The following is a 52,579-nucleotide window of genomic DNA, read 5'->3' as shown; positions in this document are numbered from 1 at the left end:
GATCCTCAGCCAGACGCCAGCCTTCGCCCACCTGTTGTAGCGGTTGTAGACCGTGGTGTGCGGCCCGTACCGGCTCGGCAGGTCGCGCCACGGCGAGCCCGTCCGCAACACATAGAAGATCCCGTTGATCACCCGCCGATCGTCCACCCGGGCCACCCCGCGCGGCTTGTTCGGCAAAAGCGGATCGATCAGCCGCCACTCCGTCTCGCTCAGATCGTAGCGCGCCATTTCAAGGCTCCTTTCGGAAGCCTTGAATCAAGCGTCGCCCCAGCCAGCAAGCTTTATGAGTTCAGAACCTAGCGGGCGCTAGACGCCGAAATACTCCCGGTACCAGTCGACGAACCGGCCGACGCCTTCCTCGATGGAGGTGGAGGGCTGGTAGTCGAGGACCTTGCGGGTTTCCTCTGTATCCGCCTCCGTGCGGGCCACATCGCCGGCCTGCATGGGCATGAGATTGAGCTGCGCCTTGCGGCCCAGCTTCTCCTCCAGCACCTCTATGTAGCGCATCAGCTCGACCCGGCGGCTGGCGCCGAGGTTAAGGATGCGCCAGGGCGCGACGCCGCTGGTGGCTGGGTCGGGGGCCTGCGGATCCCAGTTCGGATTGGGTGCGGGCGGCCGGTCGAGGGCCGCCACGAGACCATCGACGATGTCGTCTACATAGGTGAAGTCACGCTGCATCCGGCCCTCGCCGTACACGTCGATCGGGCGGTCGTTGAGGATGGCGTCGGTGAATTTGAACAGCGCCATGTCGGGTCGTCCCCACGGGCCATAGACCGTGAAGAAGCGGAAGCCGGTGGAGGGGATGCCGAACAGGTGCGCGTAGGCGTGCGCCATCGCCTCATTGGCCAGCTTGGTGGCCGCATAGAGGGTGATCGGGTGGACGGCGTGGTCATGGACGTTGAACGGCAGCTTGCCGTTGGCGCCGTAGACCGAGCTGGTGGAGGCGTAGAGCAGGTGCGCCGGCTGCACGGCCCGGCAGCCTTCCAGCACGTTGAGGAAGCCCACGACGTTGGAATCCACATAGGCCTCAGGCTTTTCGAGGCTATAGCGAACGCCCGCCTGGGCGGCGAGGTTGACCACGGCCGTGGGGCGGGTCTCGGCGAACAGGGCGGCCATGCCGTCGCGGTCCGCGAGGTCGAGCTTGGCGTGGCGATAGCCTGAATGGCCTCCGAGGATGGCCAGGCGGGCGGCCTTCAGGCGCGGGTCGTAGTAGGCGTTCAGGCTGTCGACGCCCACCACCGCCTCGCCGCGTTCCAGCAGCCGCCGGCTCAGGTGGAAGCCGATGAAGCCGGCCGAGCCGGTCACCAGGATAGCCAAGGTCGAAAACTCCCGTCGCTCACGCGCTGGCCGCGCAAGCGCCCTGCCTAGCCCCGGCCGGCGGCGAAGTCGACGGTGGAGGGCCTCAGCCGGCGGCGGCGCGTTGCAGTGGCGCGGCGCTTGCCGCGGCCTCAACGCGCCCTGCGGCGAGCTCGGCGGCGCGGATCTGGACCAGCACCGGATGCAGGCCGGAGAGGAGGGCGACGACAACGCCCATGCGGCCTTCGCGCCAGCCCTGGCGGAGGACGTAGCTGCCCATTGTCGCTCCCAGGCCGGCCAGAAGCGCGCCCATGAAGCTGCCGGGCTGGCCGGCCTCGGCCAGGTCCTCGGCGAGGAGGCCGGTTTCGCGGTCCAGGCGCTGAAGCAGACGTCCCAGGTCCTGTCCTGCGATCCGGCGGACCGCCCCGGTCAACGCGCCGGCGCTCTCGCCGGCCAGCCTGGCGACGGCCCGGCGCCCAGGCGTCCAGGACTTCACCTCGCGTCGGCTGAGCCGAACCGCCCGATCCGCGCCGAGCGCGCCGGTCCAGCCGTGGCGGACGAGGGTGTCGCCCACATAGTTGTCGATGGGCAGTTCGAACCAGTCGCCCTGCGGGCGCATCTGCAGGACGGCGCGGATCTCCCAGGCGAGGGCGCGATCGATGTGCTCGTCCGGCTCGACCTCGAGAATCCAGTCGCCGGAACAGGCGGCGGCGCCGGCGGTTCGGGCCTGGCTCGGCAGCGGGAAGATGCCGTCGATCACCCGGGCGCCGGCCCGGCGGGCGGCCTCGCGGGCGCGTTCGGCGCCACGGTCGATGACCACTACCACCTCGTCGCAGAACGACAGGCTGCGCAGGCAGGCGGCCAGCTCGGCCTCGCCGTCATGCACGCATACCAGGGCCGATAGGCTGACCACTTCCCCCGCCTCCACGAACGTGAAGTCCCCTTCGTCGATATGACGCCGCCGTGGACGCGCGCCCCCCGCTGCGACGCGCTGAATTTTGTCTAGAAGTTGGCGGCGAGCCGGAGGCCGATCGTTCGCGGGCGCTGGGGGGTCACCTGGCGCAGGCTGCGGAAGGTGAAGGGATTGCCGTAGGCGAAGGTGTCGCTGTCGTCATCGAAGGGGTTGCTGATGAAGAGCGCCGCGCTCCAGGCGTCGGCGGCCAGCTCGGCGGACACCCGGGCGCGGACGTAGTGGCCCATGCGGCCGGCGACGGCCGTGTCGAACGAAATGCCCGAGCGCCCGACATAGCTCGCTTCGCCGCCCAGCCGCAGGACGAGGTCGCCTGGGAGGGGCCGCTGATAAACCGCCAGGACGCCGCCCGAGGTGCGGGGCACGCCGGGTAGCTCATCGACCACCGGGCCGGTGAAGCTGGGGTTCTTGTTGGTCAGGCGGGAGCGGGAGATGAGGGCGTTGGCCTGCAGCGAGAGCCCGAAGTCCCAGTCGTAGCCGACCTCGGCTTCAAGCCCCATGATGCCCCCGTCTCCGACGTTGGTGGTGTAGGACAGGCCGGTGGGGCGATACTGGTCCGTCTGGATATCTCGCCATTCGTCGTAATAGGCGGCCGAGCGGAGCGCCATCCGCCCCTCGAACAGCCGCAGCTTGGCGCCGATCTCATAGTTGCGCAGCCGGTCGGCCTGGAAGAAGGTGCGCTCGGCGCGTAGCCACTGGAGGCCTGCGGTGTTGAAGCCGCCGGGCCGGTAGCCCTCCGACATCAGCGCGTAGAACTGGCTGCCGTTCGCCATCCGTCGCTGGATCGAGATCTTGGGGGAGAAGCCCTCGAAGGATCGCGCATAGGTCACCGTCCGTGAGGCCGCCAGCAGCACCCCCGGGGCGATCCGGATGTCGGCGGAGGTGCGCACGCGGCTGTGGAACAGCCGCCCGCCCAGGCTGGCGGTCCAGCCGGGCGCAAATTCGTAGTCGCCTTCGCCGTAGAGGGCGATCTCCTCCAGCCGGTCCTTGCGATACTCGCTGTAGGCCAGGGCGCTGGCGCCGCTCGCCGAGATGAAGTCGGCCCGGGAGGGCGAGCGCTCCAGAGTCAGGGAGGCGAAGGCGCCGGCCAGCCAGTTGAACCGGCCGCCGGAGCTCGAGCGGACCAGCAGGTCCTCCACCAGCATGTTGACCCGGGTGTTCTCCACATAGACGCCGAGATCGCTGGCCGGCCGGGCGAACAGGCTGGGGCCCACGGCTGTGGCGTCGTACTCGCTGGTGAAGGTGTGGTGGACATAGGCGGTGGAGGAGGTCACCTCCATCGATCCGGCCCGGCCGACGACGGTCAGGGCGGCATGGGAGAAGTCGTTGTCGTGCCCTTCGCGGAATGGGGCGACCCGCTGGATCCCCATGGCTGCGATGACGTACTGGGCGTCCCGGGTGCGCAGGTGCTGGGTGGCGGCGCGCGCATGCAGCTCCCAGTCGTCGCCAAGATTCAGGCGCAGAGCGATGCGCCCGCCGTTGCGGACCGTGCGGTCGACGTCCTTGTCGCCCGTGCGTGTGTCGTCGAGATAGCCGCCCCTGTAGTCGTGGTAAGCGGCGACACGCAGGGCGGCGAGGCCCTGGGCAAGGGGCAGGTTGAGGTAACCCTCGATCTCGCGGCTGGGCTCGCCGTCCTCGGTGAGGGCCAGGGTCCCGCCCAGGCCGCCGCTCAGGCTCTCAGGATCGGGGCGGCGGGTGATGATCCGGTAGATGCCCGATAGCGCGCCCGAGCCGTAGAGCGCGCCCTGTGGTCCGCGGACCACCTCCACCCGCTCGATGTCCACCAGCCGCAGGTCCGGATCGGGGGCGTTGTAGTTGAGGGGCGCCTCGTCGAGGTAGGTGCTGACGGTGGACCGGGCGCGGCCGGTGAAGGCGCCGTCGGAAAGCCCCCGGATCAGCAGCTTGTCGCGGCCGGGGCCGAGATTGGTGGTCAGAACCCCGGCGACCTGGCCCACGGTCTGGCCGACGTCGGCGGCGCCGGTGAGGCTGATCTGCTCGCGCGAGATAGCGGAGACGCCGGCGGGCAGGAGGTCGAGGCTGGCCGGACGCTTGGCGGCGGTGACGACCAGTTCGGACACTAGCATCGGCTGGTTCGCGGGCTCACGGACCGTCACCGGGGCTGTCGGCGGCGGGCGGGGGGCGATGCGAACGGTGCGGGCGTCGATGATCCGGTACTGGCAAGGCGCATCGGCGAGAAGCCGGGTCAGGGCTTCGTCGAGGGTGTAGCGGCCGCGCAATCCCACCCAGCCGGCGCGGCCGCAGGCCGAGGTTCCGACAATCGAGATGTCGGCCTGGACGCCAAGGTCGATCAGGGCGTCGGCATAGGGCTTGGAGGGAATGGAGACGCGCAGGCGCGCGTCGGCGGCCTCAGCGGCGGTCGCGAACCACGCGATCATGCCGCCGGCCAGAATGGCCCGCAGAGGAACGCCCCGTGTGATCGCCCCAGAACCCCGGCTGCGGCCGGATCACTGAGGCGGCGCGCCCTCGCGCCGCAGGATCAGGCCCGCGTCGGAACGTACCGCGCTTATGGGAACCAGCAAGGCCAGACGGCGGATGACCGCTTCCTGGTCGTCCAGGACGAACACGCCCGAGATGGGCGTCGCGGCCAGGTCAGGGTCGGCGATGCGGATAGGCCTCGGGAACTGGCTGTTCAGGTCGGCGACGACCTCGCTGAGGGGCTGGTCCCGATAGACCAGCCGGCCGGCCCGCCAGCCGAGCACCTCCTGGGCGTCGACCTGAGCCAGGGTGGCTTCGGAGCCGCCTTGCCGATGGTCGAGACGCTGGTTGGGACGCAGTCGCCAGGCCCGGCCGGAGGCGCCCTCGGCCGGTCGGACCTCGACGGCGCCATGGGCCACCGTAACGGAGAGCGCGCCATCGCGGCGTCGCACGTCGAACCGGGTGCCCACCACGCACACGGTCCGGTCGCCGGCTTTCACCTGGAAGGGGCGGCGGGCGTCATGGGCGACATCAAAGATGGCCTCGCCCTCTTCCAGCACCACGTCGCGGCGGTCGCGGCGCAAGGTCACCGAAAGGCGGGTGGCGGCGTTCATCGTCAGGCTGGAGCCATCGGCCAGGGCGATGGTCCGATGTTCGCCGACCCGGGTGGCGTAGACCTGGGTCTCGGGGCCGCGCAGCTGTGGAAGCAGGACCAGGGCGCCTGCGGCCGCCGCGGCGACTGCGCCGGCCGCGTACCAGACCTGCCGACGGCTGGGCGGCCTGGCTCGGCGGTTCTCCAGGGCCTCGCGCACAGGACGGGCGGCGGCGGCGTATTCGGTCCAGACCGCGAGAGCCGCGTCATAGGCGCGGGCGTTGGCCGGGGACGCGGAAAGCCAGGCGTCAAAGGCCAGCGCGTCGGCCTCGGAGATGGCCTCGCCCTGCAGGCGCACGACCCAATCGGCGGCCGCCTCGCGTCGGGCTTCCTCCTCGGCTTGTCGCCGCCGGTCGCTCATCGTCCTTCCCACTGCCGCCCTGCCTGGCCGCCCCCTGCAAGGTTAGACGGCGCCCTCCCGGGCCGCCCCCCAGTCTGATCGCACAATCGCTGGTAGATCATGATCCCACCTTCGCCACGAGCGCCTTCAGGGCCGCGCTGATGTGCTTCTCGACAGACTTCACCGAGATGCCCATCGCCTGGGCCGTCTGCGCATGAGACAGGCCGTCCAACTTGTGCAGGCGGAAGGCCCGCTGCATCTGCGGGGGCAGGGCGCTCACCGCTTCGACCAGTTGGGCCAGGCGCTGGCGGGAGGCGACGGCTTCGTCGGCGGGCGGCAGGTCGGCGACGTCCTCGCCGCCGAGGCGGATATGCGTGCTCTCGCGCCAGGCGCTCTCCCGGGCCGCCGAGCGGGTCTCGGCGCGGGCGCGGTCAAGAATCAGGTTGAGGGCCGCGCGGTAGAGGACGGCGGCGGGGTTGTCGGCGGGCGTCGCCGGATCCCGTGTCGCAAGCTTGAGGTAGAGCTCCTGCGCCAGATCCTCGGCGGCCGCGGGCGAGCCCGTGCGGGCGGCGAAGAAGCGGACGAGATTCGGCCGGCGCTCCAGATAGGCTTCCAGGAGCGGGTCGCCTGCAGCCGAATTGCCCCGACCGGCCATGGTGGAGACATGCCCCATTTGGAGAAGGTCGCCAACCAAGCGTCGGCGCCCTCCGCAGGAAGGATCACTAACCCAGGGTGAGGCTGTGCAAGGGGATGTGAACCGCCACAGCGTGAGGGACCAGCGGGCGAGGTAGGCAGAAACGCAATCCGCCGCTAGGAGTTGCGCACACTTAGGGAGCGCCGGCCTAGGCCGGTCGCGATTTGGTAGGGCCAGGGAGACTTCGTCAATGAGCCAAGCCGCCATCCCCGGGCTCACGCCCGCGCCGACGAAACACGCCAAGCTCGTGGAATGGGTGGGAGAGATCGCCGCCCTGACCCAGCCTGACCGGGTGGTGTGGTGCGACGGGTCGGACGCCGAGTGGGATCGCCTGACCTCCGAGCTGGTGGCGTCCGGCACGCTGAAGCCGCTAAATCCGGCCAAGCGCCCGAACTCGTTCTACGCCGCTTCGGATCCGCGGGACGTGGCCCGGGTGGAAAGCCGCACGTTCATCTGCTCCGAGGATCCCGAGGAGGCCGGCCCGACCAACAACTGGCTTGAGCCGGCCAAGATGCGGGCCGAGCTGAAGGCGCTGTTCACCGGCGTGATGCGCGGGCGGACCATGTATGTGGTGCCGTTCTGCATGGGACCGCTGGGGTCCAAGATCAGCGCCATCGGCGTCGAGATCACCGATTCCGCCTATGTGGCGGTCTCGATGCGGATCATGACCCGCATGGGGCAGGCGGCGCTGGACCAGCTGGGCGAGGACGGCTTCTTCGTTCCAGCGGTGCACTCGGTGGGCATGCCCCTCGTGGACGGCGCCAAGGACGTGCCCTGGCCCTGCAACGAGACCAAGTACATCGTTCATTTCCCCGAGACGCGGGAGATCTGGTCGTACGGCTCGGGCTATGGCGGCAACGCCCTGCTGGGCAAGAAGTGCTTCGCCCTGCGGATCGCCTCGGTGATGGCCCGCGACGAGGGCTGGTTCGCCGAGCACATGCTGATTCTGAAGCTGACTTCGCCCGAGGGCCAGGTCCGCTACATCGCCGCCGCGTTCCCCAGCGCCTGCGGCAAGACTAACATGGCCATGCTGCAGCCGACCCTGCCGGGCTGGAAGGCCGAAACCATCGGGGACGACATCTGCTGGATGCGATTCGGCGAGGACGGCCGGCTGTACGCCGTCAATCCGGAGGCGGGCTTCTTCGGGGTGGCGCCCGGCACGGGCATCGAGACCAACAAGAACGCCATCGACACCCTGCATTCCAACTGCATCTTCACCAATGTGGCCCTGACCGACGACGGTGACGTCTGGTGGGAAGGCCTGACGCCCGAGCCGCCCGCGCACCTCACCGACTGGAAGGGCCGCTCCTGGACGCCCGACAGCGACGAGCCGGCGGCGCACCCCAACGCGCGCTTCACCGTGCCGGCCTCGCAATGCCCGGTGGCGGCGGCGGAATGGGAAGATCCCGCCGGCGTGCCGATCTCGGCCATCCTGTTCGGTGGCCGCCGGGCCTCCGCGGTGCCGCTCGTGACCGAAGCCCGTGACTGGCGCCACGGCGTGTTCATGGCCTCGAACGTGGCCTCCGAGGGCACCGCCGCGGCCGAGAACAAGATCGGCGAACTGCGCCGCGACCCGTTCGCCATGCTGCCGTTCTGCGGCTACAACATGGGCGACTATTTCGGCCACTGGCTGGCTATGGGCGAGAAGGCCGATCCGGCCAAGCTGCCCCGCATCTACTTCGTGAACTGGTTCCGCAAGGACGAGCGCGGCAAGTTCGTGTGGCCGGGTTTCGGCGACAACTCCCGTGTGCTGAAGTGGATCGTAGAGCGGCTGGAAGGGCGGGCCGAGGCCAAGGAGACGCCCATCGGCCGCGTGCCGACCAAGGAAAGCCTGGACCTCTCGGGCCTGTCGCTCACCGACGCCCAACTGGATCTGCTGCTCACGGTGGATCCGCAGATCTGGGCGCAGGAGGCCGCGCTGATTCCGGAGTTCTACAAGAAGTTCGGCGACCACCTGCCGAGGGGCCTGTGGGAGGAATACGAGGCCCTGGTCAAGCGGCTGGAGGCGGCCACGCCCCGGGTCGCGGCGGCTGAGTAGCCGCCGGACCTCGTCAGACGGATAGAGGCCGGGGCGCGTCCGCGGCCTTTTTCCTGGCTAGCGACCGTCCTGCGAGGGCTGTTCGGCGGCCGCCTGGTTGGCGAACTGGGCCTGCCAGGCGTCGAAATTGCCGGACTTGGCGAGGGGGCGGCTGGCGATCGGCGGACCGCCCTTGGCCTCCTGCGGGGCCCGTCGGCGGCGGCGCTCAGCGCGACCCGTATAGCTGACGATGCCTCCGACCAAAGCCATTGGCGCGGCGAGACCGATCAAACCTGCGGCGTAACCCATGGCGCGGCTCTAGCAGGCCTGGCGGCGGTGGGAAACGGGCCGCTTGCCGCAGCGGCAGGCGGTCTCAGCCGCCGGCGATGACGCGCAGGTTCGGGGCCGAGCCGGGCTTTTCGCCACGCACCTGGGCCACCAGTCGGAAGAGCGCCTCGCGGACGCCTTCCACATCGCCCTTGACGGCCAGGCTCTCGAGTTCGGCCAGGTGCCCGGGCGTCACCCGCAGGGCCGAGTTGGTGATCACCTCCAGCACCTTGGGGGCGCAGGGAATCGAGCTCTCCGTCTCGTCGAGCAGGGCCTCGGTGAGCTTCTCGCCGGGCCGCAGGCCGGTGATCTCGACGTCGATGTCGCGACCGGGCGTGCGGCCGGACAGGGCGATCATCTGCCGGGCGAGGTCCATGATCTTCACCGGCTCACCCATCTCCAGCAGGAACAGGCGCGCGTCCCGACGCTCGCCCTCGGCGGAGGTCGCTGTGGCGTGCAGGACCAGCTGGGCCGCCTCCGGAATGGTCATGAAGAACCGTTCCATGTCGGGATGTGTGATGGTCACCGGACCGCCGCGCTCGATCTGTGACTTGAAGATCGGCACCACCGAACCGGCCGAGCCCAGGACGTTGCCAAAACGCACGGCCGAGAACCGCGTACCTTTGCCGGTGGACTGCTGGGCTTGGATCACCGCCTCGGCCATGCGCTTGGTGGCGCCCATGACATTGGTCGGGTCGACGGCCTTGTCCGTGGAGATCAGCACCATCTGGCCGGCGCCACAGGCCTTGGCCGCCTCGGTGACGTTCCAGGTGCCGATGACGTTGGTGAGCACGCCTTCGCAGGGGTGATGCTCGACCATGGACACGTGCTTCAGCGCCGCGGCGTGGAAAACGAGGTCGGGCTTCTCTTCCTTGAATGCCGCGGTCAGGCGGGCGGCCTGGCGTACGTCACAGAGAACCGCGCGGCGCGGGATGTGCGGGAAGGTCTCGCGCATCTCCCGGTCGATCTCGAAGAGGGCGGTCTCGGCGATGTCGAGGAGCGTGAGATGGGCGCAGTCGAAGGCGGCGACCTGGCGGCAGAGCTCTGCGCCGATGGAGCCGCCGGCGCCGGTGATCAGCACGCGGCGGCCGCGGATCAGCTTGGCGATGGCGCCACGATCCAGCTCGATGGGATCGCGGGCCAGCAACTCCTCGATGTTGATGTCGCGCATCGGCAGCAGGGTGACGCTGTCGTGCTGCGGCAGCTCGACGATGGAGGGCAGGCGCAGGAGGCGGATGCCGTCGTTCTTGAGGCGGCCGAGCTGGTCGGCGGTGAGGCCCTTCAGGCGGCCCGGCTCCTCAAGGAACAGGATGGCCCGCGGGTAGCGGTTCCAGCGCCGCAGCTCGGCGAGGGCTTCGTCGAGGCGATCGAGGGTGTCGAGGATGCAGACGCCGCGGACCTGCTGGCCCACGTCGCGCTTCTCGGTGGTGACGATGCCCACCGGCGTATAGGTGCGGTCGTGGCTACGAGCCACATCGCGCAGGTAGGTGTCGGCCAGGGACGGCGGCCCGATGAGCAGCAGGGTCGGTGCCTGGGCCAGGCGGTCGGTGACCGTTTTGAGCGGCGAGAAGCTCTCCAGCGCCCGTTCGTGCAGGGCGCGGCGGCCGACGCGCACGCCCATGGAGAAGACCATCTGGAACAGCGGCGCCATGAACAGGGACGAGCGCGGCACGCCCTGGGCGCGATTCAGCACGAAAACGCCGAGCAGGAAAACTCCGACGGTAAGGAGCGCGATGCGCGCCAGCACCAGGGCGTCGGGAATGGAGACGTAGCGCCAGGGCGAAAGTTCGCGGCGGAACAGCACGGCGAAGGCGCCGGCGATGGCGCCGTAGAGCGCCGTAAATTGGATGAAGGCGGCGACAGGGACCTGGTCGAGGCCGAGGCCTGCCTGACTGCGGGCGATCAGAAAGGCCAGGGCGAAAGCCAAGGCGGCCAGGGCCGTGTCCGCGACGACGGTCTGGGCCCGGAAAGCCACACGCTCCATGCGTCGCACTCCGCTAACCTTCCGCTTCGCCAACTCTAGGGGTCGGAATGCGACCGACCAGGGAAACTGGGCGAAAGCGCGGCGCGGCGAAACGCACCGGACGCGACGCCCGATCAAGCGGGCGACCTTAAAAAGAGGCGCCTGCCATCGCAAATGAAAAGCCGCCCCGAGGGTTTCCCGGGGCGGCTCCAGCAGTCCGATAGTCGGCGCCTAGAAGGAGAACTTCAGGCCGGCCACGACCCGGCTGTCATAGATGTCGCCGTACTTGTGCTTGCTGGTGTCCCAGTAGCGCACGTCGATGCCGATGTTCTCGGTGAGTTCGAAGCCGACGCCCAGGTTCCAGGTGGTGTAGTCGCCGGCCTTATCGATCGTCTGGTGGCCGATGGCGCCCGAGACGCTGAACCGGCTGTCGGGGATCGGCACGCTGGCGTTGGCTTCCCAATACCAGGCCTCGCCGGTCTTGCCGCTGAACTCGGGCGAGTAGAACACCGCAGCGCCCAGGGTGGCGGGGCCAGCCGGAACCGAGGCGGCGATCTTGCCTTCCCAGTAGTCCAGGTTTGCGCCCGAGGGCTGGTCGGCGTAGCCGAAGTAGTTGATGCCGATGTCGAAGGAGACGGCCCCGACGGTCGGCGTGATGCCCGCGTAGAGGTCGAACTCGAAGTCGGTGGAATCGCCGAAGTCGACGTTGGAGGCCCAGACGCCCGCGTAGCCGATCGACCCGAAGGCGGCGTCGACGCCGCCGAACACCTGCGGATCCTCGTCCGTCTGGCTGACGCCGCGGAAGACGTAGTCGCTGGCCGCGCCGATGTTGAACGACAGCGAGACCGAGCCTTCGTCCTGGGCGTGAGCGCCGCCGGCCAGGGCCAGCGAGCCGACAGCGGCCAACAGCGACACTTTGAGCTTCTTCATTATCTATCCCCTTTTATGTCTCGATCCGACTGCGGTCCGACCGTGCGAAGGTCATGGTCGGACCGACGTTCGGTAGATCAACGCAGACGGACGGCTACAGCCCAGGTGCGGACGCACTGGGCTAACTTTGTGCGCCGAACTGATGCGGCGCCGAAAAATAAGGCAGATTCGCTTCAGGGCGGCCTATCGCGCCACGGTCGCCGCAAAGCCGAGGTGCATCCCTGCGTCGACCAGAAGGGTCTCGCCCGTGACGTGACGCGAGGCCGGGGAGGCCAGGAACACGGTCGAGGCGGCGATGTCCTCGGGCGTGGAGGCGGCGCGGAGCGGGGTGGTGGCCTCGGCGTTGGCGCGGAGCTTGGCGACGGCGGCGTCGGGCATGCCCTTGCCGAACCAGGGCGTGTCGATGAAGCCCGGGCAGACGGCGTTCACGCGAATCCTGGGCGCGAGGGCGCGGGCCAGGGACAACGTCATGGTGGTCAGCGCGCCCTTGGACGCCGCATAGGGGATCGACGAGCCGACCCCAGTGACGCCGGCGATGGAGGCGGTGTTGACCACCGCGCCGGGCCGCGGCCCGGCCTCCAGCAGCCGCCGGCAGGCGCGGACCATCTGATAGGCCCCAACGACGTTCACGGCGTAGAGCTCGAGGAAATCCTGGCCGGAGACGGCGTCGAGGTCGTGGTGGGCGGCGAAACGGGTGACGCCAGCGTTGTTGAAGAGGGCGTCGATCCGGCCGTAGGGCTCGGCCGCTGCGGCGATGGCGCGGCAGTCGTCGTCCGAGGCGACATCACCCTGGACAAGGACAGCCTCGGCGCCGTGCTCGCGCACCTGCCGGGCGGTCTCCTCGGCTTCGTCACGGCTGCGGGCGTAGTTGACGATCACCACCTGGGCGCCTTGGCGGGCCGTCTCGACCGCGACAGCGCGGCCCAGCCCGGTCGAGGCGCCGGTCACCACCACCACGAACCCTTCGAAATCGCCAGCCGCCATGTCCGTCTCCTCGTCCGCCCGCGGGCGTTGTTGTTCGGGGCCCTAGTAGCCGGTAAAGGCGCGCGCATGGAAGAGACCCATCTGAGCCAGCTTGGCCGCAACGTGCCGGGCTTCGACAGTCCCGAGGCGGCGGTGCTGGAGCGCGTGCCCAATCCCCACAGGGACGCGACCTACCTGGTGCGCTTCACGGCGCCCGAGTTCACCTCGCTCTGCCCGGTGACCGGCCAGCCGGATTTCGCTCACCTGGTCATCGACTATGTCCCGGCCGACTGGCTGGTGGAGTCGAAGTCCCTCAAGCTCTACCTCGGCTCGTTCCGCAATCACGGCGCCTTCCATGAGGACTGCACGGTGGCCATCGGTCGCCGGCTGGTCGAGGAACTCGCCCCGCAATGGCTACGTATCGGCGGGTACTGGTACCCCCGCGGCGGGATTCCCATCGACGTGTTCTGGCAAACCGGACCGGCGCCCGAAGGTCTGTGGTTGCCCGATCAGGGCGTGGCTACGTATCGGGGTCGTGGCTAAGCAACCTGACAGCGGTCGAACGCCATTCTACTTCGGCGCGGCACGGGAAATAAATTGCCCGCAAAGACCAGGTCTTGTTGTTCGGTGTAATCCGAAACGTCGAATTCAGATGTTTGGGGCGGCCCGCTTCACGGGGGCTACTCTCCCGGGGTGCGAAAAAAGCGCGCAGAGGCGGGCGAAAGCCCGTTCGGGCTTCCCAAAAGCCCGTTAGAGGCATATAGGTGAACTTGCCCAACTCTCCTCGGGCGTGTCACCTCAGGCCGGGCGGCGCGGCGCGCCGTCCGGCCGCTGTGTGTCTGGCCTCCGACATTGCGGAAGCCTTCAGCGACGAGGCGGGGTGATCAAGCCTTCCAGCGGCTCACCAAAGCGTTAACGTCGGGTCGTTCGCGTTCGAGCGGAGCCTCGCCCGGCGTGCCGATCATCATGAACGCGGCCACCCGCTCGCCGTCCGAGAGGCCCAGGAGCGCGAGCGCGGCGGGGTCATAGCTGTACCAGTCGGTGATCCAGTTGGCGCCATAGCCCATCGCCAGCACGGCGTTGAGCAGGTTGGCGGACACCGCCCCGGCGGAGAGGATCTGTTCCCACTCGGGGATCGCCGACGGAACGAGGCGGGAGACCACCACCACGGCGAGCGGCGGGGTGCGCAGCTTGCTGAGCTTGGCCACCTGGGTCGCGTCGCCCCGTTCGCGGGCGAGGTCCGCCAGGCGGTCGGCGAAGGCCGCCTTGTCCGCGCCGTCCAGCAGGATGAAGCGCCAGGGGGCGAGCTTGCCGTGATCGGGCGCGCGAGCGGCGATCCGCAGCAGGTCGGCGAGCTCGGCCTCCGAAGGGGCGGGCTCAGCGAGGGTGATGGCCGCCGTAGAGCGCCGGCGCGCCAGGAACTGGAGCACCCCGGGCGTGGGCCCGACGGGCAGGGCGGCCCCGAACGCAGGTTCGGGCGGAAGGTCGTGGCTCACGGGGGCAGGCTTCGCGTTTAAGGAAACGACAAGGGGCCTACCCTTTATGGGTGGCCGCGCGCGTTCCGCAAGGTGAAGCGACAGATGAACGGCACACCCGCCTGGCTGAAGACGCATGGCAGGCCCTGGACGCGCGGCTCGGGGCGGACCGTCTATGACAATCCATGGATCCGCGTCACCGAGTACGCCGCGACGGCGCCTACCGGGCGACCGGCCCAGTACGGCGTGGTCAGTTTCAAGAACCTGGCCATGGCTGTCCTGCCGCTGCATGACGACGGGACCGTGACGCTGGTCGGCCAAAGTCGGCTCCCGTGCGCCGACTACAGCTGGGAAATCCCCGAGGGCGGCGCGCCCATGGACGAGGATCCGCTGGCCGCCGCCAAGCGGGAGCTGGCCGAGGAAACCGGCCTGCAGGCGGCGGAGTGGCGCGAGGTGCTGCGGGCGCAGCTTTCGAATTCAGTCACCGACGAGAAGGCGATCGGCTATATCGCCACAGGCCTCTCGCCGGCGGCGGCCGCTCAAGAGGCCGACGAGACCGAGGCCCTGGCGATCGCGCGCGTCCCGTTCCGAGAGGCGCTGGAGGCGGCCCTGGCCGGTCACATGCCGGACATGCTCACGGTAGCGATGCTGCTGCGGGCTTACCATATGGCCCGCGAGGGGCTTTTGGCGCCCGCCATCGCGCGCGCCATGCTAGGCTAAGGGAGACGCCTGATGGGCCGGGAGGAACCGATGAGCCGTCTGGAGGTGGTGGACCCCGCGACGCCGCCGCCCGTGTGGGCCGCGCTACGCAACGAGGCCTATGCCGCCGCCAAGACCGAGTCGGCGCTGGCCAGCCTGCTGGCCGCGGTGATCCTGAATCACGAGAGCCTGGGCGATGCGCTGAGCTACCAGCTCGCCCGCAAGCTTGGCGACCAGGAGCTGCGGGCCATGAGCCTGCGGGACACCATCGAGGAAGCCTATGCGAGCGATCCCAGCATCGTGGAGATCGCCGAGGCCGACCTGAAGGCGGTGTTCGAGCGCGACCCGGCGTGCCGCGGCTATGTCCAGCCGTTCCTGTTCTTCAAGGGCTTCCTGGCGCTGCAGACGCACAGGGTGGCGCATTGGTTGTGGAAGGAGGGGCGCGAGACGCTCGCCTTCTATCTGCAGAGCCGCTCGAGCGAGCTGTTCCAGGTGGACATCAACCCGGCGACCCGCATCGGCAAGGCCGTGTTCATCGACCATGGCACCGGCATCGTCATCGGCGAGACCGCGGTGATCGGCGATGACGTCTCGATGCTGCAGGGCGTGACCCTGGGCGGCACCGGCGCCGAGCGGGGCGACCGCCACCCGAAGGTGGGCCGGGGCGTGCTGTTGGGGGCCGGCGCTAAGGTGCTGGGGAACATCACCATCGGCGACTACGCCAAGATCGCTTCGGGCTCGGTGGTGCTGAAGCCGGTCCCGCCCGGCTGCACCGCCGCCGGCGTGCCGGCGCGGCTCGTGAACTGCCCGACTTGCGACGAGCCGGCCCGAAAGATGGACCATACCCTCGCAGACGCTGTGTACGACTACGTGATCTGAGGTTCACGCGGGGCCTGCAAACCGGTAGGTTCGCGGCCGATTTGCCGTACCTCAAGGAGCAGGGCGTGGACGAGAAGACTATCCGCAAGATCGAAGGCCATCTGCGCGGGACCTTCGCCAATGCGCGGATCACCCTCGTGCCGAGGCCCAAGCAGAAGGATTCCTGCGAGGTCTATATCGGCGAGGAGTTCGTGGGCGTGGTCTTCCAGGACGAGGACGAGGACGGCTCGTTCATGTTCGAAATGGCCATCCTGGCCGAAGACCTGCCATAGGCGCGGATCCCGCCTAGCGGACCTGGGTGACCTTCAGGCTGCCGGCGGGCAGCGGCTCGATGGGCGGCTGCTCTTCCGGCGGACCCAGCCAGGCGGCCCAGTGCTCGCGGGGCAGGATCGCGACCTGACGGTCGTGGTAGGGCGCCATGTCGGGGCCGGGGGCGCAGGTCAGCAGGGTGAACCGATCATCGCGGACCAGGCCGGCCACGCCGAGCATGGCGCCGTCGGCGGCCTCGAACAGCCACTTGGACTTAGGCGCTTTCGCGCCTGTGAACTCATAGAAGCCGTCCACCGGCACCAGGCAGCGGCCGGTGGGAAAGCGGCGGCCCTCCGAGCGGAAATTGATCACCGGGCCGCCCTTTGGGTTCGGGAAGCCCCAACGCAACTCCTTTAACCGGGCTCCGCCGTCTTCGCCGACGATCACGGGGGCGGGGTCGGTCGGGCGGACCGACGGGCGCGGCTGGAGGTTGGGGCGACCACCTTTCCAGTCGAGCGGGATGTTCAGTCGGCCGAACTCGCGCAGCAGGTCGTCGAGGGAGCGCTGGGCGCTGAACTCGTTGCACATGGCCTCAAGAGGTGGCCCGGGCCAGCGCCGCTGGCAAGCGAGCTAGCGAAGAGCGCGCAACACCTCGCGGGCGGCCTGCGCGAGGGCCTGGCCATGCCGGCTGACGTCCTGGGACGGATCGCGGGCGAAGGCGGTGCGGATCGCCTCGGCTCGGCGCTCAACCTCCACCAGGGCGTCGAGGACGCGGCCGGCGGCGCTTCGGCGCCAGGCGTCGAGGGCGGCTTGACGCTGGACCGTGTCGCGTCTCAGGGCGGCAGGACTGCGCGGCCGGAACGGTTCAGGGCCGAGGCCCGACCAGGCTACGCCGCGAACCGCCGCCGCATCGCGCTCATAGGCGTCCGCGCGGAAGCGCTCGAGCCGTTCTTCTTCCGTCATCCCAAAACTGTATCAAAAATACAGGTCGGGGCAAATTTTCTCTGTATCTAAGCTGCGCCGCGAATGATGCGGCGGGCCTGGAAGGGTGGGATGATGGCGGTGATGTGCGCCGCCCAGCGCAGCCGCGCATCCCGCCGCATGGGGCCGGCAACGCTTTCGAGGTCATAAAGGCCGGGGCGCGAGCCGCGCAGGAGCCGCTTGACCAGGACCTCGTCGGTGTCGGTCTCGACAACCACCACATGGCCCAGCATGTCGGGCGTCGGCGGGGTGCGCTGATCCTCGAAATAGATAAGGGCGCCGTCGTCGGCGACGCCGTGCATGGAGTGGCCGACGACCTTGAGGGCGGCCGCCTTATCGGTGCCGCCGGGCGGGATCGGGGCGAGTTCGGCGGGATCCTGCCCCGTGGCGAAGAGGACGACGCCCTCGGGATTGGCGCCCACCCGGCCGATCACCTGCACGAAGCCGGGTTCGCCGGCGGCGGCCATGGGCCCGGCGGCGTCGTACAGCCACTCGGGACGGACCCCGAAGGCGGCGGCGTATTCCTTGGCCCGGCGATACGAGAAGGGCGCGTTGCCGTTTTCGTTCGAGGCGTAGGTGTTGCGGCTCCAGCCGAACGCATCGGCGGCAGCGGCGGCGGTCTCGAAGCCCCTGTCGATACGGGCTTGGCGCAGGCGGGCGGCGCGGCCGTCCATCATCGTTCCGATCATCGCTGTGATGTCACGTCGCTGTAGGTAACCTGCAGAAAGCCTTTGCGCAATGCGAGTGTATGTAATATACAGTATGCATGAGCGAGCAGCATCCACCTTGGGCCGCACTGGCCTATGCAAACCTGCGCCGGGGCGGCGCTCCCGCCTGGCGCGCCCAGAGTGAACTGGGCCTGTGCGACAATATCGGACGCAGGCAAGAGCGGATCTTCCGGGCCGGGGCCGGCCGCGGCGAGGCGCAGCCGAGATTCGCTGACCATGACGGCCATGTGGCGGCAGTAATGGCGGCGGGCGGTTTTCCCGCAATCGCGTCATGACACCGCCGCCCGACGCGGCGCGGGTCGTCGCCCGGGCCCTGAGCCGGCGCGCGCCGGCCGAGCGGGCGCAGTTCCTGCGTGAACTTCTGGCGCATACGGCGGCCGGACTGGTGATCATCGAAGGCGATCGGGCGGCGGGCGAGGCCGTCTATCGCCTGGCCGATGCGGTGGTGGCGCGCGGCGCCGGCCGCTGACGCAGCTTCAGGAGACGAGCATGGGGAACATCGACACCGCGCCGGCGGCGCGCGAGCGCTGCTGCGCCTGGAGCGCCAGACACAGGCGCGGGCCGAAGCGCGGGCGGTGATGGACGGTGTGGCCGAAACGGTGGCCCTGTCGCGCGCCCGCGGGGCGGCCTTCGAAACGCCTACCGGGCGCAAGACGCGCGCGCAGCCTGTGCGGCGCCTGAGCGGGCTGGAATGGCTGTTGCGGAAGGGGCGTGTGACGCCGGACGAGGCGGCGGCGGGCGAGCGCTATGGGGCGGCCTACCGGCGCGTGCGGCTCGATCCGGCCATTCCTTCGACCCTAGAGGCCGTAGCCCAGGCCAACTTCAGCGCCGCAGGGCCGTCCCTCAAGCAACTGGTGGCGCGGGCGCATGGGAGCGCGCAGGCCGCTGCGGCGCTCGAAGCCTATCGACGGCGGCTTCTGATGCAGCCGGACCTGGTGACCGCCTGCGATCAAATCTGCGGCGAGGAGAAAACCCCGCGGGAGGCGGCCGGCGGCGAGCGGGAGGGCCTGAAGCTGGAGGCGGTCCTGAAGGTCGCCCTGAACATACTCGCCACGGCCTAGCGCCGGCGCCGGGGGATCGCGGCCGCGCCGAGTTGAACAAGCCCCAAGTCTGATGCTGGCCACGCGGCGCGGGCCAGGCGGGCGGGCTTTCATTCATTGGAGTTGATGATGGCGACATCAGAAGGCGACGGCCAATCGCCGAAAAAGAAGTCCAGGGCCGCGTCGGTCGCTGCGGTGCGGCGAGCGGCCCGCACCAAGGCGCTCGATGCGCTCGAGGCGCTTGAGAAGATCATGAACAGCGAGGGCCAGACCGCCGTGAGGCTGGCCGCGGCGCGGGAGATCCTGGATCGGGGCTATGGCCGACCGCGGCCTGGCGAGGCCGAGGCGGAGCCGGGCCCACGCGGCATGACGGTGATCGTGCGCAGGTTCACCGACCCGCCCGAGCGGAGGGACGGCGAGGCGGAGGGGGCGGGGTGAGCCGCCGCAAGGGCAAGCTGCCCGAGCTGCCGTCGCGCTGGACGCCGCGCGAGTATCAGAAGCCCCTGATGCAGTATCTGGAATATGGGGGCCTTCGCGCCGATGTGGCGGCGCACCGCCGATGGGGGAAGGACGAGGTCGCCCTGCACTGGACGGCGACCCAGATCGTCCAGCGGGCCGGCGTCTACTGGCACTTGCTGCCCGAGGCCAGCCAGGGCCGCAAGGCGATCTGGGACGCGGTGAACCCACACACCGGGCGTCGGCGGATCGACGAGGCCTTCCCGCCGGAGATTCGCGAGCGCACCCGCGACAGCGAGATGGCGATCCATTTCCGCAACGGTGCGGTCTGGCAGGTGGCCGGATCCGACAACTACAACTCGCTGGTGGGCTCGCCGCCGGTGGGGGTGGTGTTCTCGGAATGGGCGCTGGCCAAGCCCGACGCCTGGGACTTCATCCGCCCGATCCTCGCCGAGAACGGGGGCTGGGCCCTGTTCCTCTGGACGCCCCGGGGGCGCAACCACGCGACCCGGGCCTTCGAGGCGCGGGAGCGCGACCCGGAGTGGTTCACCCAGCGGGCTCCCGCGACCACGACCGACGTCTTCACGCCTGAGCAGCTGGAGAAGGAGCGGGCGCAACTGGTGGCCGAACTGGGGTCTCGGGAGGAAGGGGAGGCGCGGTTCGCTTCCGAGTACCTGGTGGACTTCGACGCCGCTGCCCCCGGCGCCTACTACGCAGTGCTGCTGGGGGAAGCGGAGAAGGCGGGTCGCATCGGCCGCGTGCCGCACGATCCGGCGCTCAAGGTGGACACGGCCTGGGACCTCGGCATCGACGACTACACGGCGATCTGGTTCTTCCAGCAAGTCGGGCGCGAGGTGCGGGCGATCGACTATTTCGAGACCCAGGGCCAGGGGCTTGCTGCGGTTGTCCGCGAGGCCATAGCCGCCAGGCCATACGCCTATGGGACTCACCATCTCCCCCATGATGTGATGGTACGCGAGCTTGGGACCGGGCGATCTCGCCTCGAGACGCTCGCTTCCCTGGGGCTGACGGGCGTGTCGGCCGGCCCGGCGACGGACCCGGAGGAGCGGGTGAACGCCGCCCGGCTAATGATCCCGGTCACCTGGTTCGACGCGGAGCGCTGCGCCCTCGGCCTCGAACGGATGCGCGCCTATCGCAAGCGCTGGAACCGCGCCACGCGGAGCTATGCGGGGCCGCTGCATGATCAGGCCAGTCACGGGGCCGACGCCTTTGGCGAGTTCGCCCTGCACCGGCGCGGGGCGCCGGCGTCTCGGCAGACGCGGCGGGTGGGCGGTGGGCCGCTGTCGTGGATGGGGTGAAACGAACAACGCCCCGGCCGGGGGGAGCCGGGGCGTCTTCGTTCAGCGGGTGCGGCGCGGAGGGGCTCGTCGGGGGGAGGGCGCCGCACGATCCCCAAACCCGTCGCGCAGGGGAGAGGTTCCCCGGGGTGGGGCGCTCAGAACGGAACGGAAGCGGCGACGATCGCGACGGCCGCGAGGAGAGCCCCGAGACCCAGACCGCCAAGAACGCTGGCCAGATATTCGCTGAAGCCGAGGGGCCGCCACTGCATGGCCGCCACCGTGGCGAAGGCGGCGATTCTGCTCCACGCCGCCGCGGTTGCAGCCCCCGCGACCAAGGCGCGCACCCTGCCGGTCACGCCGACCTGATGAAACCTTGGCAGAGCCCCCGCATTAGCCCCACGGACAGATAGGAGACTGGTTACATGGATGGCGTTGGCATTATTGGCGCGATCATCATCGGCATATTGGCCGGCTGGATCGCTGAGAAGGTGATGCGCCGCAATCACGGCCTGCTCACCAACCTGATCGTGGGCGTCGTCGGCGCGTTCCTAGGCAGTTTCATCGCGACCGCTATCGGCTTCGATCCGGGCGAAGGGATCATCCCCAGCCTGCTGATCGCGACCCTGGGTGCGATCCTGCTGCTGTTCCTGCTGGGCCTGTTCCAGCGTCGGCGGGCCTAACGCCTTAGAAGCTGGACGACGCCAGGCCGGCGCGACGGGGAACCGTCCGCCGGCCTTGTGCTGCCTGGATGGTCGGGGTCGCCCTGCATCGCCGCAGGTGGGTCTGTGCTTTGGCGCGCACGCCGGGAACCTTGGCTGCGTGCGAGGACTTCAAGCGTAGGTGTGCGTTGAATGGCGACGGGACGATGCGTGTTGCGGCCTGGGGCGTGGCGCCAGCCGTCGGCGCGAGAGAACCCGGCTGAGAAGCGGACAGGAGAATATCCCGAGCAATGAGGCGCGCGCCCCTGCCTTGCCGGCTGATCGTCGGGCTGATCGTTGCCGCCCTCGGCGCGCCAATGGCCGCCCAGGCGCAGTCGCTCTGGCGGCCCGATCCGCCGCCCGGGGCGCGGTCGGCGACACGGCTGGACGTGGCGCGCGCCCTGGAGGCCCAGATCGAGGCCGGGCTGGAAACGGGCGCGGTCGATACCGAGGTGGCCGACTTCTATCGCGACCGCAACTTCCGGCCGCTGTGGGCGCCGGGGCGACTGCGGCTGGATGTCGACCGTCTGGCTGAAGCCCTTGGCGTTGAGATCGAGGCGGAGGTTCGGGACCCGTGGCGTCTGGCCGAGATCGAGCTTGCGCTGTCCCAGGCCTATGCCCGCGGCGCGGGGCAGGTCTCGGAGTTGGGCGATGAAGCTGACGGCGTCGCCCTGGCCTATGTGGATCCGGGCCTCAGGCAGCCGCAGGAGTCTGGCGGTCGGGCGCGGCTTGAAGCCGCCGCCGAGGCGCCGACCGTGGGCCATCTCCTGGCCGAGCAACGGCGGTCCGATCCGCGGGGCGGGCCGCGCAACCGATACCATGAGGATCTGGCTCGGGCGCTGGAGCAATACCGCGCCCAATGGGCAGGCCTGCCCGAGGTGCGGATCGCGCCGGGGCGTGACCTGACCCCGGGGACGAAAGGTGCGCGGGTCGATCAGCTCCGAGCGCGGCTCGGGCTTCCCGAGACGGGCGAACCCTACGACGGCCTGCTGGTCGAGGCGGTGAGCGCCTTCCAGCGGGCGCACGGCCTGGAGCCCACGGGCGCCGCGGACGCGGCCACGATCCGCGCCCTGAATGCAGGTCCGGCGCATTACGAGCGCCTGATCGAGATCAACCTGGAGCGCGCCAAGGCCCTGCCGGCCTCGTTCGGCGATCGATATCTGCTGGTGGACGCCGCCGCGGGGGAACTCTGGTTCCACGAGCACGGAGAGGTGGCCCTGAACATGAAGGTCGTCGTCGGCAAGCCGGATCAGCCGACGCCGATGATGGCCGGCATGGTCCGGCACCTGATCTTCAACCCGTACTGGAACGTGCCAGAGGACCTAGTGCGTACTTCGATCGCACCCAAGGTGCTGGCCCGAGGCCTGTCCTATGTGGAGGACGAGGGCCTGGAGGTGCTGGCCGACTACACTGACGATGCGCCCGTGCTGAATCCGGCGAAAGTGGACTGGAAGGCGGTAGCGGCGGGGACGCTGAGCGTGCGGGTTCGGCAGAAGCCGGGGCCCAAGAACATGATGGGCAAAGTCAAGCTGATGCTGCCCAACCCGCTCGGGATCTATCTGCACGACACCCCGCACAAGGGCGATTTCGCCCGCTCGCAGCGGCTGGCGAGTTCGGGCTGCGTGCGCCTCGAGGACGCCATGAGGCTGGCGAAGCTGCTGGTGGACGAGGACCGGGCGGAGGCGGCGCTCGCGGTGGGCGGGGAGGAACGCCAGATCGACCTGGAGGCGCCTGTCCCGGTCTACATCACCTATTTCACGGCCATGCCTACGGAGACCGGCCTGGTGTTCCGCCCGGACGTCTATGGTCGTGACGCGGCCTTCGCGGCTCGGCGGGCTCAGGCGGAGGCGGCGCCGGCCGCTGACTGAACCCCGCGCCGCGGGCGCATATGTTTCGCTTTTTGTTCTTGACGAGCGCGCGCGTTTTTGCGATAAGAATGCCACTGTTGATGAGTGCGCCCGGCGACGGGCGGTGCTCTGACGTTCAGGACGGAGCCGCCTAGGCCCGTCGCCCCCTCCCTTTCGTCTGTTTCCGTTCACCCGCCGGGTCCGGCCCTGCGCGGGCGCCTGCCTATGGGGCTCACCTTGTCTGACGATGACCTGATCCGCGAGGCCCGCGAGGCCTTCGACCTGGCGGCCGACGCCGAGGCGGAAAACCGGCGCGAAGCCCTGGATGACCTGCGCTTCGCGAGGCTGGGGGAACAGTGGCCCGAGAAGGTGCGGCGGGAGCGGGAACGGGAAGGGCGGCCGGTGCTGACCATCAACCGGCTCCCAACTTTCATCCGCCAGGTGGTGAACGATGCGCGGCTGAACAAGCCGGCGATCGTGGTGCATCCGTTGGATTCCGGCGCCGATCCCGAGACGGCGGAGGTGTTCAACGGCCTGATCCGGCATATCGAGCAGAGTTCGGACGCCGAGGTCGCCTACGATACGGCCCTGGATTTCGCGGTCACGAGCGGGGTCGGCTACTTCCGGATCAACACCCGCTATTCCACCGACGACGGCTTCGATCAGGACATAGTGGTGGAGCGGGTGGCGAACCCGTTCGCGATCTATGGAGACCCGGAGTCGACGGCGGCGGACAGCGCCGACTGGAATACGGCCTTCGTGGTGGACACCTTGCCGAGGGCCACGTTCGAGGCGCGCTGGAAGGGCGCGCAGGCGGTGGACTGGGAGGGCGAGACCTACGGCCAGCTGTCGGCCCCGTGGCTGGACGGCGATCGCGTGATGATCGCCGAGTACTGGCGGCGGGAACAGACGACCCGGACGATCCTGGCCCTTTCGGACGGCCAGGTGATCGATGAGGCGGCCTACGGTGCGCAAAAGGCGATGTTCGACGCCCTGGGGGTGAGCGTCGTCGGCCGGCCGCGGCAGGTGGCCAGCCACAAGGTCGTGCAGCGCATCATGACCGGCGCCGAGGTGCTGGAGACCATCGACTGGGCAGGCCGGTTCATTCCGATCGTGCCGGTCTATGGCGAGGAACTGATCGTGGACGGCCGCCGGCGGCTGCGCAGCCTGGTGCGTGACGCCAAGGACCCGCAGCGGATGTTCAACTACTGGCGCACCACCTCCACCGAGCTGGTGGCGCTGGCGCCCAAGGCGCCGTTCATCGGCCGAAAGGGAGCGTTCGAGACCGACAGCGCGAAGTGGGCGACCGCCAATGTCCAGAGCCACGCCTACATCGAATACGACGGCCCCGAGGCGCCTGTCCGTCAGCCGTTCGCGGGCGTTCCTGCAGGGGCGCTGCAGGAGGCGCTGAACGCCTCGGACGACATGAAGGCGATCATGGGCCTCTATGACGCGAGCCTGGGGGCCCGGTCCAATGAGACCAGCGGCCGGGCGATCATGGCCCGGCAGAGGGAAGGGGACGTCTCGACCTTCCACTACATCGACAATCTGGCCCGGGCGATCCGGCACGCCGGACGGATCATGCTGGACCTCATCCCCAAGGTGTACGCGACGCCGCGGGTGGTGCGTGTGCTGGGGCAGGATGGGGCGGCCAGGAGCGTCGGCGTCGCGCCGGGCGGCCAGGCGGGCGAGCAACTGCGGAAGATCGGCAGGATCTACGACCTGACCGCCGGCAAGTACGACCTGACCGTGCGATCGGGCCCAAGCTTCACCAGCCGCCGCGAGGAAGCCGCGACGCAGATGATCGAACTGATCCGCGCCTATCCGGCGGCGGCGCCGGTCATCGCGGACCTCCTGGCGCGGAACCTGGACTGGCCGGGCGCCGACGAGATCGCCAAACGCCTGGCGGCCCTGCTGCCGCCCCAGGTGAAGGGCGTCCCGCCGGAGATCGAGCAGGCAAGAGCCCAGATCGCCAAGCTGGCGCAGGCCCTGGCCGCGGCGCGGACCCAGATCGAGGCCCTGAAGCGCGACCGTGTGCATGAGGCCCGCAAACTGGAGATCGAAGCCTTCGAGGCCGAGACCAACCGCCTCAAGGCGATGCGAAGCTAGGCGGCGCATCGCCGACGCGAAGCGGTGGATTGCGGAATGGCGGAGAGGCTCCGCGATGCCCTCTGCGCCGGGCCCATCCTCCCCCTGACCAGGCGCTAATCCCAAGGACAACCATGAAAGACAGACACCCCATCGCGGCGGGCGAAGAGCTCGCGCGCGCCGACGCGCTCGCCCTCGCGGCAGAGGAGGCGGCCCTGGCCGAGGACGCGGGACCGGGCGAGGACGAAGCGCCCGAGGAGGAGGACCTGTTCGAACTCGAGCTGGACGGCCAAGTGTACGTCATGCCGGGCGCCCTGCGGGGGGCGGTCCTTCGGCAGGCGGACTACACACGGAAGACCCAGGAACTGGCCGAACAGCGCAGGGCGTTCGAGGTCGAGCGCCAGGCTCTCGCACAGCGCGCTGGCCGAGGCATGAGCGAGGAGCGCACCCGCCTGGCGGTGCTGGACCACTATCTGTCCGAGTTCGAGCAGGTGGACTGGCGCGCCTATGAAGCCGAGGATCCGGAGGCCGCCCAGCAGCTGTGGGCGCAATATGAGGATATTGCGCAGGCGCGAGAGCAGCTGGCCGAGGCCGTGGCCCATGCCGAGGCGCGGGCCGAACTGGAGCATGCCCGCGCCGCCGCCGAGCGCATGGCCGAAACCGGCCGGACCCTGGCGCGCGAGATCGACGGCTGGTCGCCTGAGACGGCCGCCAAGCTCGTGGAGTACGCCCAGGCCTTCGGCGTGACGCTGGAGGAATTGGCGGAGACCGCCGACCCGCGGCTGTGGAAGCTGCTGCACAAAGCCTGGCGCGCCGATCAGACCTCGCAGCAGGACGTGGTCTCGCAGGCCTATGCTGTCCGCCCCGCCGTACGCGTGGCGGGGGTCGCCACCGGCGGGGGCGTGCGGGACGAACTCGGCACCCGAGAATGGATGGCCCGCCGCAATCAGCAGGCCGCCAGGGCCCGCTGACGGGTCGCCACCTCCACGGCTCGCGCCGTCCCGAGCAAGCGCCACGCGCCACGGCCCGGGAGCAAGGTGATGAGGCCGTTCCCCAGCCGCCGCCGGCCGAGCCGGCGCCTTTCGAACACGCGCGCCGAGCGCCTCGGAAGGCTGAACGCGGCGCGACATCAACATCTACAAGGACGACGGATGCCCAATTCCATCCTGACCGCCACCGCGGTGACGCGGGAGGCGCTGCGCGTGCTGCACCAGAAGCTGAACTTCGTGGGCACGATCACGCGCGAATACGACGACAGCTTCGCCCAGCAGGGCGCCAAGGTGGGCGACACCCTGAAGGTGCGCCTGCCCAATCAGTACACGGTGCGGACCGGCGCGACCCTGGCCGCCCAGGACACCGTCGAAAGCGCCGTGGAGCTGAAGGTCCAGACCCAGAAGGGCGTGGACCTGAACTTCACCAGCATCGACCTGACCATGAGCCTGGACGACTTCTCGGAGCGGATCATCGAACCGGCCATGAGCGTGCTGGCGGCCAACATCGAGGCCGACGCCATGAGCATGTACAAGGATGTCTATAATCAGGTGACCAACACCGGGCAGCCAGCCAGCTTCGCCAAGGTGCTGCAGGCGCGGAAGATCCTGGTCGACAACCTCGCGCCGCTGAACGCCCGAACCTGCAATCTGAACACCCAGGACAACGTCGACCTGGTGGACGCGCTGAAGGGCCTGTTCAACGACAAGGGCGTGATCAGCCGGCAAAACCGCGAGGGCTTCATGGGGCGGACCGCCGGGTTCGACTTCATGGAGAACACCTTGTGGCCGGCGCATGTGCGCGGGGCGGGCAACGGTTATCTCGTGAACGGCGCCGGCCAGACCGGCTCGACCCTGGCGGTGAACACCGGGACCGGCGCCCTGAAGGCCGGCGACGTCTTCACCATCGCGAGCGTGAACCGGGTGCATCCGGAGACCAAGCAGTCGACCGGCGTGCTCCAGCAGTTCGTCGTCAGCGAGGACTATGCGGGCGGGGCCGGCACGATCCAGATCAGCCCGGCCATCGTGACCACGGGCGCCGGCCAGAACGTGACCGGCTCGCCCGCGGCCGGCGCAGCCATCACTTTCGCGGGGAACGCCGGCGCGGCCCACGGCATCTCCATGGCCTACCAGAAGGGCGCGTTCGCCTTCGCCACCGCCGACATGGTGATGCCCCGCGGCGTCGACTTCGCCAGCCGCGAGGTGTTCGACGGGATCTCGATGCGGATCGTGCGCCAGTACGACATCAATTCGGACAAGTTCCCGTGCCGTCTGGACGTGCTCTACGGCTTCAAGACCATCCGGCCGCAGCTCGCCTGCCGCCTGGCCAACAACTAGCGGTTTCCTCTCGCTGCTAGCCGCGGGCGGCCCTCGGCGAGGGCCGCCTGCACTTTCCCGGCCGTTCCTTCGGAAATTTCACATGGCGATCACCACCTACGCCGAGCTGCAGGCCGCGGCGGCGAACTGGCTTGCGCGCAGCGATCTGGCGGCGCGCATCCCGGAGTTCATCACCTTGGCCGAGGTGCGGCTGAACCGCGTGTTGCGGGCGCGTCTGGCCGAGGCGGAACAGGAGCTGGCGCTGCCGGCAGGGCTCAGGACGATCCCGCTTCCGGCCGCCTTCGCCGAGCCGCTGGCTCTGTGGCTGATCCGGTCCGCGGGGCGGCTGGCCCTGCCGTTCGTCGAGGCCGCGCTTCTGGGCGTCTCCTCCCTGCGCGGCGAGCCGTGCGCCTGGACCATCGATGGGGCGAACCTCGCCTTCGACCGTCCGGCGGACCAGCCTTACGCAGTCGGCCTGCGGATGCTGCGGAAGTTTGCGCTGTCGGAGGCCGAGCCGACCAACGCGCTGCTGGCAGGCCATCCGGACGTCTATCTCTTCGCGACCCTGTGCGAGGCCGCGCCGTTCCTGCGGGACGCCGAACTGGCCCACGCCTATGAGGCCAGGCTCGCCCGGGCCCTGGCGGAGGCGAATGAGAAGGAGGCTCGCAGTCGCGCGGCCCAGACCCTGGCGACCGAACTGCTGGGCCTGATGCGGGAGCGGGCATGATGCTGGCGCCGACCGGGCCGGGCCTGCCCGAAGGCGTGCGCGCCGTGCTGAAGAGCTTCCATGACGCCATCGCCGCGTTGCAGGCGCCGGGCGCGCCCACGCCGCTGTTCGCTGCCGACCAGGCGGGGCTGCCCCCCGCGGCGGCCCATCCGCGGACGCTCCTCCTCGTCACCGACCTCAACGTCCTCGCCCATTCGGACGGGGTTCACTGGATCCGCCAAGACACGGGAGCCGTGATCGCCTGATGCCTTCTTCCTGGTCGCCGTCGCTGCGCTTCGAGCTGCAGTTCACCGGCGAGAACATCAACCTGTGGGGCGAGAAGCTGAACGCCACGCTCGCCCACGCCGACTACGCCGTGGCCGGCTGGCTGACGAAGCCGCTGGCCGGCGATGCGGCGCTTACCACCGCCAACGCCGGCGACGACGAGGCCCGCGCGGCGATGATCAAGTTCACCGGCGAGGCGGGGCCGTTCACCGTGACGCTGCCGCCGGTGAGCAAGAGTTATCTGGTCTGGAACGCCTGCGGGGGGCTGGTCACCCTGAGCACCGGCGCAGGCGCGTCGGTGGCCGTGGACCCCGGCGACATGGTGTGGATCGCCACCGACGGGGTCGACGTGAAGACGCCCGGCTATGGCGGGGCCTCGATCAAGCAATGGGTCGAGGCCGTCGCCTGGACTTACAACGCCGGCAACCTGCCGGCCCAGGCCGGTAATGCGGGCCGGTTCGTCAAGACGGACGGCGAGACCGCCCGCTGGGCCTCGATCGCGAGCACAGATCTTGCCGACTACGCGCAGCGGATTCTGGGCGTCCAGGTCGCGCTCGCCGTCGCCCTCTAGGAGAACAGCAATGCCCACGACACCGAACAGCATCGTTACGCCGCAAGCGCCGAAGTCTGCCTATGTCGTCTACGGCACGGCGCAGGCGACCTATCCGCCGACCGCCAGCCCGACGAACACGGCGCTGCTGCTGGAGGCCGGGAGCAACGGCGGACGGCTCACGCGCCTCTACGCCATGCCCCAGGAGAGCACCGGGACGACCGGCGTGGTGCAGGTGTTCCGCTCGAACGACGGTGGGGAGACCAAATACTGGGCCGACGCCGCGGCGGTGACCAACGACACGGTGTCGGCCACCGACGCGCCCATCAGGGTCGACTTCGGCTACTCGGACGACAATCCGATGATCCTGGCGCCCGGCGAGCAGCTCTACGTCGCGCCGTCCATCGGCAAGAGCTTCGTCTTCGTCGCCGAGTGGGCGGACTACTGATGCGTCAGCCGCTTCGAGGGTTTGTCGCCCAGGGGATGGATGGGCGGAAGCGGGGCGGGCGTCCGCCGCGGTACTTGGGAATCTTCCAGAAGACCGAAGGCGGCCCCGGCACCCAGGTCTCGCCCCCGGTGCCGTCCTGGTGCGAGGTGTTTCTGATCGGCGCGGGGGGCGGGGCAGGTTCGGGGTCAAATCGCCCGGGAGGTGGCGGCGGCGGGGCTGCGCGAAAGCGGTTCTTTTGCCCACCGAGTGCTTCCCTGTTTTACGCAGTAGGTGCGCCCAGCGGGGGCTCTGACGGCGGCGACAGCTTTGTTCAGACGCCTTCGGAAGGGCGCGTTGTTGCCCAGGGCGGAAAGAGCGGGCCAAATGGCGGTGCTGGTGGCTATGGCACGGGCGGTGATGCTCATCGCCGCGGTGGCTCTGGTGGCGCAGCGGGGGTGAATGGATCGAAGGGCGAAGGCGGCGGCGCCGGCGGGGCAGCTGGCAACGGCAACGGCGGTGGAGGCGGTGCAGCCGGCTTCAGCGAGTACGGCGCGACAGTCGAAGCCGGTAATGGCGGTGGTGCATCACAAACACCAGGGCCTGGCGGCGGGAGTGTAGCGACTAATGGTGTTGGCGGGATTGGCCGGATAACCTTTGTTTTTACTGCCGCCTAGCCTTGAGGGCGCGGGCCATCTCTTCGGCAAGCTCCGCCGCCGACCGCCCATCTCCCACGCCGTCGAATATCCGCCGCCGGAAGGCGTTCGATAGTTCGTCCACGGGGGTCGGAGTCCTGATCTGCGAGGTCTTGTCGCTGAACGCGGCGATGCTGCTGACAAAGGGGAAAGCCAGGCAGGCCCGTAGCCGGCCGGCGTGGATGAGCGCTCGCATGGTGATGTCGTAAGGAGCATTCATCGGCGTTGTCGCGAAGGCTGCAAGCACGTGTTCCTTCGAAGTACCATTGACGACGTAGGCCGCGGCAGATGCGAACTGCATCGCCGAGAGATCGAGAAAGCCGATGGCGCCTCCCGCCGCCTGTCGCCGCGCTTCCAAGGCCGGCCAAAGGCGAATGTCCCCAATGGCGGCGTCGAGCAGCAGCAGATCCCAGTTTCCGGCGGCCTGCAGCGGCGCGGTGAACGCGGCAGGCGACAGGATCACGTCGTCCTCGAGCACGAGGAGATGCGAGCGGCCGTCGTGCAGTTCGCGGATCGCCTTGAGGTGACTGAGGAAGCACGCCTTTTCGGTCGCCGATGCACCACCGGGGGCGGAGGCGGCTTCCGAAGCGTCGATGGCCGGCGTCCGGGTGAGCGTGACCCCCGGCGGGGCTAGCTCCGCGAAGTGGGCCTCCATATACCCCCTGCGCTCGGTGGCGCGATCAAGATTGATGTAGCCGCAGATCATGCCGCCAGCCGGTCCAGCGCGCCGCTCCAGTCGCCAAGGCTGGGCTGGCGGATGATCGTTACAGAGCCTGACGCAGGGATCACCTGGGCGCCGAGCGGCGCGAAGAGGCGGGCCAGGGGCGGCGAACAGACCAGGGCCACGGAGATTCCACGGGCGACCAGTTGGGACGCCCAGCGGGCGAACATGATCTGGTCGCCCAAGCCCTGTTCCCACCACACCAGCAGCGAGCTGATCTCTTCACCGCGCCATTCAGGGTAGCTGGGGTGCGGCTCCTTCGTCCGTCGCCCGGGCAGGTCACGCCTGGCCTCGTAGAGGCCCCAGCCCTCCACCCAATCGCCCTGCCGCAGCCTGAGAACCGCCAAGGCGTATCGGGTGGCGCCGTTGGCCGGATCGCGGCGCAGAACTTCGCGGCGCACAGCCTCGACCTCTTCGTAGCGACCCTCGCGTTCAAGGGCACCGGCGCGGCGGCCGAGCTCCGCAATCGAAATCATGGATTCCCACTAGCAGCAGGTCGTCGGATGCGCATCCCTCTCGAACCGCCGCCGGGGTTACACGGCGACGACACCACGTTCGCCTCTGCGGGGCGCTGGGCCGACGGGTCCAATGTGCGGTTCCGGCTGGGCCTTCCGCAGACGATCGGCGGCTGGGAAAGCCTGACCCAGCAGAAGCTCTCCGGGGTCTGCCGCGGGATCTTCCCCTGGACCGACAACACGGGGACGCTGAACATCGCCTTCGGCACCCATGCCAGTCTGCAACTGTGGCGGGGCGGAGAGCTGTTCGACATCACGCCGGAGGCCGGCTTCACGGCCGGGGCGATCGATGGCGCGGGCTCGGCCGGCTATGGGACCGGCGGGTTCGGGATGGGCGGCTACGGCCTGGCGTCGGCGATGGACTATTTCCCGCTGACCTGGTCGTTCGGCGCCTGGGGGCAGCATCTCCTGGCCTCGCCGCGGGACCAGACGATCTTCGCCTGGACGAACGACGCCGGGGCGAGGGCGGAGCCGTTGGCCGATGCGCCCGCCAATGTCACCTACATGCTTGTGGCGCCGCTGAACGGCGGCTACCAGGTGTTTGCGCTGGGCTGCAACGAGGAGGTCTCCGGGACCTTCAACCCGCTCTGCATCCGGCATTCCTCCATCCGCAACAACACCCAGTGGAGCACGAGCGCGTCCGGCTCCACGGCGCGGGAATACATCCTGACCGGCGGCGGACGAATCGTGGCGGGCCGGATGTGCGGGCCGTACATGCTGGTGTGGACCGGCGATGCCTTGTTCCTGGGGACTTTCGTAGGCGCACTGAATCAGCCCTGGCGGTTCGATCGCATCGGCCGGAACTGCGGCCTGATCGGGCCGAACGCGGCGGTGGTGGTGGGGCAGCAGGCGTTCTGGGTGAGCCCCGATCGGCAGTTTTACCGCTATGCCCTGGGCGGACAGCCGGAACCGATTCCCTGTCCGATCCGGCGTGATTTCGCCGAGGAGCTGGCGGCGAGCCAGGGCGACAAGGTGGTCGCCTCCTCGAACTCCGAGTTCTCGGAGGTGCGGTTCGACTACCCCGACCGGCGCGACGGTTACGAGAACAGCCGCTACCTCGCCATTGCCCTCAGCGGGCCGGACGCCGGCGCGTGGCACAAGGGCATCATGGCCAGGACCGCTTTCGTGGACGCCGGGCCATCGGCCTATCCCATCGGCGTCACCTACGACGGCGAGGTCTATTTCCACGAGAAGGGCCGCTCGGCCGACGGCGGCAAGTTCTCCTGGTTCATCGAGAGCGCGGACAGCCAGCTCGATCCCGACCGCACCCTGCTGGTTCGCGAAATCTGGCCCGACTTCAAGGACCAGGCCGGGCCGGTGACGCTGACCCTCTCCGCGCGGTTCAGCCCGCAGCAGGCCTCGCAGGTCGTCGTCTCGCGGACGATGGCGCCGGGCGAAGCGAAGACGGACCTCCTGATGAGCGGCCGGCTCTTCCGGGTGCGGTTCTCCGGAGAGAGCGCCCCGACGGGCAGCCGCATCGGGCGGCCGATGTTCGATGTGACGTTTGCGGGCGGCCGTTAAGGCGCTAGAACAAAAGGAGAATTTCTTTGGGCTTTGGCTTTGAAAGCAAGACCTCCTCGACCAAGGAGACCAAGGACCGGAGCTTGACGTCGACCCGGACGCCGATCGTCCCGGACTGGATCTCCAATGCCGTTCAGCGCGCGACAGGCCAGATCGACGGCCTGATGTCGCTGGACCCGACGTCATTGGTCGCGCCCGTCCATGGGCTGCAGGGGCAGGCGGCGAACACCGCCCAGAACCTGGGCGGGCAGCTCTGGAACTATGAAGGCGCGCTCGATGTGACCCGGGGCGTGGCCAGCTCCAACTGGCTCGACAACTACATGCAGGCGCCGGCCACGCCGAGGGTGCGCGGGGAAAGCCTGCTCGACAACCTGCCGGCCTATATGAGCCCGTACACCCAGGACGTGGTGGACGCCGCGCTCGCCGACTTCGACTACGGCGCGGGCCGGACCCGGGCGCAGCAGGACCTTGAGCTTGCGGCTTCCGGCGCCTTCGGGGGTTCGGGCGCCGCCCTGACCAGGTCGATGACGGAAGACGCCTTGGCGCGCGCGCGGGCGACCACGAGCGCCAACCTGCGAGATCAGGCCTTCACCCGCGGCGCGGCGCTTTCAAGCGACGACGCCAACCGTCGCCAGCAGGCCGCCCTGGCCAACGCCCAGATGGCGCAGCAGGACTGGAACCAGCGTGTTGGCCAGTACCTAGCGGGCCAGGATCAAAGGCTGCGGGCGGCTGACCAGCTGGCCAGTCTCGTGGGCGCTTACGAGGGCGACCAGCGTGCGAACATCGCGACCCAAGGCGAACTCGGATCGGCCCTGCGCGAGGTCGAGCAACAGTATCGCCAGGCCCCCATCTCCCATGCCCAGCAGATCGTCGCGATGCTCGGCGGGCTGCCCTACAGCATGTTCGCCGGCGAACAGCTCAATGAGTCCGAACGCAGCAAGACCAAGACGTCGGGCGTCGAGGTCAATCGAAAGACCTCGTTTCCATGAGCACCCAATCCGAACGTTTGGCGGCCGTTGAGCAGCGGTTGACCGATCATGAGGCGCGTTGCGAGGAGCGGCTCGCCGAGATCAAGGCCGCGGCGGCCTCGACCCTTCGCGCGGTGGAGGGGCTGAAAGCCCGCTCCTGGGGCCTTGTGATTGCGTTGCTCGCCTGGGCCCTGGCCCAGGTGTGGAGCGACAACGCCTCGCGCCTGGACCGCCTGGAGGCGGCCGCGCCGTCCTCCTACCAGAAGGTGCGCCATGCCGCCGCCGATTGAGGTCCGCTGGCTCTGGCGGCGGATCTACACCTACGTCACGACGCTGCTGAACAGCGCCGGGGTGATCGCCATCGTCTGTCGCCTGGATGACCCCAGCGCGCTGAAGTGGCTGGGCCTCGCTCTGATCGCAGCCAATGTGATCATGGCCACCCTGTATCTGGCAGGGGCGACCGTCACTGACTGGGCCAAGCTAGCCGCGGCCGCGCGGCGCGGCGACTAGCCCGCAAGGACTTCCTGATGACGACGAAATTGACGGCGCATTTTGCGCTGGAAGAACTCGTGGGCACTCAGCATCGCGAGATCGATAACACGCCCCCTTCTGAGGTGGTGGCCACGCTGCGGACAACTGCGGCCCGGATGGAGGAGGTCCGGCGGCTGCTGGGCGACAGAGTGATCACCGTCACAAGCGGCTATCGCTCTCCGGCGCTGAACCGAGCCGTCGGTGGTGCGCGCACCTCGGCCCACCTCACCGGCCACGCGGTGGATTTCAACTGCCATGGGTATGGCGGTCCCCGCGCGGTCTGCGCCGCCATCGCCCGCTCGGAGATCCCCTTCGATCAGCTGATCGAGGAGGGAACGTGGGTGCATATCTCGTTCGAGCCGCGCATGCGTCGGCAAGTCCTGACCAAGCGGCCGGGTGGCGGCTATGAGCTGGGGCTGCGCCCGTGACGCCGCGGAGCGCCGCGGCCTTGGCGGGAGGCGGCCTGCTGCTCGCCGCCGCCCTGGGGCTCTACTGGAAGGGCCGGATCGAGGGTGCGGCCGGCGAACGGCCGAAGGTGGACGCCGCGATGGCCCAGGCGGCCATCGCCGGCCTTGAGGCCCAGGGCGAACGCGAGAGCGCCCAGCGGTCGGAGGTGGTGCTCCGGCTGCGCGAAGCCGCGGCTGAGACCGCAATCCGCCTCAACAGAGACGCCATGACTTCCGAGGACGCCCATGCCCCGCTCCCCGCTGATCGTACCCTTCGCCTGCACGCTCATGACGACGAGCTGTGCCGCCTCGCGCCCGAGCTTGCCGGTTGCGCCCCAGCTTCAGATGCCGCCCGAGGCGACCATGCCCTGCGCCCTGCATCGTCTGCCGAAGGCGCCGAGCCAGGCTGATCTCGAGATCGGCTATGCGACGCGGGGGGCGCAGATCGTGGCCTGCGACGCCGCCCGGCGACTGGCCGTGGAAACGCACGAAGCAGAGCATGCCCTTGAGGCCGAAGCGGTTCGCCGCAAGCGGCCCTAGGTAAGAATGCGCCCCGCACACTGGCCACTGCGATTCGGCGCCTGAAACGCGGCGCTAGGCCAAGCCGCGGGCAGTTCGGCGATGTGGGGAGAGGAGTGGCGGTCCCCTAAGCTCTTGAAAGCTTAGGGGACCGTGGTGCCGCCGGGCAGGATTGAACTGCCGACCTCAGCCTTACCAAGGATGCGCTCTACCACTGAGCTACGGCGGCGAAGGCGGGCGCTATAGCGGGCCAGAGGCGGCTCGTGAAGCCCCAATCTCACGCTCACATGCTTGACGATGTGGATGACGCATCGCACCCCTCGATCATGGACCCCAAGGATCGAGGCAAGCCGCCCGCGGAATCGCGCGAAGCCAAGCTCGCAGCCGCGCTGAGGGCGAATCTGCGACGCCGCAAGGCTGGCGGGGCGGCCAAGCCGGCTCCGAAGCCGCCGGCGTCCGACTGACGACCATTGCGCGGTTCGGCGCGCACGTTAGATATCGCGACGAAGGGCGACCGCGGCTGCACGCGGGCTCCGCGCGTGAAGGATTAGGTTTGGACCGTATCGCCATCACCGGCGGCGCGCGGCTGGAAGGGGAAATCCCGATCAGCGGCGCCAAGAACTCAGCCATCAAGCTGATGGCCGCGAGCCTGCTCACGGATGAGCCGCTGCGGCTCACCAACATGCCGCGGCTGGCCGACACCCGGTTCCTGGGCAAGCTGCTGCAGCGACTCGGGACCGAGGTCGTCGAATCGGAAGGCCCGGACGGCGCCGAGACGCTGCTGACGACCCGCGAGATCGTCAGCGGCTTCGCGCCGTATGATCTGGTCCGGCAGATGCGGGCCTCGTTCAATGTGCTGGGGCCGTTGCTGGCCCGTTCCGGCCAGGCGAAGGTCTCGCTTCCTGGCGGCTGCACCATCGGCGCCAGGCCGGTGGATCTGCACCTGCAAGCGCTGGAAGCCCTGGGCGCACGGATCGACCTGCACGAGGGCTATGTCTATGCCCAGGCCCCTAGGGGCCTGAAGGGCGCCGAGGTCGAATTCCCGATCGTCTCGGTCGGCGCCACGGAGCACACCCTGCTCGCGGCCGTGCTAGCGGAGGGCGAGACGGTGGTGCGCAACGCCGCCTGCGAGCCCGAGATCGACGATCTCGCCGAGTGCCTGAACAAGATGGGCGCGAAGATCAGCGGCGCCGGCACGCCCGAGATCCGCATCCAGGGCGTCGGCCGCCTTTCGGGCGCGACGCACGCCGTCTTGCCCGACCGCATCGAGACCGGCACCTATGCCCTGGCCGTGGCCATGGCGGGCGGCCAAGTGCGCCTCACCCGCACCCGCAGCGATTTCATCCAGGCGCTCATCGACAAGATGGTGGAGGCCGGGGTCGAGGTGACGCCGCACGCGGACGGCCTGACTGTCCGGCGCGGACCGGGGCGGCTGCGGGCCGTCGAGGTCGAGACCGATCCCTATCCCGGATTCGCCACCGATCTGCAGGCGCAGTTCATGGCGCTGATGACCCTCGCTGACGGGGAGAGCGTCATCCGCGAGACGATCTTCGAGAACCGCTTCATGCACGCCCCGGAGTTGCGTCGCTTAGGCGCCGACATCTCGGTGCAGGGCGGCGAGGCTCGCGTGCGGGGCGTAGCGTCCCTGGAAGGCGCCCCCGTGATGGCCACCGACCTGCGGGCCTCGGTCAGCCTCGTGATCGCCGGCCTGGCGGCCCACGGCGAGACCATTGTGGACCGTGTCTATCACCTCGACCGCGGTTTCGAGCGCCTGGAAGAGAAGCTGGGCGCCTGCGGGGCTCAGGTGCGCCGGCTCAAGGGCGAGCGCGGCGAGCCGGAAGAGGACTAGGCGATGGCCGATCCTGCGCCGCTTCGACTGCTGGCGGAAGACGCCGACGATCTCGCCGTCATTTCGGCGGCGCTGCAGGACGCTGTGGGGAAGGTCGGCGACATCGCCTACGAACCCAAGGCCCGGCGACTCACCCTGGCCCTGAACCGCTATCGCTGGGAGGCGGGCGTTCGCCAGCGGGTGCGTTCGGCCTTGCAACTCGGCGGTGTGCTGAAGGTCCAGACGCGCAAGGTGCGGCGCGAGCGGCCTGATGCGGTGGTCGAACTGCTCGCCGTGACCTTCGAGCCTGGGGAGGCCCCGGGCGGGATCATCACGTTGAGCCTCGCCGGCGGCGGCGATGTGCGAGCCGAGGTCGAATGCATCGACGCCGTCCTGGCCGACGTCTCCGACCCCTGGCCGACGCCCCGGACGCCCGCCCACGAGGCCTGAAGCCATGGCGCCGCGGGGCGCGCGCCGCTAAAGAGGCGCGCCATGCGCCGTTTCGTCTTCTCCGATCCCGATTTCCAGGCGGCCTTCGCCGACTTCGTCGCCGAGCGTCGCGACACGCCGGACGAGGTCGACGCGATCGTGCGCGACGTCCTTGCCGCTGTGCGAAGCGAGGGCCTGCCGGCGCTGCTGCGTTTCGCCCGCGACTTCGACCGGGTGGAGCTGACCGAGGAGACGATCCGCGTCAGCGCCGAGGAGATCGCCGAGGGCGCGGCCGCCTGTCCGGCCGAGGTGCGCGACGCCATCGCCTTCGCCGCGGCGCGGATCCGGGCCTATCACGAGCGCCAGCGTCCGGCCGACCAGCGGTTCGTAGACGCGGCGGGGGTGGAGCTCGGCTGGCGGTGGACGCCTCTCGATGCTGTTGGAATCTACGTGCCCGGCGGGCGGGCGGCCTATCCCTCGACCGTCCTGATGAACGCCGTGCCGGCGGCGGCGGCCGGGGTCGGCCGCATCGCCATGGTGACGCCGCCTGGGCGGCTGCAGCCGGCGGTCCTCGCCGCCGCCCAGGCCGCGGGCGTCACCGAGATCTGGCGCGTGGGCGGCGCACAGGCGGTGGCCGCCCTGGCCTATGGCGCCGGGCCGATCCGTCCGGTGGACAAGATCGTCGGGCCGGGCAACGCCTTCGTGACCGCCGCCAAGCGCCGGGTCTATGGGGTGGTGGGCATCGACGCCCTGGCCGGGCCGTCGGAGATCGTCGTCGTCGCCGACGGCGCCAATGATCCGCAGTGGATCGCCGCGGACCTCCTGTCCCAGGCCGAGCACGATCCGGCCGCCCAATCCATCCTCATCACTGACGACGAAGCCTTCGCCCAGGCGGTGGTCGACGCTGTCGAAGCGCAGCTGGCGACCTTGGCCACGGGGAAGGACGCCCGAGCGTCCTGGCGTGACCACGGTGCGGTGGTCATCGCCCCGCTCGACGAGGCGCCGGCGCTGGTGGACCTCATCGCCCCCGAGCATGTGGAGTTCGCAACGGAAGCGCCGGAGCGCCTGGCCGACCGCGTGCGCCACGCCGGCGCCATCTTCCTCGGTCGGCATGCGCCCGAGGCGGTAGGCGACTATGTCGCGGGCTCGAACCACGTCCTTCCCACCAGCCGCGCCGCCCGATTCTCGTCCGGCCTGTCGCTCTATGACTTCCTAAAGCGCACTTCGATCGTGAAGTGCGACGCCGAATCGTTCGCTGCGCTCGCGCCGGCGACGATCGCACTGGCGGAGGCCGAGGGGCTGCCGGCGCACGCCCGGTCTGCCGCTATCCGCCTGGGACAGGACCGCGCCTGAGGGCGTTTGGAAAGCTGAACAATAGCTGTCTGAACAGCTCCGGGCTCGTTCAGGCAGCGCTTCGTACCTTCGCGCCATCGGATCAATGCGAAGGACGGAGATGACCATGCGCAATTCGGTGAAGACCTCGATCAGCGGCGGCGTGGTCGCGGCCGTTCTGGCGGGCGCGCTGGCCATGGGAGCGACGAGCGCCAATGCGGGCGTCACCGGCTGTTCGGCGCCGGGCGGCAAGCAGGAGGTCGGGGCCGTGATCGGCGCCCTGGCAGGGGGGCTGATCGGCAACAAGGTCGGCGGCCGTGAGCGTGGACTGGAGACGGTGGTCGGCGCCGGCGTCGGCGCCGCGGCGGGCTCGGCCATCGGCTGCGAGATGCAGAAGGATCGCGCCGAGCGGCAGGGCGTCTACACCCGGAACGGCTATCGCCTGTCCGCGCAGATCGCTCCGGCCAGCTATAACCGGCTCGACCGTACCTACGTCGCCACCACGGGCGTGAACCTGCGGGCCGGGCCGACCACCAACTCGGCCAAGGTGGGGCGCCTGCAACCCGGCCAGCGCTTCGAGGCCTTGGCCAAGGTGCGGGGCTCGGACTGGATCCTGGTTGGCCAGAACGGCGTGGGCGTCGGTTACGTCCGTGACGATTTCGTCCGGCCTGACGGGCGTCGCTACGCCGGCCGCTGACATCGTGATCTCCCTGACGCCCGGCGCGAAACCGCGCCGGGCGCTTTTCTTTATGCGTCGTCTGTGCAGGTGCGGGATGACGCGGCCCCCCAGATTGCAATAAAGCTCCGCACGATCCTCCGCCCATGGACCCATGGCCGACGACGCGCGCAACAAGCACCGCCTTCAGAGCGTGGAGATCGACGAAGAGTCGCTCGCGGCGGTTTCGCGCGACCAGGAACAGGAGCGGCAGATCGCCATCTTCGATCTGCTCGAGGAGAACTATTTCGCGCCCGAGGGCGCCGAGACAGGCCCCTACGACCTGCGCATGGGCCTCATGGAGAATCGGCTGGTCCTGGACGTGCGCGGTCCCGCCTACGAGCGTCGCCACATCCTCTCGCTGTCGCCGTTCCGCGGTCTGATCCGCGACTACTTCATGATCTGCGAGAGCTACTATCAGGCGATCCGCAACTCCACGCCGCAGCAGATCGAGGCGTTGGACATGGGGCGGCGCGGCCTGCACAACGAGGCGTCCGAACTGCTCCAGACGCGGTTATCGGGCAAGATCGAGACCGACCTCGACACCGCCCGCCGGCTCTTCACGCTCATCTGTGCGCTGCACTGGCGAGGATGATCGGCGCGTGAGCGAGGGTCCTACCGGCCGGCTCCCGGACGCCGTGCTGTTCGCCTGCAATCTCAACCGGGTCCGCTCGCCCATGGCCGAGGCGCTGCTGAAGCGTCTGGTCGGCGACCGGGTGTTCGTCGACAGCTGCGGCCTGCGCGCCGCCGCGGCCGATGAAGACGAAGGCCAGCCAGGCGCCGATCCCTTGGCGGTGGAGGTGATGGGGGAACTGGGCTGTGATCTCAGCGCCCATCGGCCCAAGACCTTCGACGAGCTTGAGGACGATTCTTTCGACCTCATCATTTCCCTGACGCCTGAGGCACAGCACAGGGCGGTTGAGATGACCCGGGGCCGGGCGTCCGAGATCGAGTACTGGCCCATTTTCGATCCGACGCTGTCGGAAGGCTCTCGGGAGGCCCGCCTAGAGGCCTATCGGCACGTTCGCGACGTCCTGGCGGCTCGAATCGCCGAGCGATTCGGCCGCTGAGCGCGCGGCCCATCGACCTGCAGCGGGGTCCTGCGTTATATTCCGCCGGAGAATCCGGCTCGCGGCCTTCAGGCGCGAGCCGTCGTTTTATCTCGATCAGGAGCCTGCATGGCCAAAGAAGAACTGTTGGAGTTCCCCGGCACCGTCAGCGAGGTGCTGCCCAACGCGACGTTCCGCGTGAAGCTTGAGAACGACCACGAAATCATCGCCCATACCGCCGGCAAGATGCGCAAGAACCGCATCCGGGTCTCCGCTGGGGACAAGGTTCTCGTGGAGATGACGCCCTACGACCTCACCAAGGGCCGCATCACCTTCCGCGTCCGCTGACGACGTTCAGGGACGACGCCTTGCCGCCTGCGCCGCAGCGCCTCGTCCTGGCTTCCGCAAGCCCTAGGCGGCTTGATCTCCTGCGCCAGATCGGCCTGGAGCCCGACGCCATAGACGCCGCCGAGCTGGACGAAACTCCTCAACCCGACGAAACGCCCCGGCGACTGGCCCAGCGTCTCGCCATCGCCAAGGCCGGCCATGTGGCCGCCCGCCACGCGGACGCGTGGGTGCTTGCGGCCGATACGGTGGTGGCCGTGGGGCGCCGCGTGCTGCCGAAGGCCGAGAACGAAACCGAGGTGCGGGCCTGCCTGGCGCTGCTCTCCGGGCGCGCCCACCGTGTCCTGACGGGCGTGGCCGTGGCCGCCCCAAACGGGCGGGTCGTCTCGCGGTTGGTGGAGAGCCAGGTCCATTTCAAGCGCCTGTCCGACCCCGAGACCGAGGCCTACCTTCGTTCGCAGGAGGGGCTGGGCAAGGCTGGCGGGTATGCGATTCAGGGCCGGGCAGGGGGCTTTGTGATCAGTCTGCAGGGCTCCTATTCCGGCGTGGTCGGCCTGCCGCTTTATGAGACACGGTGCCTGCTGACCGGCCAGGGCTTCCAGCTGCCATGAGCACGCGACAAATCTTCCTTGATCGCGGCCCCGGCGAGATCCGCGGGGTTGTGACGCTGGACGGCCGGCCCGAACGCCTGATCGTCCGGCGGGACGACGACGAGCCGCGCCTGATGCTGGGCGCCCGCCTGGCGGCGCGGGTCGAGAGCGTCGAGCCGGCCCTGGCCACCGCCTTTCTCGACCTGGGGGGAGGCGCCGAGGCGATCCTGCCCTTCAAGCCCGACAACCGTCCGACGCGCGGCGCCATGGTCGAGGTGGAGGTGCGCGCGGAGCCACGTCGCGGCAAGCTGGCCGTGGCCCGACTGCTCGGCGAGGCGGACGGGACGCCGCGGCTCCTGCAGCCGGCTCCCGATGTGTCAGAGATTCTCCGCGCGTGCGCGCGAGAGGCCGAGCTGGTGGAGGGACGGGAAGCCCGCCACATGGCCGACGAGGCGGAGGCCGACGCGCTGGAGGTGCTGCATCCGCTGCCTGGTGGCGGCGTGCTCGCGGTCGAACCCACGCGCGCCCTGACCGCTGTCGATGTGGACCTCGGCGAGCGCAAGGGCGCCGACGCCAAGCGAGTCACCCGCCAGGCGAATCTGGCGGCGATCCGGGAGTCGGCCCGCCTTCTGCGCCTGAAGGGCCTCGGCGGGATCGTGGTTCTCGACCTCGTGGGCCGCGGGCATGACGGCAACGCCCTGATGGCCGCCGCCCGGGCCGCCTTCGGACCGGACAATCCGGGCGTGGCGATCGGCCCCGTCGGCCGGTTCGGCACCATGGAGATTTCGCTGCCGCGTCGTGTCAGACCGATCCTGGAGATTCTCTGTCGGGATGACGGCGCCCTGTCGGACCGCACCCTGGCTCAAAGGCTCGTCCGCCGGCTGCAGTCGGAAGGGGAAGTGCAGCCGGGCGCCCGTCTTGTAGGCGCTTGCGCGCCCGGCGTGGCCGCAGCCGCCGCTCCGCTACTGGCCGACCTGCAGGCTCGCATGGGCGCCCGTTTTGAGCTGCGCGCCGATCCGGCGCGCCCGCGGGCCCGTATCGACGTGGGGGCGGCATGAAGAAGGCGCTTGGCTGTCCGATCTGCGGAAAGCCCACGGAACAGGCCTATCGCCCGTTCTGTTCGCGCCGGTGCGCCGATGTGGATCTGCAGCGCTGGTTCGCGGGCGTCTATGCCGTTCCCGCCGCCGACGACGAGGGCGGCCCCCGGCCCGAAGACGACGAGAGCTAAGCCGCGAAAAAAGTCTGCTCAGGCTCGCTGGACTTCCAGGATCGGCTCTTCTATAGACGCGGCTCCCGCGACGACGGGCCTAAGCCTGGGTAGCTCAGTTGGTAGAGCAGCGGATTGAAAATCCGCGTGTCGGTGGTTCGAATCCGCCCCCAGGCACCATCCTTCCCCACCATCCCTCACATACTGACTTCGCCCTCATTCCGAGACCGAGGTTCCGCCATTTGCTGCGCTGCAGCATGGAACTCGACGCCTTGAAATGGTGAAAGCGGAGGCGGTCTCGGGGCGCCTAGTGTGCAGCGCACAATCATAGCGCCCGGGACAAAAAATTCGGGCTCTGGCGCAAGCTTCTGCCCCTTGACGCTTCGATAAGGGGTTGTCAAAGGACCCGAGCCGCACGTCTAACAAAGCGGTAAGACTTCGGGTTCCCCTCGGGGGGTTCGAGGTTGCCCGCCTTCGCGACGCCAATTCCCACGTTAGTTGGGATACGCGTTTTCGGGTCGGGCGCAGCGACAGCGGCTCTGGGGCTTCAACCGGCTATTAGCTGGTGGGGGAACCGGGGATGTTCAACTAGGGTGGAGACGCTCTCGCGCGACGACCCTCCGGCCAATCGTGCTAGACCAACCAGGAACTGGCGACAGATGCTCGACAACAAACTGAAGACTCCTTTCATCGCTCTCGTCGGCGCCGTTGCGCTGATGGCGAGCGCGCCGGCGTTCGCCCAGGAAGCTCCGGCTCCTGCCGCCGAAGCCGCTGCTGCGGATGCCCCGGCCGCGACCCCCGCGCCCGAGGGCGCTGCTGACGAAGCGGCCGATCCGCCGACCATGAAGCACGCCGGCAAGCTGAACGTCGGCACGATGTTCATGGACGCCGACCCGGTCGTTAAGGTCATCATGATCGGCCTGGCTCTGGCCTCGGTGTTCAGCTGGACCGTGCTGCTCACCAAGAGCCTCGAGTTCCGCGCCCTGAACCGCACCACCGACAACTTCCTCGAAAACTTCCGCGCGGCGAAGTCGATCAGCGACATCAACCGCGTCGCGAGCTCGGAAGAGTTCGACGGCAACCCGCTGGCCGACATGGCCGCCGCCGCCTCGCAAGAAGTGGAACTGTCGCGTCAAGCTGGCCTGCAGATCGCCGGCGAACATCGCGACTCGACCATCCATCGCGCTCAAGCCGCGGTCGGCGCCGTCCAGGCTTCGCTGGCCCGCCGCCTGTCGGGTGGCATGCAGTTCCTGGCCTCGGTCGGTTCGAACGGCCCGTTCATCGGTCTGTTCGGCACCGTGTACGGGATCATGAACTCGTTCATCGGCATCGCGAACACCAACACGACCAACCTGGCCGTCGTGGCGCCCGGTATCGCCGAAGCGCTGCTCGCCACCGGCCTGGGCCTGTTCGCCGCTATCCCGTCGGTTATCTTCTACAACTACTTCCAGACGCGGATTTCGGCCTACGGCGCTCGCACCGAAGGTTTCGTCGCTGAACTGATGAACGCTATCTCGCGTCAGCTCGACAAGGGAGCCTAAGGTAGATGGCCGCCAAACTCTCGAGTTCCGGGGGGGCGGACCGCTATCAGGAAGATCAGAACGCTGAGATCAACGTCACCCCCTTCGTGGACGTGATGCTGGTTCTTCTGATCATCTTCATGGTGGCCGCGCCCATGGCGGCCGTGACGGTCAAGGTGGCTCTGCCGCCGGCCGTCGCCCCGCCGGGGACGAACCCGCCGAAACCTGTCTATATCTCGATCCAGTCGGATGGCGGGATCTTCATCCAGGACTTCCGGACGGACCTGTCCGCCCTGGGGGATGATCTCCGCGCCCAGCTGGGCGGTTCGCGGAATCCTACGAAGGAGCGGATTTTCATCCGGGCCGACAAGGACGTGATGTACGGCGACTTCATGGGCGTTATGAACATGCTGCAGGACAATGGGTTCTACAGCGTGGCCCTGGTCGGCGAAGATCAGTAGGTGGTGACCCATGGCTGAGACATCACCCAACGAAGCCGTCCACGTTCGGCACAACCCGTTCGACGATCCGAAGCCCAAGCGCAGCAAGGGCGTGACGATCGCGATCGCGTTGTCCATCGCGGTGCACGCGGCTCTCGGCGCCTACCTCTGGAAGACGCGCTTTGAGCCGAAGTACAAGGAGTACTCGGACGACGTGACGGACGTGGCGATCATCAAGCCCGTTCCGCCGCCGCCTCCGCCGCCTCCGCCGCCGCCGCCGCCGAACACGCCGCCGCCGCCGCCGCCGAAGCTGCAGCCCAGGCCGCCGGTCGCTGTCCCGGATGTTCCGTCGATCCCGCCGCTGCCGGTTCCGCCGGTCGAGCGTCGGATCGAAACCCCGGAACCGCCGCGGGCTCCGCCGCCTGAGCCGCCGCGTCCGTCGGTGATCACCAACCCCGACTGGCAACGTCGCCCGTCGGCCGAGGACCTGGCCCGGTACTATCCGGATCGGGCCCAGCGGATGGAGGTCTCCGGCTCGGCGACCATCAGCTGCACCGTTACTGCACGGGGTACGCTGGACGGTTGTACGGTCGTGTCGGAAACTCCGGCCGACATGGGCTTCGGCGACGCCGCTCTGCGTATGAGCCGCCTCTTCCGGATGCGGCCCCAAACGCGGGACGGTCAGCCGGTTGACGGGGGTACGGTGCGGATTCCGATCCGCTTCACCCTGCCCAAGTAAGGCTGAGGCCAGACAGACAAGAGCCCCGGTCGCGCAAGCGGCCGGGGCTTTTTCTTTGCCTCCTCGCCGGGGCTGAGCCTTCCGCGGGGCGGTGCACCACTTCCTCGCCAGGGGACCGCCAGATCGCCGGCGGCTGCATGTCGCAGTCGTCGCCCTGTAGCGCGGTCGAGCGCGTGGCGCCCTCGAGGCGTCCAGGGCGTGTCGTGTGCGGCGGAGGAGCGTGAGGGATGCCGCGCTTGGCTGCCTGCTGCGGGGCGGGCCCGGCGCGCGGAGGGCCGTCGTGCGGGTGCGGAGAGCCTTCCTGGGCGCAGCGGCGACTGAACCCCCGAGGCGGCGCTCACAAGCCCCGATCGCAGGGTAAGCAGGGGCCGGCCCGGGTTTCGCTAGGGGCTGGTCGGCCAAGCGTAGGGCGCGGATAGTCCCGCGCCGCCGCCATATCCACCCAAAGCAAAAGACCTCCGCCGCAGAGGCGGCGGAGGTCTTCAATGGCGACGTCCGAAGACGGTGCGCGGGATCAGGCTGGGCCGATCACTCGGGATAGAGGTTGTCGAACCGGCCGACCTTGCAGCTGTAGCCTTCCGGCGGCGGCGTGAGCTTGAAGCTGCGTGGATCGGATCCCTTCGGGTGCGACGCCAGGGTGGTCAGCGCCCACTCGTTGAAGGCCTGGGTGTTCACCTGCGGCCACATGTGGCCGTGGTCGGCCGTGCAGGCGACGTGCACCACGTTCGGCTTGGAGCTGAAGTAGTTGGAGCCGGCCTGGGTGCTGGGGCGATAGTCCGCGCAGAGCACCTGGCCGCAGTGCCAGATATCCTTCTCGCCGCCCCAGACGGTAATGACGATCATCGGGGACAGCTCGTCCTTGAGCGGGAAGGGACCCACCCGGCCCTGGTGGATCTTGGCCGGCGCCGCGCGCACGGCCTCCCGGGCGGCCTCGAAGCTGAGCGCGGAGCCGTCGTCCTTGGTCACGTACCACTCGCCGGAGATCGGCAGGCCGCCGGCCCAGAACTCGGACCGGAAGGTGAGGGCGCGGTTGGCCATGGTGCCGCCCGAGGAGATGCCGCCGATGTAGAACCGGCTGGGATCCAGCGGGAAGCGCGTGCCCACGCACTTTATGGCCGCCTCGAAGAAGGTGGCGTCAGGGCCTTCGTCGTTCTTCCAGCGGTCGCCGGCGGGGGTGGGGGCGCGCCCCTCTCGCCAGGGCATCCAGTTCCAGCCGTCCTTGCCGGGTCCGTTGCAGGCGGGTCCGCTGGCCATCGGGTCCTGGCCGGAGCATTCGCGAACCGGGCCGATCACCGTGAAGCCCTTGTCGGCCATCAGAGCGTTGGCGCCGCTCCGCGGGACGTTGAGGTTGGCGTAGGTGGACTCCACCGTGCCGGTCAGCGGCACCCAGACCGGGGCAGGGCCGCTGACGCCCTTGGCCGGATGGACGTAGAAGGCCCGCTTCTCGCCCCGGTGAGGGAAGTCGACGTTGAGGCCCTCGCGCACCTCGTACCCGTTGGGGCACTCCCAGGTCACGGCCTGAGCCTTGCCCGTCTGGGCCTCGGCCGGCGCGCCGGCGCCGACCGCCAGGAGGGCGGCGAACGCCCCGGCGCTAAGCAGCTTGAACTTGGACGTCATGGACAGCCCCCTCACTTTCCGTCGGTCGAGAAGGCCAGCAGGACATTGCCCTCGGCCCCGGTGAGATCCCGCCCCGCGCTTTCGCCGGAGCGGCCGGCATAGCCGGTGTGCACAAAGACCATGCCTCCGGCGATGGTCGCGCCGCCGCCGTCCATGACGCCGCCATAGGCCTGGCGCCCGCCGAGGACGTCGATGGGATTGGAGCCGGTGTCGAACGACCAGATGACCTTGCCGGTGGCCGCGTCATAGGCTCGGAAGATGCCGTCATAGGCGCCGACGAAGACCACGCCGGGCATGGCGCTGACCGCCTGGGAGACGGCGCCGTGGCACCAGCGGTTCTTCCAGCGGCAGGTGGGGTTGGCCGGCGAGGGCGCGCTCCACAGGAGCTTGCCGTCGGTGATCCGCAGCGCATAGACGCCCGGCTTGCCTTCAGGCCCGGCGATCACGTCCGAGATGCCCACGTAGACGCGCTTCCCATCCGTGGCGAGGCCGAACTCCACGCCGCCCAGGGCGCTGCCCGGCCCGATCCGCTGGCTCCACACCACCCGGCCTTCGTTGGCGGGATCGAGGGCGTAGACGTGGCCGGACTTCTGCCCCACCACCAGCAGTTGCCGCCCATCGGGCAGGTCCTGCAGGATCGGAGAGTTGCCGATGGAGAAGTCGGGGCCCAGGCGTTCGGGGCAGTTGGCGGCCGGCTGCGTGCGTCCGTTCCCCAGCCAGCAACCGTTGATGTAGTTGTCGTCGGCCAGCAGCTGGTTGCGCCAGCGGACCTTGCCGGTCTCAATGTCCATGGCGATCACCGCGTCCGACCCGTCGTGCGGAGCGTCGGTGTAGGAGTTCGAGGTGCCCACGTAGACGAGGCCGCGGGCGGCGTCGATGGTGGGGGCGGACCAGATGGCGCCGCCCGCCGGGCCCCACATGGGACGGCCCAGGCGATTGACGCCGAAGATCTTGGGCTCCACGTCGGTGGTGTAGGTCTTCCAGAGCACCTTGCCGGTGGCCACGTCGAGGGCCACAAGCGAGCCCCGGAACTTGCAGCACTCCCAGCCGTCGTACTCGGCGAACGCCTCCACCCCTGACGAGATGGGCACGAACAGCTTGCCGTCATACACGGTCGGCGCGCCGGTCATCTGCAGGCCGTGCGAGTCGTCGATCTTGGTCTTCCACAGCAGCTCGCCGGTGGCGGCGTCCAGGGCGACGGCGGACTTGGTCCAGTCGGAGAAGAACAGGGCGTGCCGACCGTCGTTCATGGGGATCACGGTCACGCTTGAGCGGGTGGCCGCCTCGGCCACGTGCCGCCAGCGCACGCAGCCGGTGCGGGTGTCGAGCGCATAGACCGCGCCGGACATGCTGGTGGTGAACAGCCAGTCCCCAACGATGGTCGCCTGGCCGTTCTTGGATCCGGGATAGTTGAACGCCCACTTGAGCTTCAGCCGCGGCACGTCGGAGGCCTTGAGGCCCGGATCAGGCTGGTATCGCGCATTGCGCGGGGTGGGGCTCCAACCGTTCCACGCCGGGGCCTTGAGGTCGATGGGCGGGGCGGGCGTCTCGCACTTCGGCGCATCAAGCGGCAGATGGGCCGCGGACGGCCCCCAGATGGCGTGGGGATCGATGTCGCCGGAGGGCGGCGGCAGCTTGGCGCCGGTGATGAAAGCGGCGATGGCCGTCTTTTCGGCCGCCGACAGGCCCTCGGCCATGGGCGCCATGGCGCCGTTGTTCAGCGCCCCGACGATGAAGGGCGGCGGGTTCTTGGCCAGCACCTCGCGAGTCGGCGTGCGTTCCTGGGCGTTGTCGTGACAGCCCGCGCAGCGGGCCTTGTAGAGCGCCTCGCCATCGGGCGCGGCCGCCATTTCGTCGGAAGCCCGCACGCTGGGCGCATTGCCGAGCGTCAGGGCGAGCCCGAGGGCCATCAGGGGGAGGACCGCGCCGGCGGCGCGGAGCTTCGGACGCCAGGCCATGCTGGACTCTCTCACTCTTGCAAAAGCGCGCCGGCGGCCAGGCCGCCGGCGCCGCAGGATCAGAACCGGTAGCGGAGCTGGATGTTGTAGAACCGGCCGCCGCCAAGGTTGTGGGTGATCGCGTAGTCCACATTGGCGCCGCCCACCGAGATCGAGGTGTCATAGATCTCGTCGGTGAGGTTGGTGACGCCGAGCACCAAGTCGTAACGGTTGTTGGCCGCCCGCCAGGTGAGGTTGGAGTTCACCAGGGCATATCCCTTCACCTTGAACAGCGGATTGTCGAAAACGCTCTGGTTGTACGAGGTCTGGTAGGCGGCCGAGGCGCCCAGGATCAGGGAGCCCGGCGTGAACTCCCAAGTATAGGTCCCCGACAGGCTGAACTTGTGCTTGGGCGAACGCGGCATCGGGTTGCCCGACAGGTCCTGCGGCGTGTTCAGCGGCAGCGAGCGGTCCGTGTTGTCCACCGCGCAGCAGAACTTCTTGATCTCGCCGTGCAGGTAGCTGTAGCCGCCCTGCAGCCAGAGGGCCGAGGTCGGCCGCCAGTCGGCTTCCAGCTCAAGGCCGTAGATCTCCGAGCGGTCGATGTTGGTGAACTGCGAGAAGGTGCCGCCGGTCAGGGCGTTGAACGCCGTGATCGGCGCCTGGAAGTCCCGGTAGTCGTAGAAGAAGAGCGCGCCCGTCAGCCGCAGGTCCGGGGTCAGGTTGCGCTTGGCGCCCAACTCGTAGCTGTAGAGCTTTTCCGGATCGGTCACATTGTTGGCGGTGGCGTCGCCGAGGGTGAAGCCGCCTGCTTTGTAGCCCTGGGCGAAGGTCGCATAGACCAGGGTGTCCGGATTGGGCTCGTATTCAGCGGTCAGCCGCGCGGTGTAGCCCTTGTTCCGAAGCTTCAGCAGCTTGCCCGCATATTCCGGGGCGTCCCAGATGTCGTCGGCCACGGTCAGGGGAGTGGAGTCGAAGGCCGCGCCGTACAGCGGGTTCCAGTAGACGTACCGGAACTGCGTCGTCGCCCGCTTGGAGTCGATCGTGTAGCGCAGGCCGCCCGTCAGCCGCCAAGCGTCGTCGATGTGCCAGGTCGCCTCGCCGAACGCGGCCACTGACTGCTGACGCAGGATGTTGTGCTGCTGGTAATAGGCGCGGTCAGGGTTGGAGAGCGCCGCCGGGTACGGGGCACCCGAGAACACCGGCGTCGCCAGTTCCGGGACGTCCGGCATGGCTTCCCAGTAGCGCTCGTTGTAGTCGCTCTTGAAGAAGTAGGCACCGACCGTCCACTCCAGGGCTTCCTGCTCGTCGCCGGTGAGCCGGAGTTCGTGCGTGAAGTACTGGTTCCGGTTCAAGTAGTTGGCGGTCATGTTCGTGCTGACCACCGTGCCGTCGGGCAGGCCGGTGCCGGTCACCTGACCGGGCCCGTTCCCCGCGACGTAGAAGCTCCGGGACGTGTTATCGAGGTCGCTGTAGCCCTTGGCCTTATACTGGGCGATGCCGCCCACGTAGTAGAGCGTGGCCGGGCCGAGGTCCCAGTCGGCGTTGAGGATATGCACCTGGTTGCCGGTCAGGCGATCGGCGCCGCGCTGGTCGATGTTGATGTGCCGCGGACGGTCCGACGGGGAGTCGATCTCGTACTGATAGGTCGGGTTCGGCACGAGCGCGCCCATGAACCCGCTGGTGTTGTAGCGGCCCGGCGCCGTCTCGCCCGGGGTGTTCAGATAGCTGAAGGTCGTGGACCGCAGCAGGAAGTGCAGGTCGTCGGTCACGTCGCCTTCGAGTTGGAACTCGGCGTAGAAGTTGTCGACGTCATAGCCGGCCTTGTACGGCGCAATGTTCTTCGACGCGGACTTGGGCTGGTTGATCGACTGGACGCCCAGGCGGACGCGGTAGTCGTCGTTGATCGGCCCCGCCACGGTCATGCCGACGGTGGTCCAGTTGTAGCGGCCGTAGCCGACCAGGGCCTCGCCCATGAAGGTCTTGGTGGGGCGGCGGCTCAGCAGGTTGGCGGCGCCGCCGATGGAGTCGCGCCCCCAGGCCGTCCCCTGCGGCCCGCGCAGGAACTGGACATTGCCGCCGAACAGGGTGCTTTCGCCGACGGTGTTGTAGTCGACGTTGTAGAAGCCGTTCACGTAATAGGCGATGGCGTTCTCGGCTCCGAGCGCCGTGGTGGCGTTCTGGCGGCCGATACCCCGCATGTTGACGCCGGTGTCCGACAGATAGACCCCGGGGGTAAGGTTGATCATGTCGCGGACGGAGTTGGCGCCGATCAGGTTGCGCTCTTCCGCATTGAAGGTGGTGACCGCCACCGGAGCCGCTTCAAGCTCGATCTCGTGGCGTTGGGCGGTCACGACCAGTTCTTCGATCACGAAGCTGTCCTGGGAGCGCTCCTGGGCCATCACCCAGTGCGGAGCCAAGGCTCCGGCCATGGCGCTGGTCGCAAACAGAACGTGCTGGAGCTTCATGTTTCCCCCTGTGCGGCCGCATCGAACGTGCCGCGGCTGACGGTGTATGGCCGTTATGAATCTGGCCGGTTCGTCAGTATGCGTACCATGGACACAAAAAACGCCGCAATCCCCTAGGAAATGGCTTATACAAGGGCCTACCGACATAACAGTTTGTGGGCGCGTGATATGGAGGCGTCGAAGGGAGTCTCGTGCCTGACGCATCAGAGCGGCTCACGGGGACGGCTCTGACGTGTGGGGCTCGGGGCGGGCCCGGTTCCGAAGCGAGTCGAGTTTGAATTGGCTCGTTTTGACGGATCGGCACTTTCCATCTAACGAGAAAAGCGACGTATTCGCTCTATATTTGACGATGAGGTAGGTTATGTCGGCGGCCGACATCCTTGATCGCGACTTCGGGACCATCGCCGATGTGATCCGGGCGCAGGCGGCGGAAGTGGGGGAGAAGTCTGCGCTGATCGACGCGCAGCGGACGATCTCCTACGCCGAGCTCGACCGTCTGATGGACCGCATCGCCGCGGCGCTGCAGCGGGACGGCGTGGGCAAGGCCGAGGTGGCGGCGATCTGCGCCACGACCTCGGCGACCTATGGGGCGACCTTCCTGGGCATCCTGCGGGCAGGGGCCGTCGTGGCCCCGCTGGCGCCCTCGTCGACGCCGGAGAGCCTGGTGCTGCAGCTGAAGGACTGCGGGGCCAAGGTGTTCTTCCTGGACAAGGGAGTGGCCGAGGCCCTGGCCGGGGTCATGGACGAGGTGAGCGCCCTGCGCGTGGCCCTCGACGGCTCCGACGCCGGCTTGCCCCTGGAGGCCTGGCTGGCGCCCGAGGACGCCCAGCCGGTGCTGCATGAGATCGACCCGGACCAGGGCTTCAACATCATCTATTCGTCGGGCACCACCGGCACGCCCAAGGGCATCGTCCAGCCGCACCGGATGCGCTGGGGCCAGATCCGCCGGGGCGTCTATCCGTCGGACGCGGTGACCCTGATCTCCACGCCGCTCTATTCGAACACCACCCTGGTCTCGTTCCTGCCCACGGTCTCCAACGGCGGGACGGCGGTGCTGCTGGGCAAGTTCGACGTGGAGCAGTTCCTGCAGCTGTCGGAGAAGCATCGGGTGACCCACGCCATGCTGGTGCCGGTGCAGTACCGGCGG

The 52,579-nt window shown here is 68.9% G+C and carries 58 protein-coding genes and 2 tRNA genes; 39 read left to right on the top strand and 21 right to left on the bottom strand.

Going from position 1 to position 52,579, the window contains the following annotated elements; genetic code table 11:
* From BO64_RS02520 to BO64_RS02495, 6 genes are all read right to left on the bottom strand, one after another.
* Positions 1 to 228 (bottom strand): transposase (locus tag BO64_RS02520; RefSeq protein ID WP_496401699.1); only part of this gene is annotated, 228 nt, incomplete at its 3' end.
* A 78-nt stretch (positions 229 to 306) separates the two neighbouring features.
* Positions 307 to 1,317, bottom strand: a complete 1,011-nt coding sequence (locus tag BO64_RS02515; RefSeq protein WP_496401698.1) for an NAD-dependent epimerase — start codon at positions 1,315 to 1,317, stop codon at positions 307 to 309.
* A gap of 85 nt (positions 1,318 to 1,402) precedes the next feature.
* The gene (locus tag BO64_RS02510; RefSeq protein WP_496401697.1) at positions 1,403 to 2,209 is read right to left on the bottom strand and encodes a glycosyltransferase family protein; all 807 of its coding nucleotides are present in this window, start codon (positions 2,207 to 2,209) and stop codon (positions 1,403 to 1,405) included.
* Positions 2,210 to 2,298: 89 nt separating this feature from the next.
* Positions 2,299 to 4,662 carry a TonB-dependent receptor gene (locus BO64_RS02505; protein ID WP_496401696.1) on the bottom strand — a complete coding sequence of 788 codons (2,364 nt, stop codon included), beginning with the start codon at positions 4,660 to 4,662 and terminating at the stop codon, positions 2,299 to 2,301.
* A 69-nt stretch (positions 4,663 to 4,731) separates the two neighbouring features.
* On the bottom strand, positions 4,732 to 5,715 hold the full coding sequence (locus BO64_RS02500) for a FecR family protein (protein ID WP_496401695.1): 984 nt from the start codon (positions 5,713 to 5,715) through the stop codon (positions 4,732 to 4,734).
* A 97-nt stretch (positions 5,716 to 5,812) separates the two neighbouring features.
* Positions 5,813 to 6,367, bottom strand: a complete 555-nt coding sequence (locus tag BO64_RS02495; RefSeq protein ID WP_496401694.1) for a sigma-70 family RNA polymerase sigma factor — start codon at positions 6,365 to 6,367, stop codon at positions 5,813 to 5,815.
* Between the two features lie 211 nt (positions 6,368 to 6,578).
* On the opposite strand from BO64_RS02495, the gene BO64_RS02490 reads away from it, so the two are divergent.
* On the top strand, positions 6,579 to 8,426 hold the full coding sequence (locus BO64_RS02490; RefSeq protein WP_496401693.1) for a phosphoenolpyruvate carboxykinase (GTP): 1,848 nt from the start codon (positions 6,579 to 6,581) through the stop codon (positions 8,424 to 8,426).
* A gap of 57 nt (positions 8,427 to 8,483) precedes the next feature.
* Here the strand turns inward: BO64_RS02490 and BO64_RS02485 are convergent, their stop codons facing one another.
* The 4 genes from BO64_RS02485 to BO64_RS02470 form a co-directional block, all read right to left on the bottom strand.
* Entirely contained in the window at positions 8,484 to 8,675 is a 192-nt protein-coding gene (locus BO64_RS02485; protein WP_496401692.1) for a hypothetical protein, read from the bottom strand.
* Between the two features lie 103 nt (positions 8,676 to 8,778).
* A complete protein-coding gene (locus tag BO64_RS02480; RefSeq protein WP_496401691.1) occupies positions 8,779 to 10,716 on the bottom strand; it encodes a polysaccharide biosynthesis protein in 1,938 nt (645 codons plus the stop codon).
* 210 nt (positions 10,717 to 10,926) lie between these two features.
* On the bottom strand, positions 10,927 to 11,625 hold the full coding sequence (locus BO64_RS02475) for a TorF family putative porin (protein WP_496401690.1): 699 nt from the start codon (positions 11,623 to 11,625) through the stop codon (positions 10,927 to 10,929).
* A gap of 183 nt (positions 11,626 to 11,808) precedes the next feature.
* Complete coding sequence (locus tag BO64_RS02470) at positions 11,809 to 12,609, bottom strand: SDR family NAD(P)-dependent oxidoreductase (protein ID WP_496401689.1); 801 nt, start codon at positions 12,607 to 12,609, stop codon at positions 11,809 to 11,811.
* Positions 12,610 to 12,675: 66 nt separating this feature from the next.
* Here BO64_RS02470 and queF point away from each other — a divergent pair, with 66 nt between their 5' ends.
* Entirely contained in the window at positions 12,676 to 13,131 is a 456-nt protein-coding gene (queF, locus tag BO64_RS02465; RefSeq protein WP_496401688.1) for a preQ(1) synthase, read from the top strand.
* Positions 13,132 to 13,472: 341 nt separating this feature from the next.
* Here the strand turns inward: queF and BO64_RS02460 are convergent, their stop codons facing one another.
* The gene (locus BO64_RS02460; RefSeq protein ID WP_496401687.1) at positions 13,473 to 14,084 is read right to left on the bottom strand and encodes a nitroreductase family protein; all 612 of its coding nucleotides are present in this window, start codon (positions 14,082 to 14,084) and stop codon (positions 13,473 to 13,475) included.
* A gap of 84 nt (positions 14,085 to 14,168) precedes the next feature.
* On the opposite strand from BO64_RS02460, the gene BO64_RS02455 reads away from it, so the two are divergent.
* The 3 genes from BO64_RS02455 to BO64_RS02445 all read left to right on the top strand — a co-directional run bounded on the left by BO64_RS02455 (position 14,169) and on the right by BO64_RS02445 (position 15,913).
* Entirely contained in the window at positions 14,169 to 14,783 is a 615-nt protein-coding gene (locus BO64_RS02455; protein ID WP_496401686.1) for an NUDIX domain-containing protein, read from the top strand.
* Between the two features lie 30 nt (positions 14,784 to 14,813).
* Positions 14,814 to 15,641 carry a serine O-acetyltransferase gene (gene cysE / locus BO64_RS02450; RefSeq protein ID WP_496401685.1) on the top strand — a complete coding sequence of 276 codons (828 nt, stop codon included), beginning with the start codon at positions 14,814 to 14,816 and terminating at the stop codon, positions 15,639 to 15,641.
* 65 nt (positions 15,642 to 15,706) lie between these two features.
* Positions 15,707 to 15,913 (top strand): DUF3126 family protein, encoded by a 207-nt coding sequence (locus BO64_RS02445; RefSeq protein WP_309089736.1) that lies wholly within the window; start codon positions 15,707 to 15,709, stop codon positions 15,911 to 15,913.
* 13 nt (positions 15,914 to 15,926) lie between these two features.
* Here BO64_RS02445 and BO64_RS02440 read toward each other — a convergent pair whose 3' ends face one another.
* Genes BO64_RS02440 through BO64_RS02430 form a run of 3 tightly spaced genes read right to left on the bottom strand, consistent with a single transcriptional unit; the run spans position 15,927 to position 17,560 of the window.
* Complete coding sequence (locus tag BO64_RS02440; RefSeq protein ID WP_496401684.1) at positions 15,927 to 16,478, bottom strand: SOS response-associated peptidase; 552 nt, start codon at positions 16,476 to 16,478, stop codon at positions 15,927 to 15,929.
* A 42-nt stretch (positions 16,479 to 16,520) separates the two neighbouring features.
* Complete coding sequence (locus BO64_RS02435; RefSeq protein ID WP_496401683.1) at positions 16,521 to 16,853, bottom strand: hypothetical protein; 333 nt, start codon at positions 16,851 to 16,853, stop codon at positions 16,521 to 16,523.
* A gap of 47 nt (positions 16,854 to 16,900) precedes the next feature.
* Entirely contained in the window at positions 16,901 to 17,560 is a 660-nt protein-coding gene (locus tag BO64_RS02430; protein WP_496401682.1) for a S24 family peptidase, read from the bottom strand.
* A 310-nt stretch (positions 17,561 to 17,870) separates the two neighbouring features.
* Between BO64_RS02430 and BO64_RS02425 the strand changes: the two genes are divergently transcribed.
* The 4 genes from BO64_RS02425 to BO64_RS02410 all read left to right on the top strand — a co-directional run bounded on the left by BO64_RS02425 (position 17,871) and on the right by BO64_RS02410 (position 20,414).
* On the top strand, positions 17,871 to 18,068 hold the full coding sequence (locus tag BO64_RS02425; protein WP_496401681.1) for a hypothetical protein: 198 nt from the start codon (positions 17,871 to 17,873) through the stop codon (positions 18,066 to 18,068).
* A 109-nt stretch (positions 18,069 to 18,177) separates the two neighbouring features.
* The gene (locus BO64_RS02420; protein WP_496401680.1) at positions 18,178 to 18,660 is read left to right on the top strand and encodes a hypothetical protein; all 483 of its coding nucleotides are present in this window, start codon (positions 18,178 to 18,180) and stop codon (positions 18,658 to 18,660) included.
* Positions 18,661 to 18,768: 108 nt separating this feature from the next.
* The gene (locus tag BO64_RS02415) at positions 18,769 to 19,077 is read left to right on the top strand and encodes a hypothetical protein (protein ID WP_496401679.1); all 309 of its coding nucleotides are present in this window, start codon (positions 18,769 to 18,771) and stop codon (positions 19,075 to 19,077) included.
* Entirely contained in the window at positions 19,074 to 20,414 is a 1,341-nt protein-coding gene (locus BO64_RS02410; protein ID WP_496401678.1) for a hypothetical protein, read from the top strand. Before BO64_RS02415 ends, BO64_RS02410 begins: the two co-directional genes overlap by 4 nt.
* Positions 20,415 to 20,551: 137 nt before the next feature.
* Here the strand turns inward: BO64_RS02410 and BO64_RS02405 are convergent, their stop codons facing one another.
* Positions 20,552 to 20,752, bottom strand: coding sequence for a hypothetical protein (locus BO64_RS02405; RefSeq protein ID WP_496401677.1), 201 nt, complete (start codon positions 20,750 to 20,752; stop codon positions 20,552 to 20,554).
* Between the two features lie 66 nt (positions 20,753 to 20,818).
* Between BO64_RS02405 and BO64_RS02400 the strand changes: the two genes are divergently transcribed.
* The 9 genes from BO64_RS02400 (at position 20,819) to BO64_RS02360 (ending at position 29,324) form a co-directional block, all read left to right on the top strand.
* Complete coding sequence (locus BO64_RS02400; protein WP_496401676.1) at positions 20,819 to 21,076, top strand: GlsB/YeaQ/YmgE family stress response membrane protein; 258 nt, start codon at positions 20,819 to 20,821, stop codon at positions 21,074 to 21,076.
* A gap of 269 nt (positions 21,077 to 21,345) precedes the next feature.
* A complete protein-coding gene (locus tag BO64_RS02395; RefSeq protein ID WP_496401675.1) occupies positions 21,346 to 22,962 on the top strand; it encodes a L,D-transpeptidase family protein in 1,617 nt (538 codons plus the stop codon).
* A gap of 216 nt (positions 22,963 to 23,178) precedes the next feature.
* Positions 23,179 to 25,050, top strand: coding sequence for a portal protein (locus tag BO64_RS02390; protein ID WP_496401674.1), 1,872 nt, complete (start codon positions 23,179 to 23,181; stop codon positions 25,048 to 25,050).
* A gap of 113 nt (positions 25,051 to 25,163) precedes the next feature.
* A complete protein-coding gene (locus BO64_RS02385; protein WP_496401673.1) occupies positions 25,164 to 26,000 on the top strand; it encodes a hypothetical protein in 837 nt (278 codons plus the stop codon).
* Between the two features lie 180 nt (positions 26,001 to 26,180).
* Positions 26,181 to 27,356 carry a P22 phage major capsid protein family protein gene (locus BO64_RS02380; protein WP_496401672.1) on the top strand — a complete coding sequence of 392 codons (1,176 nt, stop codon included), beginning with the start codon at positions 26,181 to 26,183 and terminating at the stop codon, positions 27,354 to 27,356.
* An 82-nt stretch (positions 27,357 to 27,438) separates the two neighbouring features.
* Positions 27,439 to 28,062 carry a phage adaptor protein gene (locus tag BO64_RS02375; protein WP_496401671.1) on the top strand — a complete coding sequence of 208 codons (624 nt, stop codon included), beginning with the start codon at positions 27,439 to 27,441 and terminating at the stop codon, positions 28,060 to 28,062.
* A complete protein-coding gene (locus BO64_RS02370; RefSeq protein WP_496401670.1) occupies positions 28,059 to 28,307 on the top strand; it encodes a hypothetical protein in 249 nt (82 codons plus the stop codon). The genes BO64_RS02375 and BO64_RS02370 overlap by 4 nt, the downstream gene beginning before the upstream one ends.
* Positions 28,307 to 28,897, top strand: coding sequence for a hypothetical protein (locus BO64_RS02365; RefSeq protein WP_496401669.1), 591 nt, complete (start codon positions 28,307 to 28,309; stop codon positions 28,895 to 28,897). The genes BO64_RS02370 and BO64_RS02365 overlap by 1 nt, the downstream gene beginning before the upstream one ends.
* Positions 28,898 to 28,907: 10 nt before the next feature.
* Positions 28,908 to 29,324 (top strand): hypothetical protein, encoded by a 417-nt coding sequence (locus BO64_RS02360; RefSeq protein ID WP_496401668.1) that lies wholly within the window; start codon positions 28,908 to 28,910, stop codon positions 29,322 to 29,324.
* A 639-nt stretch (positions 29,325 to 29,963) separates the two neighbouring features.
* Here BO64_RS02360 and BO64_RS02355 read toward each other — a convergent pair.
* Positions 29,964 to 30,701, bottom strand: coding sequence for a glycosyltransferase family 25 protein (locus BO64_RS02355; RefSeq protein ID WP_496401667.1), 738 nt, complete (start codon positions 30,699 to 30,701; stop codon positions 29,964 to 29,966).
* Complete coding sequence (locus BO64_RS02350) at positions 30,698 to 31,192, bottom strand: tetratricopeptide repeat protein (protein ID WP_496401666.1); 495 nt, start codon at positions 31,190 to 31,192, stop codon at positions 30,698 to 30,700. The genes BO64_RS02355 and BO64_RS02350 overlap by 4 nt, the downstream gene beginning before the upstream one ends.
* Before the next feature lie 27 nt (positions 31,193 to 31,219).
* Here BO64_RS02350 and BO64_RS02345 point away from each other — a divergent pair, with 27 nt between their 5' ends.
* The 6 genes from BO64_RS02345 to BO64_RS02320 all read left to right on the top strand — a co-directional run bounded on the left by BO64_RS02345 (position 31,220) and on the right by BO64_RS02320 (position 35,107).
* Positions 31,220 to 32,752, top strand: a complete 1,533-nt coding sequence (locus BO64_RS02345; protein WP_496401665.1) for a hypothetical protein — start codon at positions 31,220 to 31,222, stop codon at positions 32,750 to 32,752.
* Positions 32,753 to 32,835: 83 nt separating this feature from the next.
* Positions 32,836 to 33,741, top strand: a complete 906-nt coding sequence (locus tag BO64_RS02340) for a hypothetical protein (RefSeq protein ID WP_496401664.1) — start codon at positions 32,836 to 32,838, stop codon at positions 33,739 to 33,741.
* Complete coding sequence (locus BO64_RS02335) at positions 33,738 to 34,010, top strand: hypothetical protein (RefSeq protein WP_496401663.1); 273 nt, start codon at positions 33,738 to 33,740, stop codon at positions 34,008 to 34,010. Before BO64_RS02340 ends, BO64_RS02335 begins: the two co-directional genes overlap by 4 nt.
* A complete protein-coding gene (locus BO64_RS02330; protein WP_496401662.1) occupies positions 33,994 to 34,230 on the top strand; it encodes a hypothetical protein in 237 nt (78 codons plus the stop codon). The genes BO64_RS02335 and BO64_RS02330 overlap by 17 nt, the downstream gene beginning before the upstream one ends.
* A 17-nt stretch (positions 34,231 to 34,247) precedes the next feature.
* Positions 34,248 to 34,679, top strand: a complete 432-nt coding sequence (locus BO64_RS02325; protein WP_496401661.1) for a D-Ala-D-Ala carboxypeptidase family metallohydrolase — start codon at positions 34,248 to 34,250, stop codon at positions 34,677 to 34,679.
* Positions 34,676 to 35,107, top strand: a complete 432-nt coding sequence (locus BO64_RS02320) for a hypothetical protein (RefSeq protein WP_496401660.1) — start codon at positions 34,676 to 34,678, stop codon at positions 35,105 to 35,107. The genes BO64_RS02325 and BO64_RS02320 overlap by 4 nt, the downstream gene beginning before the upstream one ends.
* Positions 35,108 to 35,370: 263 nt before the next feature.
* Here the strand turns inward: BO64_RS02320 and BO64_RS02315 are convergent.
* Positions 35,371 to 35,445: transfer RNA gene (locus BO64_RS02315), tRNA-Thr, on the bottom strand.
* Positions 35,446 to 35,769: 324 nt separating this feature from the next.
* On the opposite strand from BO64_RS02315, the gene murA reads away from it, so the two are divergent.
* The 14 genes from murA (at position 35,770) to BO64_RS02245 (ending at position 45,410) form a co-directional block, all read left to right on the top strand.
* The gene (gene murA, locus BO64_RS02310) at positions 35,770 to 37,065 is read left to right on the top strand and encodes a UDP-N-acetylglucosamine 1-carboxyvinyltransferase (RefSeq protein ID WP_496401659.1); all 1,296 of its coding nucleotides are present in this window, start codon (positions 35,770 to 35,772) and stop codon (positions 37,063 to 37,065) included.
* A gap of 3 nt (positions 37,066 to 37,068) precedes the next feature.
* Positions 37,069 to 37,494 (top strand): DUF2948 family protein, encoded by a 426-nt coding sequence (locus BO64_RS02305; protein ID WP_496401658.1) that lies wholly within the window; start codon positions 37,069 to 37,071, stop codon positions 37,492 to 37,494.
* Positions 37,495 to 37,536: 42 nt separating this feature from the next.
* Positions 37,537 to 38,826 carry a histidinol dehydrogenase gene (gene hisD, locus BO64_RS02300; RefSeq protein ID WP_496401657.1) on the top strand — a complete coding sequence of 430 codons (1,290 nt, stop codon included), beginning with the start codon at positions 37,537 to 37,539 and terminating at the stop codon, positions 38,824 to 38,826.
* A gap of 100 nt (positions 38,827 to 38,926) precedes the next feature.
* Positions 38,927 to 39,502, top strand: a complete 576-nt coding sequence (locus BO64_RS02295) for an SH3 domain-containing protein (protein ID WP_496401656.1) — start codon at positions 38,927 to 38,929, stop codon at positions 39,500 to 39,502.
* Positions 39,503 to 39,635: 133 nt separating this feature from the next.
* Positions 39,636 to 40,115 (top strand): UPF0262 family protein, encoded by a 480-nt coding sequence (locus BO64_RS02290; RefSeq protein ID WP_496401655.1) that lies wholly within the window; start codon positions 39,636 to 39,638, stop codon positions 40,113 to 40,115.
* Between the two features lie 7 nt (positions 40,116 to 40,122).
* Complete coding sequence (locus tag BO64_RS02285; protein WP_496401654.1) at positions 40,123 to 40,590, top strand: arsenate-mycothiol transferase ArsC; 468 nt, start codon at positions 40,123 to 40,125, stop codon at positions 40,588 to 40,590.
* Positions 40,591 to 40,698: 108 nt separating this feature from the next.
* Positions 40,699 to 40,917 carry a translation initiation factor IF-1 gene (gene infA / locus BO64_RS02280; protein WP_111458197.1) on the top strand — a complete coding sequence of 73 codons (219 nt, stop codon included), beginning with the start codon at positions 40,699 to 40,701 and terminating at the stop codon, positions 40,915 to 40,917.
* Between the two features lie 20 nt (positions 40,918 to 40,937).
* The gene (locus tag BO64_RS02275) at positions 40,938 to 41,525 is read left to right on the top strand and encodes a Maf family protein (protein WP_496401653.1); all 588 of its coding nucleotides are present in this window, start codon (positions 40,938 to 40,940) and stop codon (positions 41,523 to 41,525) included.
* Positions 41,522 to 42,562 (top strand): ribonuclease E/G, encoded by a 1,041-nt coding sequence (locus BO64_RS02270; protein WP_496401652.1) that lies wholly within the window; start codon positions 41,522 to 41,524, stop codon positions 42,560 to 42,562. Before BO64_RS02275 ends, BO64_RS02270 begins: the two co-directional genes overlap by 4 nt.
* Positions 42,559 to 42,732 carry a DNA gyrase inhibitor YacG gene (gene yacG, locus BO64_RS02265; protein ID WP_496401651.1) on the top strand — a complete coding sequence of 58 codons (174 nt, stop codon included), beginning with the start codon at positions 42,559 to 42,561 and terminating at the stop codon, positions 42,730 to 42,732. The genes BO64_RS02270 and yacG overlap by 4 nt, the downstream gene beginning before the upstream one ends.
* Positions 42,733 to 42,815: 83 nt before the next feature.
* Positions 42,816 to 42,891 (top strand) — tRNA-Phe (locus BO64_RS02260).
* Positions 42,892 to 43,370: 479 nt separating this feature from the next.
* A complete protein-coding gene (exbB, locus tag BO64_RS02255) occupies positions 43,371 to 44,252 on the top strand; it encodes a tonB-system energizer ExbB (protein ID WP_496401650.1) in 882 nt (293 codons plus the stop codon).
* 5 nt (positions 44,253 to 44,257) lie between these two features.
* Positions 44,258 to 44,692: a biopolymer transporter ExbD gene (locus BO64_RS02250; RefSeq protein WP_496401649.1), complete on the top strand. Its 435-nt coding sequence runs from the start codon at positions 44,258 to 44,260 to the stop codon at positions 44,690 to 44,692.
* Positions 44,693 to 44,702: 10 nt separating this feature from the next.
* Positions 44,703 to 45,410, top strand: coding sequence for an energy transducer TonB (locus BO64_RS02245; RefSeq protein ID WP_496401648.1), 708 nt, complete (start codon positions 44,703 to 44,705; stop codon positions 45,408 to 45,410).
* 528 nt (positions 45,411 to 45,938) lie between these two features.
* Here BO64_RS02245 and BO64_RS02240 read toward each other — a convergent pair.
* Genes BO64_RS02240 through BO64_RS02230 form a run of 3 tightly spaced genes read right to left on the bottom strand, consistent with a single transcriptional unit; the run spans position 45,939 to position 51,432 of the window.
* On the bottom strand, positions 45,939 to 47,027 hold the full coding sequence (locus BO64_RS02240; RefSeq protein WP_496401647.1) for an alpha/beta hydrolase family protein: 1,089 nt from the start codon (positions 47,025 to 47,027) through the stop codon (positions 45,939 to 45,941).
* 11 nt (positions 47,028 to 47,038) lie between these two features.
* A complete protein-coding gene (locus tag BO64_RS02235; protein WP_496401646.1) occupies positions 47,039 to 48,985 on the bottom strand; it encodes an outer membrane protein assembly factor BamB family protein in 1,947 nt (648 codons plus the stop codon).
* A gap of 59 nt (positions 48,986 to 49,044) precedes the next feature.
* Positions 49,045 to 51,432, bottom strand: a complete 2,388-nt coding sequence (locus BO64_RS02230; protein WP_496401645.1) for a TonB-dependent receptor — start codon at positions 51,430 to 51,432, stop codon at positions 49,045 to 49,047.
* Positions 51,433 to 51,793: 361 nt separating this feature from the next.
* Between BO64_RS02230 and BO64_RS02225 the strand changes: the two genes are divergently transcribed.
* Positions 51,794 to 52,579, top strand: a 786-nt coding sequence (locus tag BO64_RS02225; RefSeq protein WP_496401644.1) for an AMP-binding protein, incomplete at its 3' end; no start/stop codon positions are given.

This window comes from Phenylobacterium composti DSM 19425, from assembly GCF_059568645.1.
The sequence above is the reverse complement of the archived record's forward strand: the minus strand, read 5'-3'. Positions and strand labels throughout refer to the sequence as shown.

Bases quoted from the DNA above. Each gene is read 5' to 3' on its own strand.
- BO64_RS02505 (WP_496401696.1), bottom strand. From the start codon at position 4,662: ATGATCGCGTGGTTCGCGACCGCCGCTGAGGCCGCCGACGCGCGCCTG.
- BO64_RS02500 (WP_496401695.1), bottom strand. From the start codon at position 5,715: ATGAGCGACCGGCGGCGACAAGCCGAGGAGGAAGCCCGACGCGAGGCG.
- BO64_RS02495 (WP_496401694.1), bottom strand. From the start codon at position 6,367: ATGGGGCATGTCTCCACCATGGCCGGTCGGGGCAATTCGGCTGCAGGC.
- BO64_RS02490 (WP_496401693.1), top strand. From the start codon at position 6,579: ATGAGCCAAGCCGCCATCCCCGGGCTCACGCCCGCGCCGACGAAACAC.
- BO64_RS02485 (WP_496401692.1), bottom strand. From the start codon at position 8,675: ATGGCTTTGGTCGGAGGCATCGTCAGCTATACGGGTCGCGCTGAGCGC.
- BO64_RS02480 (WP_496401691.1), bottom strand. From the start codon at position 10,716: ATGGAGCGTGTGGCTTTCCGGGCCCAGACCGTCGTCGCGGACACGGCC.
- BO64_RS02475 (WP_496401690.1), bottom strand. From the start codon at position 11,625: ATGAAGAAGCTCAAAGTGTCGCTGTTGGCCGCTGTCGGCTCGCTGGCC.
- BO64_RS02470 (WP_496401689.1), bottom strand. From the start codon at position 12,609: ATGGCGGCTGGCGATTTCGAAGGGTTCGTGGTGGTGGTGACCGGCGCC.
- queF (WP_496401688.1), top strand. From the start codon at position 12,676: ATGGAAGAGACCCATCTGAGCCAGCTTGGCCGCAACGTGCCGGGCTTC.
- BO64_RS02455 (WP_496401686.1), top strand. From the start codon at position 14,169: ATGAACGGCACACCCGCCTGGCTGAAGACGCATGGCAGGCCCTGGACG.
- cysE (WP_496401685.1), top strand. From the start codon at position 14,814: ATGAGCCGTCTGGAGGTGGTGGACCCCGCGACGCCGCCGCCCGTGTGG.
- BO64_RS02440 (WP_496401684.1), bottom strand. From the start codon at position 16,478: ATGTGCAACGAGTTCAGCGCCCAGCGCTCCCTCGACGACCTGCTGCGC.
- BO64_RS02435 (WP_496401683.1), bottom strand. From the start codon at position 16,853: ATGACGGAAGAAGAACGGCTCGAGCGCTTCCGCGCGGACGCCTATGAG.
- BO64_RS02430 (WP_496401682.1), bottom strand. From the start codon at position 17,560: ATGATCGGAACGATGATGGACGGCCGCGCCGCCCGCCTGCGCCAAGCC.
- BO64_RS02425 (WP_496401681.1), top strand. From the start codon at position 17,871: ATGACACCGCCGCCCGACGCGGCGCGGGTCGTCGCCCGGGCCCTGAGC.
- BO64_RS02420 (WP_496401680.1), top strand. From the start codon at position 18,178: ATGGACGGTGTGGCCGAAACGGTGGCCCTGTCGCGCGCCCGCGGGGCG.
- BO64_RS02415 (WP_496401679.1), top strand. From the start codon at position 18,769: ATGGCGACATCAGAAGGCGACGGCCAATCGCCGAAAAAGAAGTCCAGG.
- BO64_RS02400 (WP_496401676.1), top strand. From the start codon at position 20,819: ATGGATGGCGTTGGCATTATTGGCGCGATCATCATCGGCATATTGGCC.
- BO64_RS02395 (WP_496401675.1), top strand. From the start codon at position 21,346: ATGAGGCGCGCGCCCCTGCCTTGCCGGCTGATCGTCGGGCTGATCGTT.
- BO64_RS02385 (WP_496401673.1), top strand. From the start codon at position 25,164: ATGAAAGACAGACACCCCATCGCGGCGGGCGAAGAGCTCGCGCGCGCC.
- BO64_RS02380 (WP_496401672.1), top strand. From the start codon at position 26,181: ATGCCCAATTCCATCCTGACCGCCACCGCGGTGACGCGGGAGGCGCTG.
- BO64_RS02375 (WP_496401671.1), top strand. From the start codon at position 27,439: ATGGCGATCACCACCTACGCCGAGCTGCAGGCCGCGGCGGCGAACTGG.
- BO64_RS02370 (WP_496401670.1), top strand. From the start codon at position 28,059: ATGATGCTGGCGCCGACCGGGCCGGGCCTGCCCGAAGGCGTGCGCGCC.
- BO64_RS02365 (WP_496401669.1), top strand. From the start codon at position 28,307: ATGCCTTCTTCCTGGTCGCCGTCGCTGCGCTTCGAGCTGCAGTTCACC.
- BO64_RS02360 (WP_496401668.1), top strand. From the start codon at position 28,908: ATGCCCACGACACCGAACAGCATCGTTACGCCGCAAGCGCCGAAGTCT.
- BO64_RS02355 (WP_496401667.1), bottom strand. From the start codon at position 30,701: ATGATCTGCGGCTACATCAATCTTGATCGCGCCACCGAGCGCAGGGGG.
- BO64_RS02350 (WP_496401666.1), bottom strand. From the start codon at position 31,192: ATGATTTCGATTGCGGAGCTCGGCCGCCGCGCCGGTGCCCTTGAACGC.
- BO64_RS02345 (WP_496401665.1), top strand. From the start codon at position 31,220: ATGCGCATCCCTCTCGAACCGCCGCCGGGGTTACACGGCGACGACACC.
- BO64_RS02335 (WP_496401663.1), top strand. From the start codon at position 33,738: ATGAGCACCCAATCCGAACGTTTGGCGGCCGTTGAGCAGCGGTTGACC.
- BO64_RS02330 (WP_496401662.1), top strand. From the start codon at position 33,994: ATGCCGCCGCCGATTGAGGTCCGCTGGCTCTGGCGGCGGATCTACACC.
- BO64_RS02325 (WP_496401661.1), top strand. From the start codon at position 34,248: ATGACGACGAAATTGACGGCGCATTTTGCGCTGGAAGAACTCGTGGGC.
- BO64_RS02305 (WP_496401658.1), top strand. From the start codon at position 37,069: ATGGCCGATCCTGCGCCGCTTCGACTGCTGGCGGAAGACGCCGACGAT.
- hisD (WP_496401657.1), top strand. From the start codon at position 37,537: ATGCGCCGTTTCGTCTTCTCCGATCCCGATTTCCAGGCGGCCTTCGCC.
- BO64_RS02295 (WP_496401656.1), top strand. From the start codon at position 38,927: ATGACCATGCGCAATTCGGTGAAGACCTCGATCAGCGGCGGCGTGGTC.
- BO64_RS02290 (WP_496401655.1), top strand. From the start codon at position 39,636: ATGGCCGACGACGCGCGCAACAAGCACCGCCTTCAGAGCGTGGAGATC.
- infA (WP_111458197.1), top strand. From the start codon at position 40,699: ATGGCCAAAGAAGAACTGTTGGAGTTCCCCGGCACCGTCAGCGAGGTG.
- BO64_RS02270 (WP_496401652.1), top strand. From the start codon at position 41,522: ATGAGCACGCGACAAATCTTCCTTGATCGCGGCCCCGGCGAGATCCGC.
- yacG (WP_496401651.1), top strand. From the start codon at position 42,559: ATGAAGAAGGCGCTTGGCTGTCCGATCTGCGGAAAGCCCACGGAACAG.
- exbB (WP_496401650.1), top strand. From the start codon at position 43,371: ATGCTCGACAACAAACTGAAGACTCCTTTCATCGCTCTCGTCGGCGCC.
- BO64_RS02250 (WP_496401649.1), top strand. From the start codon at position 44,258: ATGGCCGCCAAACTCTCGAGTTCCGGGGGGGCGGACCGCTATCAGGAA.
- BO64_RS02245 (WP_496401648.1), top strand. From the start codon at position 44,703: ATGGCTGAGACATCACCCAACGAAGCCGTCCACGTTCGGCACAACCCG.
- BO64_RS02240 (WP_496401647.1), bottom strand. From the start codon at position 47,027: ATGACGTCCAAGTTCAAGCTGCTTAGCGCCGGGGCGTTCGCCGCCCTC.
- BO64_RS02235 (WP_496401646.1), bottom strand. From the start codon at position 48,985: ATGGCCTGGCGTCCGAAGCTCCGCGCCGCCGGCGCGGTCCTCCCCCTG.
- BO64_RS02230 (WP_496401645.1), bottom strand. From the start codon at position 51,432: ATGAAGCTCCAGCACGTTCTGTTTGCGACCAGCGCCATGGCCGGAGCC.